Source organism: Arthrobacter sp. GQ119 (assembly GCF_059759125.1).
The window spans coordinates 57,672-113,617 of record NZ_JCAXEA010000008.1 but is presented as its reverse complement, the minus strand read 5'-3'; the positions used below and the strand labels follow the sequence as shown (position 1 = coordinate 113,617).

The 55,946-nt window shown below is 61.5% G+C and carries 59 protein-coding genes (2 of these 59 cut by a window edge); 27 read left to right on the top strand and 32 right to left on the bottom strand.

The features are described from left to right. From AC6CH3_RS09535 to AC6CH3_RS09515, 5 genes are all read right to left on the bottom strand, one after another. On the bottom strand, positions 1-935 hold the beginning of the coding sequence (locus tag AC6CH3_RS09535; protein WP_498132205.1) for an Eco57I restriction-modification methylase domain-containing protein. It extends 2,266 nt beyond the left edge of the window; 935 of the gene's 3,201 nt are visible here — the first part of the coding sequence; the start codon lies at positions 933-935; its stop codon lies beyond the left edge, outside the window. Then, entirely contained in the window at positions 935-4,384 is a 3,450-nt protein-coding gene (brxC, locus tag AC6CH3_RS09530; RefSeq protein WP_498132204.1) for a BREX system P-loop protein BrxC, read from the bottom strand. Before brxC ends, AC6CH3_RS09535 begins: the two co-directional genes overlap by 1 nt. After that, positions 4,381-4,938: a BREX protein BrxB domain-containing protein gene (locus tag AC6CH3_RS09525; protein ID WP_498132203.1), complete on the bottom strand. Its 558-nt coding sequence runs from the start codon at positions 4,936-4,938 to the stop codon at positions 4,381-4,383. Before AC6CH3_RS09525 ends, brxC begins: the two co-directional genes overlap by 4 nt. Beyond that, positions 4,935-5,693 (bottom strand): hypothetical protein, encoded by a 759-nt coding sequence (locus AC6CH3_RS09520; RefSeq protein WP_498132202.1) that lies wholly within the window; start codon positions 5,691-5,693, stop codon positions 4,935-4,937. Before AC6CH3_RS09520 ends, AC6CH3_RS09525 begins: the two co-directional genes overlap by 4 nt. Positions 5,694-6,185: 492 nt before the next feature. Further along, positions 6,186-6,842, bottom strand: coding sequence for an 8-oxoguanine DNA glycosylase OGG fold protein (locus AC6CH3_RS09515; RefSeq protein ID WP_498132280.1), 657 nt, complete (start codon positions 6,840-6,842; stop codon positions 6,186-6,188). 438 nt (positions 6,843-7,280) lie between these two features. Between AC6CH3_RS09515 and AC6CH3_RS09510 the strand changes: the two genes are divergently transcribed. Beyond that, the gene (locus tag AC6CH3_RS09510; RefSeq protein ID WP_498132201.1) at positions 7,281-7,385 is read left to right on the top strand and encodes an HNH endonuclease; all 105 of its coding nucleotides are present in this window, start codon (positions 7,281-7,283) and stop codon (positions 7,383-7,385) included. Between the two features lie 94 nt (positions 7,386-7,479). On the opposite strand, the gene AC6CH3_RS09505 is transcribed toward AC6CH3_RS09510, so the two are convergent. After that, positions 7,480-8,490 (bottom strand): competence protein CoiA family protein, encoded by a 1,011-nt coding sequence (locus AC6CH3_RS09505; RefSeq protein ID WP_498132200.1) that lies wholly within the window; start codon positions 8,488-8,490, stop codon positions 7,480-7,482. 263 nt (positions 8,491-8,753) lie between these two features. Here AC6CH3_RS09505 and AC6CH3_RS09500 point away from each other — a divergent pair, with 263 nt between their 5' ends. Both AC6CH3_RS09500 and AC6CH3_RS09495 read left to right on the top strand, forming a co-directional pair. Then, on the top strand, positions 8,754-9,053 hold the full coding sequence (locus tag AC6CH3_RS09500) for a DUF4193 domain-containing protein (RefSeq protein WP_142060368.1): 300 nt from the start codon (positions 8,754-8,756) through the stop codon (positions 9,051-9,053). Further along, a complete protein-coding gene (locus tag AC6CH3_RS09495) occupies positions 9,025-9,447 on the top strand; it encodes a hypothetical protein (RefSeq protein ID WP_498132199.1) in 423 nt (140 codons plus the stop codon). Before AC6CH3_RS09500 ends, AC6CH3_RS09495 begins: the two co-directional genes overlap by 29 nt. Before the next feature lie 98 nt (positions 9,448-9,545). Here the strand turns inward: AC6CH3_RS09495 and AC6CH3_RS09490 are convergent, their stop codons facing one another. Genes AC6CH3_RS09490 through AC6CH3_RS09480 form a run of 3 tightly spaced genes read right to left on the bottom strand, consistent with a single transcriptional unit; the run spans position 9,546 to position 11,651 of the window. Then, entirely contained in the window at positions 9,546-9,872 is a 327-nt protein-coding gene (locus tag AC6CH3_RS09490) for a hypothetical protein (protein WP_498132198.1), read from the bottom strand. 39 nt (positions 9,873-9,911) lie between these two features. After that, positions 9,912-11,210 (bottom strand): Y-family DNA polymerase, encoded by a 1,299-nt coding sequence (locus AC6CH3_RS09485; RefSeq protein ID WP_498132197.1) that lies wholly within the window; start codon positions 11,208-11,210, stop codon positions 9,912-9,914. A 9-nt stretch (positions 11,211-11,219) separates the two neighbouring features. Continuing rightward, positions 11,220-11,651 carry a LexA family protein gene (locus tag AC6CH3_RS09480; RefSeq protein WP_498132196.1) on the bottom strand — a complete coding sequence of 144 codons (432 nt, stop codon included), beginning with the start codon at positions 11,649-11,651 and terminating at the stop codon, positions 11,220-11,222. A 651-nt stretch (positions 11,652-12,302) separates the two neighbouring features. Between AC6CH3_RS09480 and AC6CH3_RS09475 the strand changes: the two genes are divergently transcribed. From AC6CH3_RS09475 to AC6CH3_RS09460, 4 genes are all read left to right on the top strand, one after another. Continuing rightward, entirely contained in the window at positions 12,303-12,731 is a 429-nt protein-coding gene (locus AC6CH3_RS09475) for a hypothetical protein (protein ID WP_498132195.1), read from the top strand. Positions 12,732-12,802: 71 nt separating this feature from the next. Beyond that, complete coding sequence (locus tag AC6CH3_RS09470) at positions 12,803-13,078, top strand: hypothetical protein (protein ID WP_498132194.1); 276 nt, start codon at positions 12,803-12,805, stop codon at positions 13,076-13,078. A 644-nt stretch (positions 13,079-13,722) separates the two neighbouring features. After that, positions 13,723-14,736: a DUF4192 domain-containing protein gene (locus AC6CH3_RS09465; protein WP_498132193.1), complete on the top strand. Its 1,014-nt coding sequence runs from the start codon at positions 13,723-13,725 to the stop codon at positions 14,734-14,736. Positions 14,737-14,888: 152 nt separating this feature from the next. Next, complete coding sequence (locus AC6CH3_RS09460; RefSeq protein ID WP_498132192.1) at positions 14,889-15,083, top strand: hypothetical protein; 195 nt, start codon at positions 14,889-14,891, stop codon at positions 15,081-15,083. Between the two features lie 68 nt (positions 15,084-15,151). Here AC6CH3_RS09460 and AC6CH3_RS09455 read toward each other — a convergent pair whose 3' ends face one another. Beyond that, on the bottom strand, positions 15,152-15,418 hold the full coding sequence (locus AC6CH3_RS09455) for a hypothetical protein (protein ID WP_498132191.1): 267 nt from the start codon (positions 15,416-15,418) through the stop codon (positions 15,152-15,154). Between the two features lie 435 nt (positions 15,419-15,853). On the opposite strand from AC6CH3_RS09455, the gene AC6CH3_RS09450 reads away from it, so the two are divergent. After that, positions 15,854-17,209, top strand: a complete 1,356-nt coding sequence (locus AC6CH3_RS09450; RefSeq protein ID WP_498132190.1) for a ParB/RepB/Spo0J family partition protein — start codon at positions 15,854-15,856, stop codon at positions 17,207-17,209. A 345-nt stretch (positions 17,210-17,554) separates the two neighbouring features. Here AC6CH3_RS09450 and AC6CH3_RS09445 read toward each other — a convergent pair whose 3' ends face one another. Then, the gene (locus AC6CH3_RS09445; RefSeq protein WP_498132189.1) at positions 17,555-17,782 is read right to left on the bottom strand and encodes a DUF2188 domain-containing protein; all 228 of its coding nucleotides are present in this window, start codon (positions 17,780-17,782) and stop codon (positions 17,555-17,557) included. Positions 17,783-18,377: 595 nt separating this feature from the next. Further along, positions 18,378-18,959 (bottom strand): recombinase family protein, encoded by a 582-nt coding sequence (locus AC6CH3_RS09440; RefSeq protein ID WP_498132188.1) that lies wholly within the window; start codon positions 18,957-18,959, stop codon positions 18,378-18,380. 508 nt (positions 18,960-19,467) lie between these two features. Here AC6CH3_RS09440 and AC6CH3_RS09435 point away from each other — a divergent pair. The 8 genes from AC6CH3_RS09435 to AC6CH3_RS09400 all read left to right on the top strand — a co-directional run bounded on the left by AC6CH3_RS09435 (position 19,468) and on the right by AC6CH3_RS09400 (position 23,755). Continuing rightward, positions 19,468-19,992: a hypothetical protein gene (locus AC6CH3_RS09435; RefSeq protein ID WP_498132187.1), complete on the top strand. Its 525-nt coding sequence runs from the start codon at positions 19,468-19,470 to the stop codon at positions 19,990-19,992. A 371-nt stretch (positions 19,993-20,363) separates the two neighbouring features. After that, positions 20,364-20,645, top strand: coding sequence for a glutaredoxin family protein (locus AC6CH3_RS09430; RefSeq protein WP_498132186.1), 282 nt, complete (start codon positions 20,364-20,366; stop codon positions 20,643-20,645). A 37-nt stretch (positions 20,646-20,682) separates the two neighbouring features. Then, positions 20,683-21,204, top strand: a complete 522-nt coding sequence (locus AC6CH3_RS09425) for a single-stranded DNA-binding protein (protein WP_498132185.1) — start codon at positions 20,683-20,685, stop codon at positions 21,202-21,204. An 87-nt stretch (positions 21,205-21,291) separates the two neighbouring features. After that, positions 21,292-21,741, top strand: coding sequence for a hypothetical protein (locus tag AC6CH3_RS09420; protein WP_498132184.1), 450 nt, complete (start codon positions 21,292-21,294; stop codon positions 21,739-21,741). Between the two features lie 15 nt (positions 21,742-21,756). Next, entirely contained in the window at positions 21,757-22,023 is a 267-nt protein-coding gene (locus AC6CH3_RS09415; RefSeq protein ID WP_498132183.1) for a ParB family protein, read from the top strand. Between the two features lie 2 nt (positions 22,024-22,025). Beyond that, positions 22,026-22,313: a helix-turn-helix domain-containing protein gene (locus tag AC6CH3_RS09410; protein WP_498132182.1), complete on the top strand. Its 288-nt coding sequence runs from the start codon at positions 22,026-22,028 to the stop codon at positions 22,311-22,313. A gap of 264 nt (positions 22,314-22,577) precedes the next feature. Continuing rightward, positions 22,578-22,904 carry a helix-turn-helix domain-containing protein gene (locus AC6CH3_RS09405; protein ID WP_498132181.1) on the top strand — a complete coding sequence of 109 codons (327 nt, stop codon included), beginning with the start codon at positions 22,578-22,580 and terminating at the stop codon, positions 22,902-22,904. A 38-nt stretch (positions 22,905-22,942) separates the two neighbouring features. After that, the gene (locus AC6CH3_RS09400) at positions 22,943-23,755 is read left to right on the top strand and encodes an IS3 family transposase (RefSeq protein ID WP_498132180.1); all 813 of its coding nucleotides are present in this window, start codon (positions 22,943-22,945) and stop codon (positions 23,753-23,755) included. Positions 23,756-24,280: 525 nt separating this feature from the next. Here AC6CH3_RS09400 and AC6CH3_RS09395 read toward each other — a convergent pair. Together AC6CH3_RS09395 and AC6CH3_RS09390 are read right to left on the bottom strand one after the other, a co-directional pair. Beyond that, entirely contained in the window at positions 24,281-24,604 is a 324-nt protein-coding gene (locus AC6CH3_RS09395; RefSeq protein ID WP_498132179.1) for a hypothetical protein, read from the bottom strand. A 59-nt stretch (positions 24,605-24,663) separates the two neighbouring features. Beyond that, complete coding sequence (locus tag AC6CH3_RS09390) at positions 24,664-25,095, bottom strand: hypothetical protein (protein ID WP_498132178.1); 432 nt, start codon at positions 25,093-25,095, stop codon at positions 24,664-24,666. Between the two features lie 349 nt (positions 25,096-25,444). Here AC6CH3_RS09390 and AC6CH3_RS09385 point away from each other — a divergent pair, with 349 nt between their 5' ends. The 4 genes from AC6CH3_RS09385 to AC6CH3_RS09370 all read left to right on the top strand — a co-directional run bounded on the left by AC6CH3_RS09385 (position 25,445) and on the right by AC6CH3_RS09370 (position 29,904). Next, on the top strand, positions 25,445-25,834 hold the full coding sequence (locus AC6CH3_RS09385) for a MobC family plasmid mobilization relaxosome protein (protein WP_498132177.1): 390 nt from the start codon (positions 25,445-25,447) through the stop codon (positions 25,832-25,834). A gap of 2 nt (positions 25,835-25,836) precedes the next feature. Then, entirely contained in the window at positions 25,837-27,468 is a 1,632-nt protein-coding gene (locus AC6CH3_RS09380) for a relaxase/mobilization nuclease domain-containing protein (protein ID WP_498132176.1), read from the top strand. A 43-nt stretch (positions 27,469-27,511) separates the two neighbouring features. After that, a complete protein-coding gene (locus AC6CH3_RS09375) occupies positions 27,512-28,708 on the top strand; it encodes a hypothetical protein (protein ID WP_498132175.1) in 1,197 nt (398 codons plus the stop codon). 143 nt (positions 28,709-28,851) lie between these two features. Next, complete coding sequence (locus AC6CH3_RS09370; protein ID WP_498132279.1) at positions 28,852-29,904, top strand: PDDEXK nuclease domain-containing protein; 1,053 nt, start codon at positions 28,852-28,854, stop codon at positions 29,902-29,904. Between the two features lie 536 nt (positions 29,905-30,440). Here AC6CH3_RS09370 and AC6CH3_RS09365 read toward each other — a convergent pair. From AC6CH3_RS09365 to AC6CH3_RS09290, 16 genes are all read right to left on the bottom strand, one after another. Continuing rightward, positions 30,441-31,487: an aldo/keto reductase family protein gene (locus tag AC6CH3_RS09365; protein ID WP_498132174.1), complete on the bottom strand. Its 1,047-nt coding sequence runs from the start codon at positions 31,485-31,487 to the stop codon at positions 30,441-30,443. A gap of 299 nt (positions 31,488-31,786) precedes the next feature. Further along, positions 31,787-32,698, bottom strand: a complete 912-nt coding sequence (locus AC6CH3_RS09360; RefSeq protein WP_498132173.1) for a ribokinase — start codon at positions 32,696-32,698, stop codon at positions 31,787-31,789. Positions 32,699-33,179: 481 nt separating this feature from the next. Beyond that, positions 33,180-34,451, bottom strand: coding sequence for an ABC transporter substrate-binding protein (locus tag AC6CH3_RS09355; protein ID WP_498132172.1), 1,272 nt, complete (start codon positions 34,449-34,451; stop codon positions 33,180-33,182). A 238-nt stretch (positions 34,452-34,689) separates the two neighbouring features. After that, positions 34,690-35,442 carry a ThuA domain-containing protein gene (locus AC6CH3_RS09350; protein ID WP_498132171.1) on the bottom strand — a complete coding sequence of 251 codons (753 nt, stop codon included), beginning with the start codon at positions 35,440-35,442 and terminating at the stop codon, positions 34,690-34,692. Between the two features lies 1 nt (position 35,443). Then, positions 35,444-36,538: a Gfo/Idh/MocA family protein gene (locus tag AC6CH3_RS09345; protein WP_498132170.1), complete on the bottom strand. Its 1,095-nt coding sequence runs from the start codon at positions 36,536-36,538 to the stop codon at positions 35,444-35,446. Between the two features lie 62 nt (positions 36,539-36,600). After that, positions 36,601-36,888, bottom strand: coding sequence for an ROK family protein (locus AC6CH3_RS09340; RefSeq protein ID WP_498132278.1), 288 nt, complete (start codon positions 36,886-36,888; stop codon positions 36,601-36,603). A 17-nt stretch (positions 36,889-36,905) separates the two neighbouring features. Further along, on the bottom strand, positions 36,906-38,072 hold the full coding sequence (locus tag AC6CH3_RS09335) for an ADP-ribosylglycohydrolase family protein (protein WP_498132169.1): 1,167 nt from the start codon (positions 38,070-38,072) through the stop codon (positions 36,906-36,908). 93 nt (positions 38,073-38,165) lie between these two features. Then, a complete protein-coding gene (locus AC6CH3_RS09330) occupies positions 38,166-39,437 on the bottom strand; it encodes an ABC transporter substrate-binding protein (protein ID WP_498132168.1) in 1,272 nt (423 codons plus the stop codon). Positions 39,438-39,488: 51 nt separating this feature from the next. Then, positions 39,489-40,367: a carbohydrate ABC transporter permease gene (locus AC6CH3_RS09325; RefSeq protein WP_498132167.1), complete on the bottom strand. Its 879-nt coding sequence runs from the start codon at positions 40,365-40,367 to the stop codon at positions 39,489-39,491. Continuing rightward, positions 40,364-41,326 (bottom strand): carbohydrate ABC transporter permease, encoded by a 963-nt coding sequence (locus tag AC6CH3_RS09320; RefSeq protein WP_498132166.1) that lies wholly within the window; start codon positions 41,324-41,326, stop codon positions 40,364-40,366. The genes AC6CH3_RS09325 and AC6CH3_RS09320 overlap by 4 nt, the downstream gene beginning before the upstream one ends. Beyond that, positions 41,326-42,363 (bottom strand): LacI family DNA-binding transcriptional regulator, encoded by a 1,038-nt coding sequence (locus AC6CH3_RS09315; RefSeq protein ID WP_498132165.1) that lies wholly within the window; start codon positions 42,361-42,363, stop codon positions 41,326-41,328. The genes AC6CH3_RS09320 and AC6CH3_RS09315 overlap by 1 nt, the downstream gene beginning before the upstream one ends. Positions 42,364-42,676: 313 nt before the next feature. Further along, on the bottom strand, positions 42,677-43,219 hold the full coding sequence (locus AC6CH3_RS09310) for a gluconokinase (RefSeq protein ID WP_498132164.1): 543 nt from the start codon (positions 43,217-43,219) through the stop codon (positions 42,677-42,679). After that, a complete protein-coding gene (locus AC6CH3_RS09305; protein WP_498132163.1) occupies positions 43,216-43,998 on the bottom strand; it encodes an IclR family transcriptional regulator in 783 nt (260 codons plus the stop codon). The genes AC6CH3_RS09310 and AC6CH3_RS09305 overlap by 4 nt, the downstream gene beginning before the upstream one ends. Before the next feature lie 160 nt (positions 43,999-44,158). Then, complete coding sequence (locus AC6CH3_RS09300) at positions 44,159-45,040, bottom strand: carbohydrate ABC transporter permease (RefSeq protein WP_498132162.1); 882 nt, start codon at positions 45,038-45,040, stop codon at positions 44,159-44,161. Beyond that, positions 45,037-45,942 carry a carbohydrate ABC transporter permease gene (locus tag AC6CH3_RS09295; RefSeq protein ID WP_498132161.1) on the bottom strand — a complete coding sequence of 302 codons (906 nt, stop codon included), beginning with the start codon at positions 45,940-45,942 and terminating at the stop codon, positions 45,037-45,039. Before AC6CH3_RS09295 ends, AC6CH3_RS09300 begins: the two co-directional genes overlap by 4 nt. Positions 45,943-45,945: 3 nt before the next feature. Then, the gene (locus AC6CH3_RS09290; protein WP_498132160.1) at positions 45,946-47,232 is read right to left on the bottom strand and encodes an ABC transporter substrate-binding protein; all 1,287 of its coding nucleotides are present in this window, start codon (positions 47,230-47,232) and stop codon (positions 45,946-45,948) included. Positions 47,233-47,488: 256 nt separating this feature from the next. Here AC6CH3_RS09290 and AC6CH3_RS09285 point away from each other — a divergent pair, with 256 nt between their 5' ends. The 4 genes from AC6CH3_RS09285 (at position 47,489) to AC6CH3_RS09270 (ending at position 51,459) form a co-directional block, all read left to right on the top strand. Next, positions 47,489-48,862 carry an MFS transporter gene (locus AC6CH3_RS09285; RefSeq protein WP_498132159.1) on the top strand — a complete coding sequence of 458 codons (1,374 nt, stop codon included), beginning with the start codon at positions 47,489-47,491 and terminating at the stop codon, positions 48,860-48,862. Positions 48,863-48,904: 42 nt separating this feature from the next. Further along, entirely contained in the window at positions 48,905-49,666 is a 762-nt protein-coding gene (locus AC6CH3_RS09280; protein ID WP_498132158.1) for an SDR family NAD(P)-dependent oxidoreductase, read from the top strand. Continuing rightward, complete coding sequence (locus AC6CH3_RS09275) at positions 49,663-50,088, top strand: RbsD/FucU domain-containing protein (protein WP_498132157.1); 426 nt, start codon at positions 49,663-49,665, stop codon at positions 50,086-50,088. The genes AC6CH3_RS09280 and AC6CH3_RS09275 overlap by 4 nt, the downstream gene beginning before the upstream one ends. A gap of 756 nt (positions 50,089-50,844) precedes the next feature. Further along, positions 50,845-51,459 carry an LOG family protein gene (locus tag AC6CH3_RS09270; RefSeq protein WP_498132156.1) on the top strand — a complete coding sequence of 205 codons (615 nt, stop codon included), beginning with the start codon at positions 50,845-50,847 and terminating at the stop codon, positions 51,457-51,459. A gap of 201 nt (positions 51,460-51,660) precedes the next feature. Here AC6CH3_RS09270 and AC6CH3_RS09265 read toward each other — a convergent pair whose 3' ends face one another. Then, the gene (locus AC6CH3_RS09265) at positions 51,661-52,263 is read right to left on the bottom strand and encodes a recombinase family protein (RefSeq protein WP_498132155.1); all 603 of its coding nucleotides are present in this window, start codon (positions 52,261-52,263) and stop codon (positions 51,661-51,663) included. 172 nt (positions 52,264-52,435) lie between these two features. Further along, positions 52,436-53,512 (bottom strand): LacI family DNA-binding transcriptional regulator, encoded by a 1,077-nt coding sequence (locus AC6CH3_RS09260; protein WP_498132154.1) that lies wholly within the window; start codon positions 53,510-53,512, stop codon positions 52,436-52,438. A 235-nt stretch (positions 53,513-53,747) separates the two neighbouring features. Here AC6CH3_RS09260 and AC6CH3_RS09255 point away from each other — a divergent pair, with 235 nt between their 5' ends. The 3 genes in view from AC6CH3_RS09255 to AC6CH3_RS09245 are tightly spaced (at most 54 nt apart) and all read left to right on the top strand, a layout consistent with a single transcriptional unit that may run on beyond the window. Beyond that, a complete protein-coding gene (locus AC6CH3_RS09255) occupies positions 53,748-54,695 on the top strand; it encodes a ribokinase (protein WP_498132153.1) in 948 nt (315 codons plus the stop codon). A gap of 7 nt (positions 54,696-54,702) precedes the next feature. Beyond that, positions 54,703-55,173, top strand: coding sequence for an RpiB/LacA/LacB family sugar-phosphate isomerase (locus AC6CH3_RS09250; RefSeq protein ID WP_498132152.1), 471 nt, complete (start codon positions 54,703-54,705; stop codon positions 55,171-55,173). 54 nt (positions 55,174-55,227) lie between these two features. Next, positions 55,228-55,946, top strand: the 5' portion of a protein-coding gene (locus tag AC6CH3_RS09245) for an MFS transporter (protein ID WP_498132151.1). The gene runs 667 nt beyond the window's last position; the window shows 719 of its 1,386 coding nt (coding positions 1-719); it begins with the start codon at positions 55,228-55,230; its stop codon lies off the right edge, out of view.

Genomic DNA, 55,946 nt, shown 5'->3' with positions numbered 1-55,946 from the left:
ACAGCGTCCTGCGCGTCCATAGGCGAGAGTCCTTCTTCCTCGGCTCTCATCCGCCAAAGCATGCCGAACATCGCGACCAGGAAGTGTCCGGAGCCGCAACAGGGGTCCATGACTGTGATTTCTGCAGCGGTGGCCGGCCACTCGTCAAAGACCCCTGCGGCGGGTGTGCCGTCCTCGAGGCGACGAAGGTACTCCCACGTATTGACAAGCGGCGAGTCGGGGTGCCGGGCCGCCCACCATGCTCCGAGGGAGTTCTCCAGCAGGAAGCGGACCATGTAGTTCTCGGTGAACAACTGCGTCACTGGCGACAGATCCGCACCGCCGATTTTGACGCCTGACCCGCTGACGCGCTTCTTTTCCGCCGTCTGCCAGAACTGATAGACCCACCCAAGGGCGTCCTCGGTAATGAATACTTCCCCGGGAAGGCTGAGGAGTATCCGTTCCAGTTCAAGCCGATGCTCGGTTGCAAATCGAACTTGGACCGCTGGATCGTCCAGTCGGAAGACACCAGGGAGGATCTCGGATGCGAAGCGAGCGGCGACGGACCAGCCGTCAGGCTCGCAGAGGTCATCTGCGAGGTCAGCGCAGTCTTCGAGTGTTAGGGAGGTGTCACGAAATTCGGGGTGACGCAGTAGGCCGTTGACTTCGAGGAAGCGTGCGAACAGGAGGCGATGCCACTGCTCGTATGCGACCTCGCGGCACAGGTTAGTCAGACTCGCGCTGGTTCGAGCAGTGTCGTCTCCTAGTTGTCGTGCTTTCTCGCGCAGGGCAAGGCGCAAAGCGTTGTCGTCGTCGCTTAGGTATGCCGGGCGACTCGGCTCAGCCACCGCGAGAGCGTGCAACGCATCTGCGGCTGCCTTCTCGGCTGACATCCTGGCTTGCTGTACCGCTGCATCGAGGTGGCGACGCTGGTCAGCGTTGAGAACGTGTCCCATCAGCCCTTCACCACCACTGTGTTGTGCTCATTGAGGGCCTTAGTGAGGCGTACGCGAAGATCAGCTAGGTATGTGTCGATCTCGTTTGCGCTGCTGAGGCTGGCTGCTGGGACAGTGACGGTGACAGCCTTGGGGGCGCTCAACCGGACTGCGGCTTCAAGTGCCTTCGAAGCTCGTGCGGGCACCGCGTCAAGAACAGCGTCCCAGGAGGCGAGCGGTCTGTGCTGAACTGCCTTCAGCACAGCCTGAGCGTCACCGAGTTCTGGCTTCGGCTCAAGAGCAAGGCTGTGCTTGGCTAGGAGTTGCTCTTGCTTCTCCGGATCGAGTGCTGACCAAGCCTGATGGTGCAGTAGCCCGTCCACCACCAGCTGACGGGCCTGTTCCAAGGACTCTGCAGCGCGGTGGACCGCGTCACGCACGGCACTGGCGAGGTCGGTCACAATGGGAGTGATTTGGTCGGTGTCCGCGAGTAGCTCCCGGGTGCTCTCGAAGGCCTCAAGCCGCGCGCGCGCTTCAGCTGCACTGGCGAGGTCTCCAGCGGCGTCCGAGAGAGCTCGGGCGGTTGTCAGAGCTTCAAGCCTCGGTGCCCGGCGCCGTTCCAGCTTCTGCAAACGCTCGGCGAAGTCCGTCAGTTCATCTTTAACTGAGAGGAGCGCGTGTACTCGGTCATTGCCAGATGCGGTTCGCACTGCCTCTACGCCAGCGGGAAGAGCGATGTCAGGCAATGGGGCTGTCCCAGTGAGGTGGGAGGCACGCTGTGCGAGGTCTCGTACTGCTTGCTCGGCCGCGGCGACCAGAGTCTCGTTATCGGCCTGCACCCCGAGCTTGCTCAGGAGGCTCCGAGCTGCGATCTTTTCTGCCGCTTTGAGGACTGTCGACTCTCGCCTCAGGTGCACCGTGCCGAGTCGGGTCTGGGACAGGACTTGGCTCCTGGTCGCGTCAGAGCCATTGATGGTGGCTCTGATCAGTCCGTTATCCAGCAGGACGCCGATCGCTGCCATGAGGGCGTCGCGCGGCCAGCCGAACGGTGCGGACAAGAGGTCCTTCTCAACACCACTGGCGGGAGTGCCGGCGCCTCCGATCCTGCCGAAGACTTCCTTCACGACTGGATGCTGCTCGGGGTCGGCGTCGTAGCCGACGGCTTTAAGCGCATCTGCGCCCGAACCTTTCTTGATTCGGTCGAGCACCTGCGGCCAGCGGGAGTCGTCCGCGACGTCGAACTTGTCGAAGAGTCGCGTCGCTGCCGATAGGGTGCCGTTCTCAATGCGATCCCGCAGGGTAATGCCAACGGGGGCAGACCCACCGCCCAACAAGACGCCTGCCTTGCTGAGGATGTCTCGAATATGCTCTCGGGCCTGTGCCTGGGCACGAGCGTGGCGTGACTCCATGGCACGCCGAGCCTGCTTGCCCTCGTCGTCCTGTGGGAAGCCCTGTTGGTCGAGCGTTCGCTGTGCAGCCATTTGGTTGCGCAGGGCCGATGCGAAGGCCGCGGCCTGGATCCTGGGCAGGTGAGCGAGCACGACCGGAGAATTGGAGCCGAGGCCACGCGCAAGGTCCTCAAACTGCTTGGTTGTAGTTCCGTCATCCCACTCCGAGCGCAGCCAGACAGGAATGTTGCCGCTGGCAGCGGGCTGGGAGGAGTCGGTGTGGAGGCTGATCTTTCGTGCCACCTTTGCCCTACCCTGAAGGATCGATGCGGGCATGGCCTTCTCGACTTCCAGGCGCAACATCGAATCACGCTCGGTGCTGATCTCGCTATCGGTCAGCTGAGCTGAGTGACGGCGGAACGCCTCGTCCCAAGTTCTACCGGCCGCTGTTTGGAGTCGGTACTCGTTGCCGTCCTGCTGGAGGATTCCCTCCTCTGCCAGTGCCTCTAGTGTCGCAGGAATGTCTTGACGCAGGCGTGCGCCATCGTTTGCGAGGTCCTCAACAAGGAGGTCCACGAGGTGGTCTGCCGATGCACGAACGCCAATATCAGCATGTCCCGACGTCGGAAGCAGACTGACGAGATGAATCAGACCGAGGAGTCGTCCTCGAAGCGGATCCCTCTGTCCCTGCTCATGTATCAGCCGCTGGGTTTCCTTTAGGAGCAGGCCAGCACCGTTGAGGTCTTCATGCTTCGCTGAATAGAGGTAATCTGCGCCAACCACCGTACCAACGGGCTGTAGTGCAACCAGACGATTTGCGTCGTGCACGATGCGAAGCTGGGACCTAAGTTGCCCAGCTCGACCCGCATCAGCCTGGCGCAGGACGCTCTCCCAGAAACGCCGGCGGCTAGGGAGAAGCGGATAATCCTCTGACAGATCCTTGTTGTCTTGTGCCGTGTGCCGAATTTTACTGCCGACGAGCTGTCGAGAAATTGGGCCTGCTGCGTCGGACAGCACTTTGTCGAGGCCGGGTCGCTCGGCAGGCTCTTTGTTGAGCAACACTCGCCGAACAACGGCGTCAACGTCTTGGTTCTTGAGGACAACCTTGACGGTAAAACGGTCCTGGATCTTCTGCAGAGTGGCGTCAGCGGTAAGTTCCTGCTGACCGGTCGCGACCAATTGCACCCGTCCATCGAGTTCGCGAGAAACAGACTCGACGAGGTTCTGCACCTCCATAGCTCGGCCGCCGTCGCCGCTGATGTACTGCTGGACCTCGTCGAGCACGATCAGAGTTGGCGGAATAAGACCGCCACCAACGTGCTGGAGGACCTTGCGAAGAAGAGAGATCGTCTCGTCAGTGGATAGTGAACGTGCATCGGGTGGGAATTGACTGCGTAGGGCCTTGCGCACGTCCGCGCCAGTCGCAGCGAAACCGGGATCGACGGCAAGGATGCCGTCAGCGAGGCGGCTGCTGAGATTGTACTCACTGAGTTCCTCTATGAAGTTTCCTCCGCCCGCTTCAACATGGGCGCGGACAGCGTCCAGTTTTCCCTTGTTGGCGAGCCACAGCGCGACTTGGGCGGGTGCGATGCGCGTGGGAAGCCCAGCAGCTCCGAGCACGATCGATAGAAAGACCGCGTTCAAAATGTCGCCGCTGCGGTCGAGTGCGCCCGCCGCTGACCAAGGCTGGGCCCCGTCACGCTTGCCTATGGTGGAAAGCTCGATGAGCTGATCGCGGATGCTCTGGGGCAGGTTAGCCAATCCTCTGGCCGATGCACCACGTGGAAAGGCGGTGTCTGCCCATAGGTGCTGAAGCACTCGAACCAAGTGCGACTTGCCACTGCCGTAGAAGCCGGATACCCACACTGCTGGCTGGGTTGTGCTTCCCCGGTGGCGGATATAGGAGTCGAGGATGCGCTGGAGGCCGTGCTCGTACTCTCCCTCGCAGACAAAGCTGGTGAGTTCGTACTCAAGAACCTTCCACTGGTTAGAGTCATCTGGACGGTCAACGTTTGTGACACCGTCGTTCGGGATCTCGAAGTCGAGCGGGCGGCGGGTGAAGAGCTCGTTATTGATGGTCACGCGAGATCCTTTTGAGGGTCGATGATGCGGGCGCGATAGTTAAAGCCGTCGCGAGCGTCCAGCAAGCGAAAGGAATGTGTCTCGGGGTCATGGAGACCCGGAAAGAAAACAAGGAGTCGCCCGTTCACAGCATCGTCAATTGCCTTGATGACACTGGAGGCGCGAAGGAACGGGAATATCGATCCGATCCCGACAAGAACGGCGACGTCGTTGGCTGAAGCTGCCATGAGTTGCTCGCGGATCTCGGAGACGAGATCGGATTCAAACTGGTCCATGATGGCAGCGGTGAGATCGCTGGGGTCCTCGAAGAACGCCTCGGCGTAACGGTGCCCTGCGAGCCAACGGCCGAGGTTGTCTGTGATATCTATCTCGTGCCAGCCGTGGGCGGCTTCGCCAGTCGCCAGTTCGAATCGGGGCAGGGCCGCGCGCATCGAGCGTTCCAGGTCCGGCGGGTAGACGAGCATCCAGACACGTTCACCTCCGGACAAACCAGCCCGCCAAGGGAGGGCTAACTCTGCCGAATACGCATCAAGGAGGTCGGAAACCCGGCTCATTCGGCAGTTCCTTCGAAGAGCGGGAAGCTGAGGTCGATCACGTTGCCAGCGACGAGGAGATCGATCAAACCTTGCTTGTGGGCCGTTCTCAGAGCATTGAGCGCGGTCCCGGGGCGGAGATCGAGCAACGCCGCCCAGGGCGTGTCGAGGACGCTCACACCACGGTTGCCTGAGAGATGACCAAGGAAGGCCGCGAACGCGACTGCTGCCGGAAACGGCTCGACCATTTGCCGAACCTTCTTCGTCCTCCCGACGAGATGACCCGTCTGCGTCCAGCAAGCGCCCGTGTTGCGCCCGGTCTTGTCAAGGGTAGCCAACGAAAGATTCACCCCATAGATAGCGGTGACTGCCTTCGTTAGGTCGCCGGAGCTGACGATAGAGCCGACGGGCGCTTGTTTGATCGCCTGAAATGAGGCACGCAAGATGCCATCGCGCGTAAACGCGAGGATTCCTGCCAGTAGTGGTCGGGCCTCTGGGTCGACGTCCCACAGGCGACGCATCGCCGCGAACTCAGATTGTTGGGGATCCAGGAAATAGAGCTCACGTAAATGTCGGAACGAGCGCTGACGGCCAGTATGGGTCGGGCGCCCAAGCGCGTTCTCATCCACGACTACTTCGCGGTAGCGCTCTTGGGGTTCGTCCGGCCGAACGACCCTGAGGAGTTCGGTCAGGTGCGGGACGCCTATCGTGTGGCTCGCCGTCGTACGCAAAGACCCTAGGGCGAAATTGCCCTCGTGAGCATCGGAAAGGGTCATGCGACGGTGAACTCCCGTGTCTTATGGGTGCTGCGAGGAGCCCTCACCCCACCAACGCGATCGTGTGCGGATTACATCCCTTAGGTTAGTGGAGTTAGTTGACACAATGGGACCGACCAAACGAACCGTGTCAGGGCCCGCAGCTCCTGCCCTACCACTGAGGCGTTTTATCGCGACCAGGCTAAAGCCTCCCTACCCGCCGGACCGTTGTCTATGCATCTATGCAGCAGTGATCAGCCGCGTTCGCACCTAGATTGGCCGGAGGGCCAATAAGCCGCTTCTGAGCTGCACGTTTTCAAGGCGGGGTACGACAAAGAACGGGTTGCACGCCAATGGGGACAGCCTGAGCTGTGCGGAGGGCTCCACCTGCCCCCAGTGGGCACAACCCGTTCTCTCAAGCCCCTGGGCTTCGCTGGGCTTCGCTGCGCTCCACCCAGGAAGAGGCTGTGCAGTTACATACACCTCTACTGCTAGGATGCGGGACCGGCCGGGCTAGCGGGGCTGTCTAACCCATGCCTTCCTGCTCTTCCGCCATCCCTTGCCGGCGCCGAAGGCCCAACGCTCGACTTCATCGGCGCCGACACTTCGTTCGGGTGTGGACAACTCTTCTGCCCAAGTCCGCATGACATTGCAAGCAGCAAGATATGTACTCACGGAGTAGTTCGTAGTTTGAGGGCGGAATAAGGGGTTATCCGTCTCCCTTTTTAGCGTTGCCAGGACACGTGCATCCACGATGAGACATGGATGATCGATTGCTCCAGCCCCAGCAAAGTAAAGGTACTTGGTAAAAAAGTTTGGACCCCAATACTTCAGTGCGGGGCGTCCTGGCTGGAGCGTCAGGAAAGCAGCTTCGGGGTCACTGACAGCTAAACGTGCTGCATCACGTAGCAGCCTTGCTGCGTGCGGCGGGTCAGCGGCGACAGAAGCAATCCGCCCGGGCGTGTTCCGGTGGCTATCCCCGGTACCCCATGCGAGAGACGTCCAAAACAAGTGGAGGGCGGCTGTCCCAGAGTCGTCTTCCCTAGCGCGATCAGCGAGACGGAAGATACCGCCACGGCTAATCAGTCCGAACTCTTTGCCTCCGTCTTCGGCCTCAATAGGTGTACCGGGGAGGTGAGCGATCAAGTCGTTCCATTTTCCGATCTTCATCTTGTTGAAGCCGTGCCCGTCAATCACTGCGACTCTGGGATTAGCTTCAACCCACGTCGCCAGTGCTGCGGGATGCGTCGTCATGGGCATAGCTTATGTAATTCACCACCGTGACGCCCCCGAATCAGAAAAGGCCTGTTGAAGGAGGATCGCACGGGAGGGCTAGTCCTTATGACGCGGCCATCGTCGACGTTGAGGTCGATAAGCTTCTCAGCGACACCGCGGTAGAGAACAACCGGGGCGTCTACGAGTACGTGCCTGAGCGGCGGCGGCCAGTCGAACGCGCAGCTGCTGTCGATCAGGCTGTTTGACAGCAAGACGAAAGACCTCGCTTATCAGCGGCAAACCCAAAAGGCCAAGGCCAAGGGAGTATCGAACTGTCCGCTCTGCGTTGTCAGTCAAAACTCGAAAAAGGCATATATCTATAAGCAGATTGAGATGGATGCTGACCACGTAACTGCGTGGACGAAGGGTGGCGCAACCACCCTGGCCAACTGCGAAATGCTGTGTTCCACGCACAAGAGAGCCAAGGGCAACAAGTAGTTCCAGCATCCACAGGAGATAGGCGCTATCAAGGGTGAATGAGTACTGGAGCAGAGGACTCATCCTGACCCACTGCCAGTTGCGGCCCGTTCCGCTAGCGTTTGCCGCGCATGATGCGTTCGACGGCCTCTGCCTGACGTTGCGCCTCACGTTCCGGGTCGATACGCACCGCACTTCCGCTGGGACCCAGCACCCGGCTTGAGCTGGTGCGGCTCTGGTACTGCCTGAATGCATCCGTCCGTCGCTCCACCGGCGTTGCCGGCGGTCTGGATGTCCGCTGGGCCAATCCTTCCCGATGGGCCTTGAGCTGTGCCAGGCGGGCCGACTCCGGCTTGTCCCCAATGAATTCAGCAATCCCGGGTGGAGGCACCAGGGATCCTGCGTCCGACAACCTCCACTCCGACAGTGGGGCGGAGGCATGGTGGGTGGGAGAGAGAAAGTACCGTTCCGCCGTGGGGTGGCGGTAACTGCCCGAGTACATTGCCACGAGGACACCGAGGGTCTCGTACTCCATGTCCAAAACGACGCTGGTCAGCGGCAGATCGAGGACCAGGTCAGGAACGTCCTGAGACCACAGCCATACGTCACGGATGCCTGCCGTCTGATAGCCGCCATGGCGGCGGTCCCACTCTTTGCTGTCCATTGGCTTGCGCTGGACCTCGAATGCCAGATGCCGGCCGGAGGTTGCCGTTGCTCTGACGTCGCTGCGAAGCCGGGCACCGGGGATCCAGACCTCATCTTCGACGGACCAGGGAAGTATGTGGTGCTGGTCTCTGGCCCAGTCCATGATGAAGCGCTTGCCGTGCAGGTGCTCAGCGGTCTCGCCGTGGCGGCGCAGGCCGTCGGGGGCCTCGCCGGCCTGATGGCGGAAATGCTTGCATCGTGTTTTTGCGTCGACGAGCTGGACCGGGACTTCACGGCCCGCTTCCTTGCAGTCGATGCAGACGATCTCCCTGGAACCCTGGTAGCCGTAGCGGTCGTAGTAGGAGCTGTTTCCCCGGTGCATGGCCGCCGCCATGACAATCTGCCCGTCCGCATTGTTGTAGGCGACGAGGGGATCTGACGGTTCCCACTTGCGGGGAATGAGCCGACGTATCTCGATCATGGGCACAGTATGGGCCAAAGGCCCGACATTTCGTCGCAGGGTCAAAAACAGGCCCGTTGGGCAGCGAATGGAGTGAGGTGCACGATCTGTTGGGTTTCACCCCGCGCGGGGTTAGCTGGTTCCCCTATGGCAGCGGGGACCCGGAGGCCTGGTGCTTGGCTGCCCAGCTGATGCTGCCCGGCGGTCCATTTAGGGAATTCCTGCTGCATCTTGTACGTTGCAGGACCGGTAACACCGGATCAACAGAAAAGAGATGCGCTTCCGTGGCAACCGATTACGATGAATTGCGCACCGACGTCAAGGAGTCCCAGGAGAACTCGCTGGAGGCTCTGAAGTCTGCCAAAGCACCGGACGCGAAGTCCGTGGTGCAGGAGCTCGATGAAGCTGACACCCTGGATGGCCTGACCCCCGGCGGTGAGTTCATTGCCGAAGAGCTCGTTGTGCAGGTCATTCCCCAGGCCGAGGATGAGTTCACCTGTTACTCGTGCTTCCTGGTCCGTCACCGTTCGCAGAAGGCGCGCGAGAAGGACGGCCATGCCTACTGCGTCGAATGTGAGGGCTGAGCGGTTCTGGCCGGCTGTCCCGGAGCACGTCTGGGACAGTATCCGCGAGGAATTCACCTTGCCAACGGCAGCGGACTTGGAAGCACATTTCCAGGCACTGGGCGAGCCCGAGGCCATGCGCGGGGCGGTACGGGTGTTCGTCGGCGAAGGAACCTTCTGTCCCGGCTTTCAGCTCAAGGACGGGCTTTTCCGCGAACCGGTGTTGGATCTCTTTCAGCACGCCATGGCGCTGAAGGTACCGCACAACGTCTTCGCCGCGTGGATGGTCAGCCCACTGCCTGGCGCGGCAGTGTCCCAGCATCGGCCCGTGGACCAGCTAAGCAACCTGTCGTTGCTCCAAGACGCGCTGTCTGCCTTCGTTGACAGGTACCGGCCGGTGGAGAACCGCCGCTAACGGGACCGGCCGCAGCCCCCGAACTACACTGGCGGATGCAGGGCCGGGGGCACGTACTCTGTCATAGCGCCACGCTACCGCCGCCGGCCCTGCCGGGCTTAGGCGGCGGCTGCCCCGGCGTCCGTGATAGCTGCGAGCAGCCACTGCTCGGACAGTGGGTCGCGGCGCAGCTCGAACGTCCGCAGCGCAGAGGTTGAGGTCAGGCGTACCTGGACGCGCCAGTGTTCGATGTCCACGACGTTGCCGATGCCGACGGGCGCGCTTCGGCGGGTTTCCCACCAGGAGTCCCTGATGAACCAGTGCACCGGCTCGGCTGCCACTGCCCAAATTTTCCCGTCGTAGCGGACGGCCAGGGGAGTGCCGGCGGTGGTGAACCGGACGTCCACCGGGGTGTTGAGGGTGGGAGCTTCGTGAGTGATGGTCATGTGCTTGTTTTCTTCCTGGGTGGTGCAGAGAGCAGCGGTTTAGGCGGCTTTGACGAGGGGGAGTTCGTCCCAGTGGGTGGTGTATCTGGGGGAGAGCATGTCGCGTTTCATGGTCCAGTCCGGCCCGCCGCGGATGCCGCCGTGGCCCAGGCCGATGGAGCCGCGCCCGTACCGGCGGGTGACGTCTTCGAGCAGGGTTCCGATATGGCGTTCCTCGTGGGGGTTTTCGAACAGCGACAGGGGTGCCTGGTTGCCGGTGGGGCGCAGGTCGGTGACCATGATCCCGGCCCTGGCGTAGCGGACGCCCTCGACAATCCGGGGCAAGAGGGCGTGGCCGGCTTTGGTGAGGATCACCGGGTCAGCGGTGGGCATCGGCAACGGCACACAGACTGAGGGGTAGGAGGTGTCGTTGGGGTTGAAGTGGGAGGTTCCGGCGAACGCGGTCAGGACCTTGGCCTGTAGCCCGTGTTTGGCCAGCCGGGCGGAGGCCTGCTGCCCGTAGACGCTCATGACCTGGCGGATCCCGGCGGCGGTGGTGATGGGTTTGGCGAAGGATCGGGAGAAGATCAGCTGGTCCCGCCCGATCCGTTCTTCTTCCATGGGGATGCAGGGGGTGCCCTGCAGTTCCAGGACGGTGCGCATCATCACGACCGAGAACTTGTCCCGGATCGCGACCGGGTCGGTCCGGACGAGATCGGCGATGGTGAAGATGCCCATCACGTTCAGCCGTCTGGTCAGCCGTCCGGCGATGCCCCACACCTCCTCGACGGACAGCCGGCCCAGCAGAGCCTCCCGCTCTGTCGGGGGGACGGAATCCCAGTGGCACACGCCGGCGAAGGCCTTGTTGTTTTTCGCCCATTTGTTGGCCAGCTTCGCCAGCGTCTTCGTCGGTGCGATTCCGACGCAGACCGGCACGCCGACGTTCCGGCGGACCGCGGCCTTCATTGCCCGGCCCAGCGCGAGCAGCTCGTCCGGGGTGCCTTTGACGCCGAGGAAGGCTTCGTCGATGCTGTAAACCTCCAGCCAGGCCGAGTACCGGCCCAGCAACTCCATCACCCGGGCACTGATATCCCCGTACAGCTCGTAGTTGCTGGACAGCGCGACGAGGCCCCATTCCTTCGCCCGCGGGGCGATCTTGAACCAGGGCTCGCCCATGCCGATGCCGAGGGCTTTGGCCTCGGGGGAGCGGGTGACCGCACAGCCATCATTGTTGGACAGCACGATCACGGGCTTGCCCTCCAGAGACGGGTCGAACGCCCGCTCGGCCGAGGCGTAGAAGCAGTTCACGTCCACATGCGCGATCTGCGGCATCCGCCGCATCACAGCCGGCTTAGACATGGCCCCGCCCTAGACGTAATGAAGGCATCGGGTGGCCACACCCCAAATAACCAGGTCCGACAGGGCCGGGACGCGGATGTCCGGGAACGCTGGATTCTCCGCTTGCAGAACCACCCCGCCCGGGGTGATCCGCAGCCGCTTGATCGTCAGCTCCCCGTCCAGAACGGCAACGACCACGGACCCGTCCACCGGTTCCAGAGCGCGGTTGACGATCAGCTCATCGCCGTCGCTGATCCCAGCACCTTCCATCGACTCCCCGCACACCCGCACCACATAGGTGCTGGTGATGTCCTTGATCAGATGCTCGTTCAGGTCGATCCGGCCATCAAAGTAGTCCTGCGCCGGCGACGGGAACCCAGCCGCAACCGGCACCGGAGAGACCAGTACCGACAACAACGACGCACCCGCTTCTATCACGCGGGGACCGACAACAACGCCCACAACACACCTTATTCGAATATATGTTCGATTCATTCAGTGTAGCCCCTGGCCCGGACATTCAATAAAGGTAGGTGAATGTGGGCGTGACGGGATGGGGCCGCTGCCCACCGCCGGGGACAATTCCATCCGGGTTATCCACCGCTACGACTACTGAAGGGAGCTTCCCCATGGCTCCCAAAATGCCAGCCGTGGATAACCCGAATTGCCCCCAACCGTGGACAGGACCAGCGCCGCGGATCAGCTGCATGCTGCGGGGCTCGCACTGGTTTCCGCTGCGCTGCAACCAGTTGGCGGGCGTCCGCTGGCGCGGCCGGCTGTGGGTCCAGGGCGTGCCGTCGCAGAGCTCCGGACCCCCTGAACCTGGTGTGTCTACGACGTTTTTTGGCTGCTGTCCTTCGGATTGTACGTGCCCGCTCCGGCCCCTCTAGCCCCTCCTTCGTCGGGGCCTGCGGCCCGGAAATTCTTCTCCGGCGCTCGTTCCTCGCTGATTTCCTCCGAAGATTTTCCGTGCTTTGCCCTGCGGGTAGACGGGACTCCACGGGCACAGCTCCGCAAGCTTCGCCAGCAGCCAAAAAACAACGGGGGGAGAGGGGAGCTGGCCGGTCACCTTTGGTCGCCCCACCCAACTTCTCGGCAAGAAGGAGCAACACCATGAACGCAGTAACCAAGAAGACTGTGACCTTGAAGGACACCGGGGAGACCATCGACGGCGTGACCGTGCTGGGCGATTACCACCTGAACGGCGGTTACGAGTGGATGGAACTCATCGAAGAGCACGGCTGGGCCGTGCTCTCCAGCTGGGGCCACGAGGGCTGGGACCTGGGCCAGTGGCCCTACGTCATGGTCGCGGCCACGCGGACCGCTGACAGCATCGGGAACCTGTTCGGCGTCGCCACCTACTGCGAGGGCGACGTGACCTGCACCTTCTACCGGACCAAGGCCCGGCAGTGGGACGCGATCAGCGAGCACGCCTTCACCTACTGGAAGAACGGGCAGGCACACGGGCCGGACGACCTGCCCGAAGCCGCCGCCGAGCTTCCCAGTCGGTACCGGATGCCCTACGCCGTCCACGCCGCCTAACCGCCACAATGCCTTGCCGGGCGGGAAACCCGCCCGGCAAGGCCCGCAGCCCTTCACAAAGGACAAGAACCATGACCGACAGCAACCGCATCACGGAAAACACTGCGCAGACCGTCGTGTTCCTCGAAACCCTCGCCGCACTCCTTGAAAAATCCCCTGTCTGCTACAGCGAAGCCGCCGCGCAGGACCTCGCCGCCCACGTCCGAGGCATGGCTGAGGCCGTGACAAACGACGCCCGCGTTGACCCGGCAGTGCTGGACGTGACCCGCCAGTACGCCGCGCTGGACTGGCACAACGAACTCGTGGCCGTCCTGTTCTCACCGGAGCACCGGCCCGCCATGAACTAACCAACCGAGGGCACCCACTTACTCAGTCGAGTAGGTGGGTGCTTCTCTTTTGTGCGTCCAGGGACTTTGCGTAAGTGGTGGCGGTCCGCCGCAGGTGACCCGGCTTTTGCCGGTGGTCCCGGCGGCGGACCGCCGATTGGCGCCCAGGACGCGAACAGAGCACCGTGGTGCCGGCGGTAAGCCTGGCAGACGGGTCGGCCCGGGCGTATCCGGGGGACCTGGAGGGAAGTGCATGCTCGCTGGGCTCGCACTGGTTTCCGCTGCGCTGCAACCAGTTGATGGGCGTCCGCTGGCGCGGCCGGCTGTTGGGTTCAGGGCGTGCCGTCGCAGAGCTCCGGACCCCCTGAACCTGGTGTGTCTACGACGTTTTTTGGCTGCTGTCCTTCGGATTGTACGTGCCCGCTCCGGCCCCTCTAGCCCCTCCTTCGTCGGGGCCTGCGGCCCGGAAATTCTTCTCCGGCGCTCGTTCCTCGCTGATTTCCTCCGAAGATTTTCCGTGCTTTGCCCTGCGGGTAGACGGGACTCCACGGGCACAGCTCCGCAAGCTTCGCCAGCAGCCAAAAAACAACGGGGGGAGAGGGGAGCTGGCCGGTCACCTTTGGTCGCCCCACCCACCCAACTTCTCGGCAAGAAGGAGCAACACCATGAACGACTTCATCAAATTCACCGGCCCGGCCGACATCCTGGCCTTCATCCCGCACACGCTGGGTGAGGCCCCGAAGGAATCCTTCGTCGCGGTCACCATGCAGGGAAACAAGCTCGGTGCCACGCTCCGCGTAGATGCCCCGTTCGGGCTGGAGCCGGTGGCCTTCGCCCAGACGCTGGTCAGCTACCTGACCGCCGACGAGGCAGCGACCGGATCCATTCTGGTGATCTACACGGACGAAAACCCCGGACGGGGCCAGCGTCCCTACTCCGGGCATGTGCAGGCACTGCGCGCCGAACTGGACACGGCAGGGATGCCGCTGAAGGACGCATGGCTGGTGACCTCCGAACTGTGGAGGAACTACCTGTGCGAGGACGCCAGCTGCTGCCCCGACGAGCCGCTGGATGCCATCACCACCAGCAACGGCAACGCCGCCCTGATCTACCGGGGGAGCCACGTCACGGGATTCACCGCACCGGCGCCGTTTGCCGGGGAAGCAGGAGCCCGTGAAGCGATCGCCGCGCACAAGCCCGACGGTTGGCCCGAGGACTTGGAAGCCTGCCGCGCGAAGTGGGCCAAGGTGCTCGATGATCCCAAGAGCCTGACCACCCAGACCGCGCACGAGCTCGCGGGAGCGCTCCAGCACCCCACCATCCGGGACTACATGATGGGTGACATCATTACCCATGCCCCCGACCAGTTCACTTCCGTGATGCTGGGAGTCGTCGTCACCCGCCCCGACTGGGCCCGCGTGGACACCGCCCAGGAAGTCGCCTTCGAGCTGATGAAGGCCACCCCCGAAGGGCAGCGCGCCCCAATGCTGTGCCTGATCGGCTGGCTGGAATGGCTCAAAGGAAAGTCCAGCTTCGCCGCCCGGTACTTTAAACTCGCACTGGACGACGTCGCCGAATACCGGCTGGCCGAACTGCTGGCTGAACTGGTCAACCGCGGCCTACTGGCAGACTGCACACGAGACCCGAAAAAGGCCTACAACCGCCAGCTGAACCGCTAACGGACTGGCCGGGCCCCACCCAAGGGGTCCGGCCTTCCCCGTCGGATCTTCCCCAGGTGCGCGGCGGCCTCCCCCGCTAGCGCTCCGCCGGCCGCGATAACGCTGCCGCGGGCGCGGCCACTTCCAGCCAACCCGCAGAAACTGCCACTACTGTGAAAGGACACAAGCAGTCCTACAGCAGGCAAGGAAACCCCGTGGCCGACGAGATCCGCATGACCGAGGACGACACCGTCGCCCCCGACGCGAGCCCCATCGAAGACTTCCTGGAGCTGCGCCTGCTCACAGCCGGCCCACCTACCGGCCCCGTGGACTTTCCCCTGGAAGACCACCGGCTCGACGAGCCGTAACCAGTGCAGCGCTGACGCTGCACCCCAGATTTCCTTTTGCCGAGGAAAAACCACGAAGGGCCGGCACGTCAACGTGCCGGCCCTTCGTCATGTCCGCCGCCTTTCAGAGAACTGAGCCGCCACAACGACACGGCCGCGAGACTGTTGAGGAAGGCGATAAAGAGGTCGCCGGCAGCAGGCCGGCCGACAACCAGATCCACAGCCACCAGCACCACCGATCCGATCGCGGCAACAGTGAACACCACAGCCAGGAGCCGGCCGGCCCGTGGTGACTTCCATGCGCTGCCGCGCCGAGCCTCACTGCCGCGGCCAAGGTGTGGAGCTGGATCGCTCATGCCCCCACCCTACTCAGGGACAAGTGCATGCTCGCTGGGCTCGCACTGGTTTCCGCTGCGCTGCAACCAGTTGGCGGGCGTCCGCTGGCGCGGCCGGCTGTTGGGTTCAGGGCGCGCCGTCGCAGAGCTCCGGACCCCCTGAACCTGGTGTGTCTACGACGTTTTTTGGCTGCTGTCCTTCGGATTGTACGTGCCCGCTCCGGCCCCTCTAGCCCCTCCTTCGTCGGGGCCTGCGGCCCGGAAATTCTTCTCCGGCGCTCGTTCCTCGCTGATTTCCTCCGAAGATTTTCCGTGCTTTGCCCTGCGGGTAGACGGGACTCCACGGGCACAGCTCCGCAAGCTTCGCCAGCAGCCAAAAAACAACGGGGGGAGAGGGGAGCTGGCCGGTCACCTTTGGTCGCCCCACCCAACTTCTCGGCAAGAAGGAGCAACACCATGAACGCAACACCCACGCTTGAAATGCTCGACCCGGCAAACCTGACCGTTGACATCAATGTCCGCAAGGACGCCGCCCTGACCGCTGACTTCATCGCCAGCATCAAAGAACATGGCGTGATGGAACCGGTGATCGCCCACCGCAAGGACGACGGCACCGTGCACGTCCTTATGGGCCAGCGCCGCACCCGGGCCGCCGTCGAAGCCGAACGGCCCCTCATCCCGGTCCTGCTCATCGACTCGCCCGAGGAAGCGGAGCGCATCGTGACGCAGGTCGTGGAGAACATCCAGCGCGCAGAACTGACCGAAGCGGACGAAGCTGATGCCTACCACCAGCTGTCCCTGATCGGCGTCTCGGCGGCCGCGATCGCCAAGAAGACCGGCAGGACCAAGGACAAAGTCGAAAACGCGCTAAAAGCCAAGGCATCCACCGCCGGGAACAATGCCCTCGAGAGCGGCTACACCCTCGACATGGCGCTGGTGATGACCGAGTTCGAAGGAGACCAGGACGCCATCGAGGAACTCGAATCAGTAATCCGGGACGAACCGCAGTACTTTGACCACATCGCCCAGAAGCTCCGCGACGACCGCGAATCCAAGGCCCAGCTCTCCGCCCTCATCGAAGAACTCATCGCCCAGGGCAAGGCCATCGTTGAAGACGCCGGACACTACGCCGACGAGGAAAACCTGTACGTCTCAGCGGCCAAACGCCCGGACGGGGAACCGGCCACCGACGAGGATGCCAACGCCTACATCATCAGCACCAACTACCGGGGCCAGCACACCGCCCAGCCCGTCATCAGTGACTGGAAGGAACTGGGCTTCACCCCAAAGTACGAACGCTACAACGGGAGCGGGACGCAGGCACAGAAGGGCCCGATGACCGAGGAACAGAAGGCCGAACGGAAAACGCTGATCGCCAACAACAAGGCCATGGAATCAGCGACCAAGGTCCGCCGCGAGTTCGTCAAAACCCTGCTGGCCAGGAAGCAGGCACCCAAGGGCTGGCAGTACTTCACCGTCCACGCCATCACCCACCACTCCGAAACCGCCAGCGGCTACGACGGGAAGGTCGCCGCTGAAATGGTTGGTGCCAAGGTCGAAGAATCCAGCCGCTGGGGATGGAACCCGCTGCGGGACCACGTCGCAAAAACCGAAGCGCGGCCCGAGTTCTCCCTGATCGCGCTGGTTTGCGCAGGGTATGAAAAGACCATCGCCAAAGACTCGTGGCGGTCCCCGAGCCAGACGCACCGGGACTACCTGAACCAGCTCGTTACGTGGGGATACACCCCCAGCGAGGTCGAACAGATCATCCTCGACGGCCCCAAGCCAGCCGAGAACGACGCGCCCGCATAAAACACTCTTGCCGGGCGGAAACCCCGCCCGGCAAGACCCCCGGCCACTCACCACGCAAGGGCCGGGAACCTTCCAGAAGTCGGGCGGTCCGCCGCCCAGGGCGAACCACAGCAGCCACTCACCAGCGGCGGACCGCCGATCAACGCACCCATCACACGCCCCACCAGGTGCCGCGCTACCAGGGACAACGACGTCCACCTGGCAGCTGCAGGCACCAAAGACAACATTCAGCTAGGCTGAATCCGTAGATTTCCTTTGCCGAGGAGAACGCAGAAGGGCCGGCTCATTTGAGCCGGCCCTTCTTGTGTCCCCAGGCGCCGGAGCGCCAAGGGTGTGGCTTAGCAATCAGCCCGGGACATTCCGGGGATCGTTGCCGTAGCTGTTCTTGGAGCCGATCTGACCGTCCTGGTTCTTGATGACGTGCTCGACCTTGTCCGCCTGGGCAGCTTCCCGGCCAGCAGCTGCCGCTTCGTCCTTGGTGCTGTAGCCGGCACCGAACGCGCGGTCAGTGCCCTCACGCTTGTTCTTCCACGAACCGTCTTCGTAGTACGTCTCAATGTCACCCTGAGCCATTGCATACTCCCTTTTGCCGTTCCGGATTACTGACACCTGTCGCGCAAGCGCAGACAGCGAAAAGCCCCGCGGCACGAGTAGTGGCGGGGCCTCCCTGGCAACCACTCCGCCTGATGGGGGACAGGCGGAGAAGCTGCAACCAAACCTATTAGCAAGCATGCTTACTTTTCAAGTTGCCGCGCCGAAGACCGCCTGCCACAATCGCGGCCGAGTTTCCCATGGTCCAATCCCCAACGCCGCGACGCGCCTGTTTCCGGGGCTGGTGTTCTTTCAGCAGGGACGACACCAATTCACTGGGGGAGTGGACTTTTGCAGGGCATCTCACCAACGGTCCCGAGAGCGGCTTTTCAGGCACATGGGGGCTGCGGCCCTGGCGAACCAGCGGGGATGACCACAGTCGCCGGCGGCGTGACTCACCATCCGTTGTCATTTTCAGAAGTCGACTGCACTGGCGCCCGCGGAATTCCGGGGTAGTGCAGACGAGTATGGACATTGAAATGTCAGAAGTGCCCTGCACGGAAAAGCATTCTGCTCAATAGTCCTCTGCACCAACAGCCATCTTTTTTCAGAAGTCGCCTGCACCATCCAACAGGGACTACTTCTTTGGTGCCTCGATCGCGCCTGCTGCCGGGACCCATCGGTAGAGGGTGGGCACGGAGACTCCTAGGGTGTCGGCGACCTCCCGTGGCGGTGTTCCCTGGTTGAGGAGCTTTCGGGCTGAGCGGATCTTGGCATCCGTCATGATGCGTTTGCGGCCGCCGACCCGTCCTTGTTCGCGTGCGGCCTGCAGTCCGGCCTGCGTACGTTCGACCATGAGCTCCCGTTCCATCTGGGCCAGGGAAGCCATGACGTTGAAAAAGAAGCGCCCGGAGACCGTCGTGGTATCGATCGCATCGGTGAGGCTGACGAACCCTACGCCGCGGTCGTTCAATCCGCCGGCGAAATCCAGGAGGTCTTTCACGCTCCGACCCAGGCGGTCCAGCTTCCACACCACCAAGGTGTCACCTTCCCGCAGGTTGTCCAGCGCCTGGTCGAGGCCCGGGCGCTGGGACTTGGTACCGCTGATCGTGTCTTTGTAGATCTTGTCGCATCCGGCCTTCTGTAGGGCGTCGCGCTGCAGGTCCAGGTTCTGGTCCCGCGTGGAAACCCGGGCGTAGCCGATGCGGTGCCTGACCATGGGATGTTCTCTTCTCAAAACTCGGTTCGGGGTCTTAGTTCGACTGTACCGATTCGAGAACTATTTGTGAGAACCGGGGGCGGGAGTCGCCGCTTTTTCTTCGTCGAGCCGATTTTCCGGGGCAGGACGTCGAGGCACTCCGATGAGCAATCGGCCCCGGGATTCTCGATTCGACGCGTTCTCGGAATCCTTCGTTTTTGATAACAGCCTGCAGCCGCAGCCCCGCCGTTGAGAAACCCCGGGCGGTCGACCGCGTCCCCGGGCAGGCGCGCCAGACGACAACGGCACGGGCGGCGCAGGCGACGTCTGTGAATGTCGGCGGTGAGCGGCGGTGTTTTCTCGACGATGAATGTCGCATCGGACCGTAAGTAGATCGAGAGGCCCCGACCTGACCTCCAGAGTTTCGACCGAGATGCAAAAACGCGTCTCCAGATACTGGTCTTCCCCTGGGAGGCAATAGCGGCTAGTCTGGGGAACACGAGATTAGACCCCCGAAAGGATAAACAAAATGTCTCCCAGTGAATTTCATTCTGTACCGGTTCCCGCCGAGGACCTCGAGGCGGTGTACCAGCTGCTTGCGGAGCGATCGCGAGCTCGCAGCGCCGTTTCATCTGCTTCCGCGTCGGCCGCAGACACGCCCCCTCACGAGGGCGTGTCTGAACGGTCCGATGCTAAAGACGAACGGTCCGAGGCTAAAGACGCTGTGTGGACGGAAGAGCGACTGGCACGCGTCGCTCAGGGTGACACGATCATCACCCAAGTTCTCACCGACATCATGGACGTCATCGCACGCGACCCTCGTGGCACGCGCGAGTACAACCGGAAGGACCTCGTTGACGAGACTGGGCACTCTGCGGGTCGCATCACGAACACGTTCACCAAGCTCACCAGCCACTTCCGGAAGCATTACGAGACCGACTGGTGGCCGATTGTGGTCGAGTCGGGTGCCAGCTTGAAGCCGGCGCGCTCAGGCGCGCATTACTGGATGACTCCGGCGATCACCGATCGGTGGAAGCGAATCCGCAACCTCTGAAATCCCCGAAACGAGGCACCCGAGCAGTTCGATCACTCGGGTGCCTCTGCATGTGAGCCGATTGCCCGGGCGGCGCCTGGACGAACGGACGTCGCCAGGAGCCAGCGACGTCCGCCGAGCGGCCTCTTGTACGGCCAGATCTTCCGCTGTGAAGTCGACTTCTGACATTCCGTGCAGACGACTTCGGAAAATGACATCCGTTCCCGAGGCCAAGGAGCGGGGGAATTACAATTTGAGCGAATGAATTCGCAGGAAAATTCCCTAGAATACGCGGGAAAACCCCTATTCATTCAGTTGAATGATTGCTAGAATTGAAGTAGCAAGTCAGCCAGACGAACGAAACTCATTTGATACGAAACCAGGTGCTGAAAATGACTGCTTCACCCACCGCTTACACGGTCTACACCAAGCCGGACTGCCCCAACTGCGAGAAGACGAAAGACTACTTCGATTCCAAGGGCATCACCTACGCGGCCGTGGACATCATCGAAGTGCCGGCAGCGCTGGAGTACATCACCGCCGAACTCGGCTACTCCCAGGCACCCGTCGTCGTGAACAACTCCGACGACCAGGACCACTGGTCCGGCCTGCGCCGCGACAAACTCGTCACTGCCGCCATGAACCACCGCAGCTGCTTTACCCGCAGTAACTAATCCGCCAGAACGAAACTAAGAGAACAGGACGAAACCAATGTCAGGCGAAACCACCATCACAGTCATCGGGAACCTCACCAACGACCCAGAGCTCCGCTTCACACCTAGTGGATCTGCGGTGGCGAACTTCACCGTCGCTTCAACACCCAGGACGTTCGACCGGCAGTCCAACGAGTGGAAGGACGGCGAGACACTTTTCCTCCGCGCCAGTGTATGGCGGGAAGCGGCAGAGAACGTGGCCGAGTCCCTGACCAAGGGCATGCGCGTCATCGTCAGCGGCCGGCTGAAGTCCCGGTCCTACGAAACCAAAGAAGGCGAGAAGCGCACCGTGATCGAACTCGAAGTCGACGAGATCGGCCCGTCCCTGCGGTACGCGAACGCCAAGGTCAACCGCTCCCAGCGCAGCAACCAGGGCGGACAAGCCGGCGGTGGCTTCGGCAGCCAGGGAAACACCAACCAGGGCTCGCAGTCGGCCCCGCAGGATGACCCTTGGAGCATCCCGGCGACCAGCAACGCCGGCGGCTGGGGCAACGGGCCCGACTCCGAACCACCGTTCTAGGCAGTACAACTGTCGGGGTCAGCAGATACGCTGGCCCCGACAGGCAGCGCCCGCTAACCCAGACCACGAGCAAAGGGATATACCACCATGACGCATGCAGATGACCTCCGCGCCTGGGCGCGAGGTTCATACACCACAGAGGCAGCGACGGAGCTGTTGCTGAAGGCTTTCGGGGGGCGCTTTGCCGATCCTGGGAACCCGTGGGTTCACGCCAAGACCACCACGCCCGAGGGCTATACGGAAGGGCCATGGATCGACTTCGAGTCGATTCCGGAGGAAGCGGGCGCGCTGTCCGGTGGAGAACGGCGGTTCCTGCTGCTCGCCGCATCACTGGCCGAGAACGTGCCCGTCGTTTTGGGGGATGTTGTGCCCGGGCTGGACCGGGACAACCTGGACTTAGTGTTGGCCGCCATCGCGCACGCTGGCGGCAGCCACCAGCACTCCGATATCCGCTTCAACGAGGACGGTTCCATGTCCCGGGGAAAGGGCTACCTGGACAGCCTGCACCCGTGGCCGCGGGCTTTGCGTGCCGTCTAAACAGGAGCTTTGTTGATGGCGAAACCGAACCGGTTCCCGGCGTTCACGCCGTACTACACAGAGGAACAAGCCGGGCAGGTACGGGCCGCGTTCAAGGCCGCAGGCTTGCAGGAGGGCGATGCCAGTATCTCGGACCTCATCGTTCGGGCAACCATGCGTGAGGTAAAACGGCTGCAGCGCAAGTACAACGGCGGCAAGCCGTGGCCTCCGGTGAAGGCCGGGGAGCTGCGCCGCGGGCAGAGAACGAAGGATGAGATGCAGCACCGGAACGAGGACGCGTAGCGATGGGTAAGAGGACCGAAGACATGAACCAGGCGAAGGTCCCGGCGCCGCTGCCGTTGCCAAGGATGCTGTCTCTTGAGCAGGTCCAGGAGATCCTGAACCTGGGCATACCGTCGATTTACGCGCTGGTGAAAAGCGGCGAGCTGCGGGCGGCGCAGTTCGGCGGCCGCAACGTCTGGCGGGTACGCGAGGATGACCTCGCAGCCTTCATTGAAGCCGCCTACGAGAAGACCGCAGAGCGGATCGCTTCCGGGCAGATCCCGGACGGCGAGGCCCCCGGCGGCAGCTAATCAATCCAGTTCCCAAAACAGCATGAAGGCCGGCACCCATCTGAACTGCTCCCCGAAAGTTGGACTGAGAAAATCAGTTCTTACTTTCGGGGAGCAGTCTTTATGCAGGAGAGTAGTTCGTTATCTGAGGAACAACGCGAGGCCGCGGTAGCGTTGTTCGAGATTGGGTGGGGCGCGAAGTCAGCGGCGACGAGGCTAGGGGTCCGCTCGAAAGCTGTCATCCGCATTCATAACCTGTGGAGAGTTCGCGGAGGTACGGCGCTAGTGACCAAACCAACCAAACGGAAGTTCACGTTTGAGTTCAAACTCAATGCGGTCCGCCGGTTCCAAGCCGGAGAGAGCCAGGTTGCCTTGGCGAAGGAGCTCCAGCTTTCCTCACCGGATCTGATCAAGAAGTGGGCGCGGATATACCGCAACGAGGGCGAGGACGGCTTGCGCCCGAAATCAGCCGGCCGACCGACCTCACCTCCTAAGGCGCCTACGCAGCCAGAGTCGGAGCTGCAACGATTGCGCCGCGAGAACGAGCGCCTGCGCGCGGAGGTGGCCTTCCTGGGAAAAGTAAACGCCTTGAGGGACGAGGAACAGCGCTAAAAGTCAGCGCTGTCATCGCTCTCAAGGCCGAACACCGGTTGGACGTTCTGTTGGACGTTGCCGGGCTGCCCCGGTCGACATTCTTCTATCACCAAGCTCGACTCCTCGCCCCTGACCCGCAAGCAGACCTCAAAGCCGCAGTGACGAGCATCTTCCAGAAGAGCCACGCCCGGTACGGGCACCGCCGCATCCATATGGAACTGGTCAAAGAAGGCTGGACGGTCGCGAAAAAGACCGTGCTGAAGCTGATGCGTTTACTCCGGCTGGTCTGCAAGGTCCGGCGGAAGAAGCGCTACAACTCTTACCAAGGCGAGCAGGGTGTTGTTGCCCCGAACCTGTTGAAACGCCAGTTTGAAGCAGATGCGCCGAACGAAAAATGGGTGACCGATGTGACCGAGTTCAGCGTCGGCGACAGGAAACTGTACCTCTCACCGGTGCTGGATCTCTTCGACCGGCAGATCATCTCCTACGCCATTGGACTCTCGCCCAACCTGGAACTGACCAACTCATCACTGCGCGGCGCGCTAACCAGTCTGGAGAACGGACAGCAACCGCTCGTGCACTCGGACCAGGGATTCCAATACCAGCACACCTCCTGGCGCGCACTCCTGCAGAATGCGGGCGCGGTCCAATCGATGTCCCGCAAAGCCAACTGCTACGACAACGCCGTCATGGAGAACTTCTTCGGACACCTCAAAGAAGAGCTCTTCCACCGCGTCCGATTCATCAACACCGAAGCACTGACAGCCGAGCTGCACGAATACATCCGCTGGTACAACACCGAACGGATATCGACAAAGCTCAAGGGCCTGAGCCCGGTGCAATACCGTGCTCAGGCCCTTGCGGCGTAGGCTCTATTTGGCCAGTCCAACTTTCGGGGACCAGTTCAATCGGGTGCCGGCCTTCATCGTCTTGGTGGATGTTAGTAATTCCCGGGCCGTGCGGTTGCTGCCATTGCCTGGATCACGCGGGCCTGTCGGTACTTGGTGGTGATAAGCGCCGCCCTGCAGCTTGTGGTTGTCACCGCCCATGACCGGGCTGGAAGCCCCCCGAGCGCCTTAGAAGCCGGCCACTGGTTACGGTTCCTTGGCTGCCCAAACTCGCCCCGCCTGGTCGGTGTGTGTCGTCCCTGCTGAAAATACCCGACCCCCGCAACGGGGTTGGCCGGCGACGGCGGTCCTGGTCCATGGGAAAGGGTTCCGTTGGTGAGTTCAGCGTTCCCAGACTGTGCACATTCGCCGGTCCCGGTGGTGACGTGCCCGCTGGTGGTGTCCTGGCGTTTGTGTGCAGCCGGTCAGGTGGGTCCCGTCGTCCACATGGGTGCGGGAAAAGCCCGAAGGTTTTAGCTTTTGCCGTGCCCATGTGGGCGAGGGGTTTTAGTGATCCTGCGCGGTTTCCTCGTCGGCTGAGTCGGTGCCTGCTGCGGTTTCGCTGGGGGAGCCGGCGGTCTTAGCCTGGGCTTTGCGGCGGCGGCCGGCGGCGGCTGGTTCGAGTCCGAGCTTCTTGAGTTCGTCGGGGCTCCAGCCGTCCCGGGTGGCTTTGACGTAGGCGCGTTTGTCGTCGCGTTCAGCGGCGGCGAGCTGGTCTTTGAGGTCGGTGACGCGCTGGCGTGCTTGGACGAGTTCTTCAACGGATTTGATGCGGGAGTTGAGCAGCGCTCGGGCTTGGTTTTTGGTTTCTTCGATGTTGATGGATGCCATGGTGTTTGGGTGCCTTTCGTGGTGTTGCGGTTTAGCGTTCGAGGTCGGGGTGTTCGCGGTTATCCAGGGTTAGCTCCACCTGCATTCAGGATTCCCTGCGCCATGATCCACTGGCCGACGATGCATGCAAGTGCCCAGACGGTGCAGAGTATGTACGCCGCTGTACGGGAGCCTTTGGGCATGCGGTGTGCATCTGGCTTCCTTCCCGAGCGTAGGAGCATAACAAGCGCGACGGGGGCGGGGAGCATGGCGATCTGCATCGGGATTCCCGTTCCGTGCCTGTTGTACTTTCCGTCGTAGGGCATCCTGGTGTCCCACGGGACACTCACGAATGTGTAGAGCGCGATGCCCAGGCAAAGCGCCAGTGCGACCCATGCGAGCACGTCGATGCGCTTGGTAACCCTTTTGCCCTGCCTGAGGTCTTCTTCGGTGAGTCCCTCAGGTACAGCTTCGTTCCCGGCGGGACGGTTGGCATCTTCCTGATGCGTCATCAGGTCACCTCTTGCTTGACGAGGTTCGCGGAGTACGGAAAGTCCAGTGTCATCGTCCGGAGATTTCGACGCTGGTTTTCGGCTCGTCCGGGTAGCTGTGTTCTGCGAGCATGTTTCCCCCCAAGGTCGGCTGTACAGGCGGTGCCAGCCTACCCGCGCCAAGGAGCGGTTCCGAGAACATCCGGCGGCGAGCCGCGAAGGTCAGCCCCGGCGGAGCAAGCTATACATTTACACGGGTGTAAATGGGTGTGTCCTGCACCGTCCTGCCGTCCTTGTTTGGCACACTGGCTTGTGGGTCCCCTGTTTCGGGGTCGCTGCGCTGGGCTGTTCGAGGCGATTGGGGGAGGGCGTGACCGAAGAGGGTGTGCCGCGTTCCCGCATCTCCAAGCGGCGCCGGGCGAACAGGCCGGCCGGGTCCAAGAAACGCCGTGACCTGTGGGTCACTGCCGAGGAAGAAGCGGCCCTCGTTGCCCGGGCCGCCAGGGAGAAGGTCACGGTCCCGAACCTGCTCATCACAGCTGCCCTGTCGGAAGGGTCTGAAACGCCGACGGAGCGGAAGGCGACGATGGCTGAACTGATGGCCATTCATACGTTGTTGGCGCGGGTGTCGAACAACGTGAACCAGATCGCCCGGCACGCCAATGCCGGGGACGAATTCCCCCAGGACGCGAAGGCAGCCCTGGAGTACGTGCGCGAGGTCGCGATGCGGATCGACCGGACGATCGAGGGGCTGATGTAGGGATGATTCCGAACATCACCCGCGGGTCCAGGATGTCCGGGCTGCTGCACTACCTCGCCTCCACCGACACGGACAAAACGAAGAACGCACACACGGACCCCCACCTTGTGGCTGGCGACGCGGCGGTCATGGCCTGGTACGACGACGGTGTCCTGGACCGCGACGACGCCATAGCCATTGCCAGGCATCTGGACCAGCCCCGCAAGGCTTACGGGGTCGAGGTGCTGCAGAAGGATTTCCGCCGGGACCCCGTCAAGAAGGAGCGGGTCGCGAACGGCCACAAGCAGGCCGATGTGTGGCACTGCTCGCTGAGCCTCCGCGCCGAAGAAGGCGCCCTCACGGACCAGCAGTGGGGCGATATCGCGAACGACTTCGTCGACGCCATGGGCTTCACCGAGGCCAGCGGTAAAGCCCAGTGCCGGTGGGTTGCGATCAACCACGGAACCAGCGAAAACGGCAACCACCACATCCACATCGCGGTGTCCCTGGTCCGCGAAGACGGCACCAAAGCCTCCACCCACGGCGACTACAAACGCGCACAAAAGACCTGCCGGGAACTCGAGACCAAGTACGGCCTCGAAGAGCTCTCCAGCGTGCACGCCACCCGCGGCTACGACCGGGCCGAGAAAGCCACCGCGGTCCGCGACGAACGCGAAATGCACCGCGCCTCCCTGGCACGGAAGGTCCGCGCCAGCGCCAGCGCCTCCGGCAGCGAAGCAGAGTTCGTCCGCCGCGCCCGCGACACCGGACTGCTCGTCCGTCCCCGCTACGCGAAGAACACCACGGACGTCATCGTCGGATACTCCGTGGCAGAACGCCCACCCCGCGGGCAACGGCCCATCTGGTTCGGCGGAGGCACTCTCGCCACCGACCTCCGGCTCGGCCAGCTCCGCCAGGAATGGACCGACTCACCTCAGGCCGCCATCGACGCCGCCGCAGAGTGGAACGCCGCCGCCAGGAACAGGCGCAAGGTCATCACTAACGGTCCGGAGAACGCCACTCCCGGTCCGCAGGTTTGGGCTGAGTACACACGCAACGCCACCGAACTGGTGGAGCGCCTGCGCGCCCTGCCGAAGGATGATCACGCCACTTGGGCGAAGGCAGCCCGCGACGCCGCCGGTGCGTTCGCGGCATGGTCCCACCGCATCGAGGCTGTACCCGGGCCGCTGGCGGCCACCGCCGCTGAACTGTCCCGGACAGCCCAGCTTCGCGCCCCCAGGGACCATGGCAAACCGGTCCCGCTGCCGTCCATCGCCGGCACCGCGATGCTGTTCATGGCTGCGGCCAGTAGGGACAAAAGCGCGGCGCAGACCGCGCTCATGGTGCAGCTGATCAACACCGCCTTCGCCGTGTACGAGATGCACGCCCAGGCCGGCCGGACACGGGAGGCCCAGCGCATCCGCGCCGTCGTCACACAGCAGCTGGCACCGTTCACCGCGACCATGCCCAAACCCGTCCTGGTCGGCGTCGGTGAGGCCCCGGCCGCCGCTGCCGGCACCGGTCCGTCGGCGGCCGACATCGGACGCCGGGGCATGGGCCCGGTCCGCCCGGGATCCGTAGTTCCATCAACACCAGAGAAGACCAGGACCCACCAGCACAACGGCTCTGACATCGGACCGGTGCTGGGCCGCTAGAACCCGCAAGAGATCAGAACAACTACGAGGGGGAGTACCGATCATGAGCGAACCAGACGGCATTGACGAGGTAGTGGACGGCAGTCTCAGGCAGTCCCTGATGTCCGCCTCACGGCTGGCCGAAACCCTGACCCGGATGCGGCAGGAATCCCTGCGCCAACGCGAGCAGCAAGACGCCCAGGCGGCACACGAAGCCCAGGTCCTTGAAGCGGCCCAGCGCGCCGCCGTGCAGGGCGCGCTCGCCCCGGTCCAGAAGGACCAATGGTGGGAGCAGGCGCAGCCCAAAGACATCGCCCAGGTGCACGCACTGGCCGAGGTCTGGAAGGACCACGACCCAACCGCACTGGCCGCGGCGGAACGGATCCGGTACGAGGTCCAGCACCGCTACGGCATCGATACCCGCGACGTCGGAGCAGACGCCGCTTACCTGGAATCGGGCATCGAGACGATCAGCGCAGAGCAGGCACGCCGCGCCGCTGTAGCCGACCACCAGAAAGGCATGGCACTCATTGCCGCGGCCCAGGCCGAAGAACTCAAGACCAAGGCCGAGCAGCTGGCACCCGAAATGGAGAAGCACCACGTACCCGTCGAATACCTGAACAACCCGGCCCTGGTGGGGGCGCTGCAGAACGCACACGACGCCAAGACACCCGCCGCCATCGAAGCCGCCGACACCAAGGTCAAGGAGCGCCTATACCTGATCGGCAAAGACGACATCACCGGACCAACCATCGACCAGCTCCGTGAAGAAACAACGGCGAACTTCAACGGGGCCGGCGAAGAGCATTTCAAGGACGCCGACTTCGTGGACGCAGCGAAAGAATGGCACGAAGCAAAACTCCTCGCCGAAGGCGGCTTCAAAGGCGCCCAGGAGCAGCCCATGGAACAGCGCTACGAACGCACCGAAGCAGAACTCTTCGCACGCATCGAAGGCATGGGCCGAAAACTCGAGAATCGCGTCACCGGCGACGACAGCAAACAACTGACGGTCCGGGGCGAGAAAGCCATGGCCAGCTCAGCCGCACAATATGGCTCCGCCGAGCATAATGAGGCCTTCGCACGATCCCTGGCCGGCACGGCCACCGATGAACAGGTAAAGGGCAGGCTCGCAGCAGCCCGCAGTGAAGGCACCCACCCCAGCACAGCCCTCGTTCCTACTAAAGCACCAGCCAAGGCTCGTAAGACAAGTCCCAGCGCAGCGCTCGGGGCACAGAAAACCAAGACCGGCCCCAGCCGCTGAGGTCCCACGTCAGTTCGCACCTTTCGGTCTCGTCAGCCCATCCACTGACAGTCAACGAGGGTGGAGGGAGGCACAAACGGGATCGGAGTGTCATTTGTGCCACAGCCTGTGGCGCAAATGAAGATCGATAGGCTGGAGCCATGATGAGGACTTCAGAGATCGACCTGCCAGCAGATTATGCCGAGTTGTTGGAGTCGCTGAAGGCCCGCGTTAAGGGCGCCAGGATCCAGGCCCAAAGGACCGTCAACCGCCTGGTCATCGAGCTCTACTGGTCCCTTGGGAAAGACATTCTTGCGCGTCAGGACAAGCAGGGGTGGGGGAGTGGCGTCATCAATAGGCTGGCTTCCGACCTCCGCTCAGCCTTCCCGGATATGAAGGGCCTGTCTGCCCGGAACCTGCAGTACATGACCGCCATGGTGCGCGCGTGGGATGCGGAGGCAAATGTGCCACACGTTGTGGCACTTTTGCCTTGGGGCCACATCCGGACGATTCTCGACAAGGCAACGACCGCCGAAGAGCGGGCATGGTACGCCGCCGCAGCAGTCGAATACGGGTGGTCCCGCAACGTGCTCCTGAACATGATGATGAATCACTCGATGGAGCGCACCGGCGCAGCTCCGTCGAACTTCACCCGTCAGTTGGCTGCCGGCGATTCCGAGCTGGCTCAACAGATGGCGAAAGACCCCTACAACTTCGAGTTTCTGGGCCTCTCCGCTGAAGTCGCCGAACGCGACCTCGAGAACGCCCTCACCAGCAGGATCACAGATACCCTCCAAGAACTGGGACCCGGCTTCTCTTTCGTCGGCCGGCAGGTTCACTTCGACGTCGATGGCGACGACTACTACGTCGATTTGCTGTTCTTCCACATCGAACAGCTCCGATACGTGGTCATTGAGCTCAAGACAGGCAAGTTCCAGCCCGAATACGCCGGCAAGCTCAACTTCTACGTCGCTCTTGTCGATGACGTGCTGCGCCGCGAGCAACACAACGAAACCGTCGGCATCCTGATCTGTGGAACCAAGAATGACCGCAGCGTCCGGTACAGCCTCGGCCGCTCCACTTCACCCATGGCGGTCGCCGCCTATACATACGACAAGCTCCCCGCAGCCGAACAACAGGCCCTCCCCAACGAAGGGCACCTCGTAGCCGCCCTGGAATGGGCAGAACCTGCCGGTGACACCGAAGACGGCCAATAACCGTCCTCACTGGCCACGGGCCAGCATTTGAAGGCAGATCAGCAATAAAAGCGCACCTGCCTGGTCTGCAAAGGTGCCGGAGGCAGCTGATTCGGACGACGCCCGGTTCTAACCTGTCGAGCCGGTGGTGCGTATGCTTGCTGAGGGATGTTTCCACTCCCAGGAAGCCTGTCAGCACTTGCTGACAGGCTTCCTAAGTTTCAGGGACTCCGCCGATTCTGCGTCCTGCCTTCTTCTGGCAGAAGCCACAGGCAGCGAAGGTGCCTGCGGATCGGTGGACGAGAAGTATTTCCGCCCGGTTTTCGGCTGATCTCCGGACGCCGATCATGCACCGCTATGTCGGCTGCTCCGAGCGGGGGAATATATCGGTACTGTCAGGTTGCGATCTAAGAGTTCCTCGAGCGGTTGCCAGAAAAGTCAGAATCGGACCCTATTCTGACAACTTTTCGGCTACCTGCCTGACGTCAGGTTGGGGTGTACACCAACTGGACGTGTGAACTTCGGAGCTTATGGCGCTAGGACTGGCCTTGCTGCGGTCAAAAACGGTCGTTTTTAGGTGGAGGCCAGGCAATCTCTAGCCCTTGACCGCCGGAAGCCCTGTTTTTGATGGTGTCGACCTTGTTTGGGTCATTCTCAACCACTGGAACCAAAAGTGTGTCGATGCGGTCCAACATTGACTGGCTGAGCACAATGCCCACGGCCTTGGCGTTCTCTTCCAATTGCTCCGGCCGAGACGCTCCGACTATGGCCGCTGAGACGTTTTCGTTCTGAAGGACCCATGCAAGGGCCAGCCCAGCCATAGACAGGCCTACTTCTTCGGCTAGCGGGCGCAATTGCTGGATCCGACTCAGCACATTATGGGTCAGGTATCGATTTTCTTTGATGCCATGATCTGAGGCAAACCTGGACTGTGCTGGCGCCGTCCGGCCGGGACTGTACTTTCCCGTGAGTACGCCCTGTGCTAGCGGGGACCAGCAGATTTGGCCAATGCCGAGTTCTGCACAAGTTGGGATTATTTCTTGTTCTATGACGCGCCAGAGCATGGAATATTGGGGCTGATTGGAGATCAGCTGAATACCTAGCTCTTTGGCAAGGGCCGCTCCTTCCCGGATTTCGTCCGCAGTCCATTCGGAGACCCCGATGTAGTGGGCTTTTCCGGCGCGGACGATGTCAGCGAACGCTTGCATGGTCTCTTCTAAAGGTGTCTCGTAGTCATAGCGATGCGCCTGGTACAGATCTACGTAGTCGGTGTCGAGTCGGCGAAGAGAACCATTGATCGCCTCCATGATGTGCTTTCGGGATAAGCCTCGATCGTTTTTCCCTGGCCCGGTGGAGAAGTAGAGCTTGGTGAAAATCTCGATTCCCTCCCTGCGGGTTCCGCGGAGTGCATCGCCTAGAACAGCCTCTGCTCTGGTGCCTGCGTAAACATCAGCGGTGTCAAAAGTCGTGATGCCTAAATCAAGCGCCTTCCGCACGCATGCCGAGGACTGCTCCGGGTCAATCTGTTGTCCCTTTGTTACCCAGTTTCCGTAGGCCAGAGCGCTGACACTCATGCCTGATGAACCCAGCTTGCGGTATTCCATAGTCTTCCCCTACGAGGATGGTCAGCTGATGAGTATGTGAGCGGACCCTAGATGTGCCTTTCGCGAGTTACGCCGCAGGGCACGTCAGGATCCACCTCGACCGAGAAGTGCGCGGCGTCTATTCGTGTCACTGATATCCCGTGTCCCTCGGCTATTGCCACGGGTAAGAGTGCAGTTACTGCCTGCTCAATCTGTTGCTGTTTCGAATCCGCGTCCTGTGGACTCACGTGAATGACTCTTGGTTTGGGTGTAAGTGTCATCGGTTCCGTTCCTCCTGAAAAGGGGTAATGAAGCATCGTTCAGCTAGTCCCGTAAAACCCTTCGCTCACTGCCTGACTGTCGTTCCGCGTCGGGATCGAAATTTGGGCGCCGACCCGTTGCACGGTTACCGCCGCTGCAGCGCATGCGAGTTGCATGGCGTGTTCCGGGTCCTGTCCTCTTGCTATTTCTGCGGCAAACACGCCGCAAAAGGTGTCTCCTGCCGCCGTTGTATCGATCGCATTCACCCGCGGGGCCCGCAGCCGTATCTGCTTTGATGTCCTGCTTGCGTAGAGGCAGCCTTCACCCCCCAGCGTGATAACAACGGCGGGAACGAGGGTGAGGAGTGCTTCAACGCATTCATCGGTGTTTCCTGGATCAGCAGCAGCTATTTCTGCCGCTTCGTGTTCGTTCACAATGAGTACGTCCACCAGGGCCCAAAGTTCCTCCGGCACGGGAACTACTGGTGCGGCATTGAGCATGAAGAGCGCGCCAGGCCGCTTTTTCCGGGCAGCTTCCAAAACAGTTGTTGCGGGGATCTCCAGCTGGCTGAGCACCACGTCCGCCGTTGCGATTGCTTGCTCGGCCGCCCTTGAAACCCCCCCTAGCTGGTTGGCGCCGGGTACGACGATGATTGAATTCTCACCGAGAGCATCCACGGTGATGAGTGCCATCCCTGTCGGGGCGTTCTCTGTCGTTTCTATGACGGCTCGAACGCCGTCGATTGCCATCTGGCACTTGAGAAAGGTCCCGTCTGCGTCCTTTCCGACTGTTCCGACGAAGGTCGTGTGAGCCTGCGCCGCACGGGCGGCCGCCACGGCTTGATTGGCGCCTTTGCCGCCACCTGATCGTGCGGCAGTCATAGCCAGAACCGTCTCACCGGGTTGGGGTCTGCGGGCCACTTGGGTGGAGATATCGACATTGATACTGCCGACTACAACGATTTTCTGCACCAGTACACTTTCCATTTCTAGGGTCACAGGCCGTGCAACCTGTCTAGGCGCATGAGGTGACCCTTCTGCCACTGTCTTTTCACTCGATAGCGACGCCCGCGCCCCCGTTTGGTCCCGCTCGTGCCCGGGAAGCTGTATGCAGGCACAAGGCTTCCCGGCGCAGGAACACGACATCAGGCCCCGAACCCAACTGCACCGCGTCGAGGTGCTGGAGGCACCTACTTTTGTTGGGGCCTCCAGCACTGACGTGATAGTCGCCGGGTCACTGACGTGGGCGACGGCTTCCCCCGGACAAGAGCAGACTGGGCCTTGTCGGGTCATCCTGCGGAGCACGCTTTAGCTGTGTACTGGCTTTTCCAAGTCGAGCACCAGCGGTTCGCTCACGAATCCAGTTCATGTGGTTCCTTTCGTCATGGCCGGCTGAGGAGGGTCGGGTGGGGCACACCGTGCGGTACCCGCTATTGGTCCATAGCGGTTTGGCTCAGCCAGAGATGGTTTTCCATCCGTCGGTCCAGAAGCGGGCGAGCTCGTCCTTTGACATTTCTCCGGCGAAGTACTTCTGCAGGCCCGGGGTTTGGTACTGAAGCTTCCACTGCGGGTAGTCCAGAGTCTTGATGAACGGGGCCGAGGCCAGACCGTTGCCGGCTTTGAGCAGCGGCTTCCAGATAGGCTTGTCCGCGGTCTGCTTCTCCAGCACGTCCAGTGCCTTGGACGAAACCGGGCGGACCCATTCTGCTTCGGCAAGGCCTGCCTGGTTCTCGGCGTTCATGTAGAAATCGAGGAATTGTGCTGCTTCTTCTTTGTGCTGGCTTTGTTCGGCAATGGAGAGGGTCTGGGGGTTTGCTGCTTGTTCGATGCCGTTATCACCGGCCAGTGGTGGCATGACGGTGAAGTTGAAACCCTCCGGCGCTGCTTCGGTAAGTTGCTGTGCAAGGTAGTTGGCGCCCATGTAAATGCCGTACTTGCCCGCAAGGAAACCCGGGATCACATCAGAGGTGCTCTGGGTGGCGGCGGTTGGGTCCATTGATTTGTCGTCATGGAGCATGGCATGGACTTGTTCCGGGACGGCCAGTTCGCCCTTGCCAACGTTGATCGTTGCTGATCCGTCGTCCTTCACGTCGAAGAAGGTGCCGCCGTAGCCCGGTGCGGTGTTTATCATTGCTGATGCGGGCTGCTTAAGGCCCCAGCCGACACCGTATTTGCCGTCCTTAGTGAGCTGCTTGGCAATATCACGGAGTTGTTCCCAGGACAGGCTGTCACCGGAGGGCATGGGGACACCGGCAGCGTTGAGGGCGTCGGTGTTCACGAAGGCGACGTAGGACTGCACAAGGGTTGGGACGGCGACTACCTTATCGGCGGTAGTGACGGTCTCCCACATGTCATCGGAAATGGAGCTCTTGAGCTCGTCCGACAACAGCGGGGACAGGTCAGCGAGGTATCCCTGGTGGGCGAATCCCGTGATGTCTGAGGCCTCGTCGTGGATGAGGTCCGGGGCAGTGTTGCTTTGGAACTGCGTGAGGAGCTGGTCGTGCACATCGTCCCAGGTGCCTGGCCGGATGTTGACGTGGATGTTGGGGTGAGCGGCGTTCCATTCTTCGACGATTTTGGCCGTCTTCTGAACGGTCGCTTCCTGGAATGCCAGGCTCTGGAACGACAGCTCAACCTTTTCGTTGGATGCAGAACCTCCCGAACATCCGGTGAGGAGCGCGGCGATAGCGACGGCAGCTGCGCCGCCAGCGAATGTTTTTTTCATAGTTGCCTCCGTTGGCGAATTGAAAACGAGCTGTGGGTGGGGAAACTGTTGCCTATCCCTTGACGGCCCCGCTGGGCAGGCCCGAGGAGAGCTTGCGCTGGATGAAGGCGAAGAAGAGAAGGCTGGGGATGGTGGCAAGAAGTGCCAGTTGCAAGTGGTCCGAGCTGAATGATGCCCTCTGCTCCCAGGAACCGTGCCAGGGCCAGCGGGAGGGTATGTCGAGCAGGGGTGCGGATGGTTACCGAGGAGTGTTCAGGAACCAGCTCCGCTGGACGTGGTTGACGCCCGGCCCCTCGCGGAACCGGCCCGGCTGCGCCACCCACCCCACACCGTTGGCGATGACCTGCCGGATCTGCGGCTGGTGGTACACGGGGTACTCCTGGTCGCCGGGGCTGAAGTAGAAGATCCGGCCCTTCCCGCGCGTAAACGTCAGGCCTGAGCGGAACACCTCGCCGCCTTCGAAGGAGCTGATGAAGATGAGGTCGTCGGGCTCGGGGATGTCGAAAAGCTCGCCGTACATCTCCTGCTGTGGGATGACGATGGGGCTCTCCACGCCGGCGGCGATCGGATGGGAGGGCTTCACCGTCCATACGAGCTCCCGCTCGCCCTCGTTGCGCCATTTCAGTGAGCAGGTGGTGCCCAGCAGCCTGGTGAAGATCTTCGCAAAGTGCCCGGAGTGCAGCACCACCAGGCCCATGCCGCCCAGGACGTGGCGCTGGACCCGTTCCACGATCTCGTCGCTGACCTCCTCATGCGCCCGGTGGCCCCACCAGAGGAGCGCATCCGTGGCGGCAAGGGTTTCCTCCGAAAGTCCGTGCTCCGGCTCGGCGAGGGTGGCTGTGGTGATGCGGGAATCCGGGTAGAAGCCCCTGAGTCCGTCCGCGATGGCGCCGTGCATGCCGCTCGGGTACATCTCGGCCATGGTTGCGGGCTGGTTGCGGGCCTCGTGGAGGCCTTCGTTCCAGACCAGGATGTTGAGTTTTTCGGTCATTTCAGAGCCTCACTTCGCGTTGTTCGAGGGCGGATTTGTAGCAGGCGTCGAGCACCAGGGCACGGGTCAGGGCGAGGGAGCCGTCGTGGCTGCCCCAGACGGTTTCGCCGCCGAGGACGGCGTCCACGAAGTCCTCCACCACGGCTTGGTGAGCCCGGCCGGGTTCAGCCACCACCACATAGTCGGCGTTCTCGCCGTCCTTCTCCTTGAAGATCCGGACATCTGCGACGGGGACCTTGGAGGCTCCGACGGCGCGGAGTTCCGCGCCGCCGTCGGTGCCGTAAACCGTGAAGTCCATCAAGTCCTCCTCGTCCCGGTAGGCTGCCCAGCCGGCTTCGAGGATCAGCGTGCCGCCGCCTTCCAAGCGGATGAACGCCGAGGCGAAGTCCTCCACCTCAAACTTGTGCGCGGACTTCACGGCGGTGTATCTGGCGTTGCCGCCTAGGCCGCGGGGACCCAGCTCCGAGTGGGTCGACGCCGAGACAGAGATAACCTTGGGTTCACCCAGCAGGTGGAGGGCGTAGTCCAGGACGTGGACGCCGATGTCTGCCAGCGGGCCTCCGCCAGCCAGAGCTGGGTTGGTGAACCAGCTGCCCAGCAAGGGGATGCCCTGCCGGCGCAGCCACGAGGCCTTGGCATAGTACGGCCGGCCGAGCTCGCCGTCGTCGATGATGCCTTTCAGTTTTTGGATGTCCCCTCGCCGGCGGTGGTTGAAGGCCACGTCCAGGACGCGGCCGGCCTTCCGCGCGGCCTCCACCATCTGCAGGCCTTCCTCGCCGTTGCGCGCCAAAGGCTTTTCGCTCAGTACGTGCAGCCCCCGTTCCAGGGCTGCGACGGCGATCGGTGCGTGCAGGAAGGTCGGCACCGCAACGCTGACGGCGTCGAGCCCTTCAAGTCCGATCAGGTCCTCCCAGCGAGCGTACGTGTAGGGGACGCTGTACTCGTCCTTGATGCTGGCGAGCAGATCCTCCTCCATTGCGGCGACAGCAACGAGCTCCACGCCGTCGATGTTCTTGTAGGCCTTGATGTGCTGCCGGCCGGCCCAGCCGATACCGACGACGCCGACCTTGAGGGGCTCGTTCTTTTGCGTGCTCAATTTTCAAGATTCCGTTTCGCTTTGGGTTTGAGACTGCAGCTGCCCGGCACGTGTCGCGAGGATTAGCCGGTGGCTTGCAGCGTGGCTTCGATAACTGTCGGGGACAGTACGTGCTGGGTGACCATCTGGCTGGCGCCTAGCACGGCCCGTCCGTCATGGACGGGCCGATGCGCAAGTAATGTGGTGGCGAGTGGCAGGGACCGGCGGTCGACCAGTTCGCGGACGCCCGCCATCAGGTCACCGGCCTTGCCGAGACTTCCGCCCACCACAATGACCGAACGATTGAGGAGGTTCACCACCGTGGCGAGCACCCCGCCCACGTCGCGGCCCGCCTGGCGCAGCGCCTGGATGGCCTGCGGAGCACGCTTTAGCTGTGTACTGGCTGCTCCAGGTCGAGCGCCTGAATGACTGCTGCATCCTGGTGCGCCCGCTCGAGGTCCTTCTTGAAGATTTCTTGGGCAATGTTGGCAAGCTGATCCGCATATGCATCGAAGTCAACGCGGCTGGCATCTGCGATGAAATCGAGCCAGTCGGTTGCTACTGCTCCCCAGCCTCCGATACCCCCTGCGAGGGAGCCGACCATGCTGGCGATCGAGTCGGAATCACGGCCGTAGTTTGCGGCCCCAAGGATGGTCTTCCGGAAGTCGCCGTTGTAGGCCACAAGGAGTCCCAGGGCGACCGGAAGCTCCTCAATTGCCTTTGTGCGAGATGGCAGGCGTGCGTCCATGTTGGGTTCGCGGTACTTGTCGCCAACGGTGTCAAAGGGCCGGATCGCGTCACGCAGGATCACCCCGATCTCTCTGTCAGATGCGCCTTCCGGAATGGACGTCGCTGCTTGGACAACCGCTTCGATGGCTGCCTTGGATCCGTCATGGGCATATCGAAGGGATGCGTCAACGACTGACCCCACCGTCGCTCCGGGTGTTACCGAGGCTGCTACCGCGGCTGCGAAGATTCCGGCCGCTTCACGCCCGTAGCTGGACTGGTGTGCTCCGGCTATGTCGATGGCTTCCATGTATGCCCGCCGGGGATTTCCCGCGTTCACGATGCCCACGGGAGCCATGTACATGGCTGCGCCACAGTTGACGACGTTGCCCACGCCTGCTTCTCGCGGGTCCACGTGGCCGTACTGCAGTCGGGTCACAAGCCATTTCTCTGCGAGGAAGACGCGATGCAGAAGGATGGACTCGCGTTCCAGCTCCGGGATCCAGCGCAATTCCGTCTGCAGCAGCGGGACGAGTGTTTCCGCGATGGCGAAAGCGTCCAGGTGGTCCCGGTGCTTGTCGTAGACCTGGATCAGGGCCTGGGTCATGAGGGTGTCATCGGTGATGTGCCCATCGCCCTTGTGGTACGGACTGACGGGTCGGGCAGTTTTCCAGTTTTCGGCGTAGTAAGGGGGGACGATGCCGGTGATGGGGCCGTTGTAACGTTCGTTGATGGCTTCGGGGCTGAAACCTTCGGCTGCGCCGGCGATGGCGTCTCCGATGGCTGAGCCTGCCAGTACAGCAGCGGTTCGCTCACGGATCCAGTTCATGTAAGTTCCTTCTGTCTAGGGCCGACTCTTGCCGGCCGGGAGCGGGCGGCACGCACGCTGCATGCCGGTTGTTGTTGTTGTTGACCGGCTGTTTTAGCCAGTGATGGTTTTCCATCCGTCGGTCCAGAATCGTGCGAGCTCGTCCTTCGACATTTCTCCGGCGAAGTACTTCTGGAGCCCTGGTGTTGCGTACTGAAGCTTCCACTGCGGGTAGTCCAGAGTCTTGGTGAAGGGGGCGGCGGCGAGGCCCTCGCCCGCTTTAAGCAGCGGCTTCCAGATGGGCTTGTCCGCGGTCTGCTGTTCCAGGACGGTCAAGGCTTTGGACGAAACGGGGCGAAGCCAGTCGGCCTGGGCAAGAGCTGCCTGATTCTCGGCGTTCATGTAGAAATCGAGGAACTGTGCCGCTTCTTCTTTGTGCTCGCTCTGTTCAGCGATGGAGAGCGTCTGAGGGTTTGCTGCTTGTTCGATGCCCTTATCACCGGCCAGTGGTGGCATGACGGTGAAGTTGAAACCCTCCGGCGCTGCTTCGGTAAGTTGCTGTGCAAGGTAGCTCGCGCCCATGTAAATGCCATATTTGCCCGCAAGGAAGCCCGGGATAGCATCCGAGGTGCTCTGTGTTATTGCCGTGGGGTCCATGGACTTGTCGTCGAAAAGCATCGCGTGGATGTTCTCGGGCACACCCAGCTCGCCGTCACCGACGTTAATGGTCGCTGAACCGTCATCCTTTACATCGAAGAAGGTTCCCCCATAGCCCAGGGCGGTGTTCATCATGGCTGACGCGGGCTGCTTAAGGCCCCAGCCGACACCGTATTTGCCGTCCTTAGTGAGCTGCTTGGCAATATCACGGAGTTGTTCCCAGGACAGGCTGTCACCGGAGGGCATGGGGACACCGGCAGCGTTGAGGGCGTCGGTGTTCACGAAGGCGACGTAGGACTGCACAAGGGTTGGGACGGCGACTACCTTATCGGCGGTAGTGACGGTCTCCCACATGTTGTCCGAGATGGAGTTTTTGAGTTCGTCCGACAACAGCGGGGACAGATCGGCGAGGTATCCCTGGTGGGCGAACCCGGTGATGTCTGAGGCCTCGTCATAGATGAGATCGGGAGCGGTGTTGCTCTGGAACTGGGTTACGAGTTGGTCATGGACGTCGTCGTAGTTGCTCTGGATGATGTTCACCTTGATGTTGGGGTGAGCTGCGTTCCATTCCTCAACAATCTGGGCAGTCTTTTGAACAGTTGCCTCTTGGAAGGCCAGGCTCTGGAACGTTAGCTCCACTGTGTCGGACGACGCAGAGCCTCCCGTACATCCTGTGAGGAGCGCGGCGAGAGTGACGGCAGCTGCGCCGCCAGCGAATGTTTTTTTCATGGTTGCCTTCGTTGGCGAGTGTGAATCGGGACTTTGGTTGGGGAGATTTGCCTATCCCTTGACGGCGCCGCTCAGCAGGCCCGAGGAGAGCTTGCGCTGAATGAAGGCGAAGAAGAGAAGGCTGGGGATGGTGGCGAGTAGCGAGCCGGCCGCAAGCGGTCCGAGCTGAACGATGCCTTCTGCTCCCACGAACCGCGCAAGTGCCAGCGGGAGGGTGTGCAGGGCGGGTGTGCGGAGGGTTACGAGAGCGAAGAAGAAGTCGCTGTAGGCGGTGATGAAGGAGAACAGGCTGGTGGCGATCAGTCCTGGTGCGAGCAGGGGAAGCACGATTTGCCGCAGAACGCGGAACCGTGAGGCTCCATCCATGGCGCCGGCTTCTTCGAGTTCGACCGGGATGCTGGCCATGTGGCCCTGCAGCATCCACAGGGCGAAGGGCAAGCACCAAACGCTGTAGACCAGCACCAGGCCGACGAGGCTGTTGACCAGTCCGAGGTTCGTCATGAGCAGGAAGAGTGGGATCACGATCAGGATGAACGGAAACATCTGGCTTAGAAGGATCCAGATGGAGGACACCGTTCGAATGCGCGACTTTGTACGGGAAAGGGCATACGCCGCGGGCATGGAGATGAGGACGACTATCGCGGTGGAACAGGCAGAGACGATGATGCTGTTGAACATGGCGCCCAGCAGGTTCGTCTTTGCGAATGCGATGGCGAAGTTTTCAAGGTTCAGTGACTGTGGGAAAAATCCGCTGGTGAGTGATTGTAGTTCCTGCGGGGTTTTGAATGCTGCTGTCACTAGGAATAGCAGCGGGAACCCGAGGAAGACGATGTATGCCACCATCGCGAGGTACTGCAGGGATCTGGTAGCAGCTTTGCGATTTTTTCGGGACAAGTATGTCCGGGCCTGTGGCCGTTCCAAGACGGTCATAGCGCACGCTCCTTGGCCTGGCGGCGGATGTAGAAGAGCAGGATGAGGGTGATGATGATGACCATGACGTTGCCCATTGCTGAGGCGTAGCCGAAGTGGCCGTATTTGAATGCTTCGTTGTAGGCGAAGAGCATTGGGAGCATAGTTTGTCCGCCTGGGCCTCCGGCGGTGAGGACGTAGACGAGAGCGAACTGGTTGAAGTTCCACACGAAGTCAAGGGTCGTTATCGCAAAGATGATCGGCTTCATCGAGGGAAGCGTGACGCTGAACAAGCGCCTCCATGTCCCCGCCCCATCCAACGACGCGGCTTCGTGAAGATCCCCAGGGACGTTTTGCAGCCCGGCGAGGAGCGTGATTGTGGTTTGCGGCATTCCCGCCCAGACGCCGACCACGATGACGGCCGGAAGTGCGAGGTTTGGGTCGCCGAGCCAGTTGATGCCGCCGGGTAGTCCAACAGCTTGGAAGATTCGGTCTATGGGTCCTGCGGTGGGGTTGTACATCAGGCGCCACATGATGGCGATGATGACTGGAGGGATGGCCCAGGGGATAAGAGCCAAGGTTCGGGCCAGGCCTTGGAAACGCAGGTTCAGGTTGAGAATCAACGCGAGTCCGAACGATGCCAGGAACTGCAGGATGGTGACTGCAAAGGCCCAGGTCAGGCCGACCCGGAATGAGGACCAGAACAGCTCGTTGTTGGCGAGCTTGATGTAGTTGTCTATCCCGTTGAACGAGATGGCCTTATTGAATCCGGCCTCAGCGTCTGTGAATCCGAGGAAGATGCCTTGGACCAGAGGAAGCACGCTTAGGACGAGGACCGGGATGAGTGCGGGAAGGAGGAGTATCCACATTTCCCGGTTTCCGCCCAGGGCACCGTTGCGGCCTTTACGGGTCCGCGCTTTCGCGTGGTTTTTGCTTGGGATTTTTGGGATTTCGCTGCGTGCTTTCAATTCCAGCGGCATTAGTATGTTCCTTCTGGCTGGGGTGGGACGGTGGATGCACGGACCCTAAGAACGGGATCAACTGTCAGCAGTTCTGGGTCCCTGAAGGGATCCTCGAATCTTTTCAACAACAGTTGCGCTGCCTGGCGGCCGCGTTTGGCGGCTCTGAGTGACACGCTTGTCAGCGGAGGATTGAATACGGCGGCAATCTCGGTGTCGTCTATGCCGGTTACAGCGACGTCGGTGGGGACTTGAAGGCCGGCTCCCACACAGGCACTGATGGCGCCTATGCCGATGAGGTCGTTCGCCGCGACAATTGCGTCGATCGGTTCACCTGCTCCTCTGATGTTTTTCAGGAGTTTGTTGGCGGCAGCAAGGCCTGCCGCGGCCGTAAAGTCGTCCGCAGAAATCATTTGCCCGGTTGAGTACGACAATCCGTGGCTGGAAGCCGCTGTCTCGAACCCGAGCTGCCGTGCAGCGCCCGGGTTGGTATCGAGCGGACCGTTAATGAAGGCGATGTGCCGGCGCCCAGCTTCGACAAGGTGATCAACGGCCATTTCCACCGCTTTGGTGGAGTTGACACGGACCCGGTCAATGGCGACCTCTTTATCCAGTGATCCGATAACAACCACCGGCACAACGCACTCTTCAAGAGCCCGCCGGAGTTCGGGGGTTACCCTGATGGGCGAGATAATGAGACCATCGGCCACGCCCACGCTCAGGCTTCGCACAAGATCAAGCGTCTGCTTCATTTCCCGGCCCGTAGCAGAGACGCTCAGCCGGATCCCACGATGGCCCAGCTCCCGCTCGATGGCCCTTAGCATGGCCACGTAATTGGGGTTACCGATGTCATCCACTGCGAATACAACCTGACGCGTTCCGCCTAACCGCAGCGTTCGCGCTGTCGCATCCGGGACATAACCAAGTTGCTTAGCCGCAGAACGTACTTTTCTCACCGTCTCAGCACTTGCTGACTGACCGGTAAGAGCCCTCGAGGCTGAGGCAATGGAAACACCGGCCAACTTCGCGACCTGATGAAGGTTTGGCTTTTCCTGCATGCTTCTCTCCGTTGAGATTGAAGAATTAGATCGAGTCGTAAACGTTTCCACCCGTGGGCAGAAGGCCGCCTACTTCTTGACTCGTACTCGTCGTTTGTCTGACAGTGCGTGGAAACGTTTACAAAGAGATCGTGGAAACGTTTACAACAATTCCTAGGGGTTGTGAAAATGATACGTGATGTCGCTTTCGCTGTCGAGAGCTAGTCAGAAAATCTTCTTGGCGCCGTCGAGCGTCGGCTCATGCGTGGCTTGAGAACGGTTAGACACCGGGTGTGCGCAGTTGGGTGTCGGTTGCGGTTGCTGTTCTCACCGTTTAGATAGCGAAGGTTCCGTTCTTTCCGTCAGCCAGCCAGTGGGCCGCGGCCGCGGCGATGGTGGCGGGTGGTTCTGAGATGTCAAGGTCCGTGCCGTTCTCATCAGCATCGAGCTGTTCAATGGTGTCGAGCTGGGATTGAAGCAGCGTTATGGGCATGAAGTGTTCTGCGCGGCGGGACATTCTGGCGTGTAACACCTCTCGGCTTCCGGTGAGATGTATGAAGAGGGTATCTGGTGCTTCCTGCCTGATGATGTCGCGGTATGACCTTTTTAGTGCGCTGCATGCGATGACGACGGGTCCTCGTGCAGAGTTCAGACGGGAACCGATTTGGCGGAGCCATGGTCCGCGGTCTGCGTCGGTGAGGGCTTGGCCCGCTGCCATTTTTTCGATGTTGGCTGCCGGGTGAAGGTCATCGCCGTCCAGGAAGTCCGCGCGGAGGATTTCCGCGAGCATGTGGCCGACGACGCTTTTTCCGCTCCCGGAGACTCCCATGGTAACGACGCGGAGTTTTTCCGCCACCGGTGACGTTCGTTCGGTCATCCCACTGCCTTTGCCCATGATGGTGCGGTCTCGCCCTTCGGCTTCCAGCCAAGTTCGAGGGAGATGGACATCGTGGTTGCCAGGAGGTCCGGAACGCTTCGTCGGAGTTCTTCCAGGCCGGTCTTCTCTCGGAAGGTTGTAATTGATATCGCACCTGCCACGCGGTCTGCGTGATCCCATACGGGTGCGGCGATGCAGTTCGAGATGATGTCGAACTCGCCGTTGTCCTCAGCCCACCCTCGTGCGCGGACAGTTTCGAGGCGCTTCACGAATTCATTTCTGGAGGTGATGGAATTTGGCGTCCGTTGTTCGAAGGTGGCATTGTCCAGGATGGATTCGCGGCGTTGGTCATCGATGAAGGCGAGTATGGCTTTGCTGACGCCGGCGGTGTGGATGACGACGAATCCGCCGATTCTGGTGTTAAGGCTGATGGCTTGTTCGGGTTCGACTTTATCGACGTAGACAATGTGGTTGGCTTCCGGGACCGCGAACTGAACGGTGTGGCCGAGGTGTTCGCTGAGGCGCACGATGTGGGGGTGGACGACGGAGCGGAGATCGAACTGTTCCAGTGCGGACTGTGCCAGGCCGGCGAGCCTGAAGCCGACGCCGAAGTTGCCGCGCTCATCGGTCCGCACGAAGCCGGCTTCGATCATGGTCTGCAGGATTCTGGACGCTGTGGTGCGGTGGACGCCGAGGTCTGCGGCGATGTCTTTCAGGGTCCGCGGGTGTTCACTGCAGTACTCCAGAATCTGGATAGCGCGGGCTACCGTCTGCGACATGGTTCTGCTCGATCCTGTGGTTTTGATGGTCGTTTCGTGACTACCGCTCAGCAGCTGATCCGGCCTTCTCAGTTTAGACACCCGGTGGGTGAGCGGTCGTGGTGTCGGATGGCTTTGTTAGGGTGCCGGCGGCATTTGGCCGCCGGCACCCTGACTTTTCTTATTTCATGCCGCTCATGGCGACTCCGCGGACCAGATAACGCTGCAGGGTGATGAAGAGCACGATGGTGGGAATCATGCTGATCATGGTTGCTGCGTTGATGAGGTTCCATTGGTTGAACTCGGAGCCGGCGAAGTTAACCAGTCCGACGGTGACGGTGTACATGTTCTCGTCCTGGGCGATCAGCATGGGCCACAGGAAGGTGTTCCAGGTAAACATGAACTTGATGATGACGAAAACGACGATGGCAGGTGCCACCATGGGGGTGATCACGCGGGTGAGGATCTTGAACTCACGCGCGCCGTCCATGCGGGCGGCCTCGACGTAGCTGTAGGGGATTCCCTCCATGAATTGCCGCAGCAGGTAGACCCCTAGGACCGTGAATAGGTCAGGGAACGCCATGCCGATGTAGGTGTTGTTCAGGCCGGCTCCGGAGACCATGAGGAACATGGGGATCACCAGTGCCTCTTGGGGGACCATGAACAGCGCCAGTACCAGCAGGAAGATTGGCTCCTTGAAACGGAACTGGTAGTAGGCGAAGGCATAGGCGGCAAGGAGGGCTATGGCGAGACTGGTGAGAATGCCGATTCCCGTGACCAGAAACGAGTTGGCCATGTAGCGGCCGAAGTCGTATTGAGCGAAGAGTTGCACGTAGTTGTTGAAGTTGAAGAAGTTCTCAGGAAGCCACTTCACGGGAAGCTGCAGGATCTCGTCCGGCCGCTTCAGTGAGGACAGCGCAACCCAGGCCAGCGGCACCAGCAGGGCGCAGCCGCCCAGGATGAGTGCTGTCTTGATCAGCAGTGCGCCCCAGTGGAAGCGGGGACCGCGGAGGACTGCCTGCTGGGCTCTGGTCTTCTCCGGGCGGGTTGTCGTGGTGGTCATTCCGATATGTCCCTTGTGAAGAGTTTCCGGATTAGGCCGGTAACGACGAGCAGGAAAACGAACAGGAAGATGACGTAGACGGCTGCTTCTCCCCATCTGTCGGCGCGGAACGCGAGTTCGTAGATTTCCATCACGATGGAGCGTGTGGAACCAACAGGGCCTCCCTTTGTGGCCACGAACGGCAGCTCGAAAAGCTTGATCGCGTTCATGACTTCGACGCTGATGACGAGGACGAGCTGGCGGTTCAACAGCGGCAAGGTGATGGACCAGAACATCCTCAGCGGGCCTGCTCCGTCGATCCGGGCAGCTTCGTAGTAGGAGCGGTCGATAGCCTGCAGCCCTGCGAGCAGGATGATCACGTTGAATCCCAGCCGTGCCCACACGTACATGATTGCGAGGGAGGGTATTGCCTGGGATTCGTCGGTCAGCCACGGCTGGGGTCCGATGCCGAAGATTCCGAGGACGTCGTTGGCCAGGCCGTATGCGGGGTTGAAGATCCACAGCCAGACGAAGGCGACAGCGGTCAGCGACGCGACGACGGGGGCGAAGTATAGGGCCCGGATGAATCCGGTCACTTTCGTGATGAGCAGGGTGTTGAAGCCCAGCGCGACCACAAGGGAGAGGGCCACGCCGATCGGAACCGCCAGCGCGGTGAAGTACATGGTGTTTCCAGCGGCATTGAGGAACCGTTCGCTGCCGAGGACTTTGATGTAGTTTTCGAGTCCGTTGAACTCTTTGCGGCCCACCGCGGACCAGTCAAAGAAGCTGATGAGAATGTTGTAGCCGAGGGGGATGATGAACAGCACCAGGACGAAGAACAGTGCCGGGGCGAGGAAGGTGTAGGCGCGCCGTGTGTGCAGCGAGCTGTTCAGGCCCTTTGGCCTGAGGGCGGGAGCGCTCATCGGTTACCGTCCGCGTTCCAGGAGTTCGTCGACCTGCGAAACGACCCCGTCCAGTGTCTTTTGGACGTCGGCGCCCTGAAGGCATGCCTCGATGGCGCTGCCGACGGTTATCGCAATCTGGTTTGTGTACGGTGCGTTGTATACCGGGCCGGGGCCTTCTGCCATTTGCTTTTTTACTGCCTGGTAGTCGGTGCGTGCGGTGACGTAGGGGTCGGAGAAGTTTTCGGTCCATACGGGCAGGTAGCCTTCGAGCTTCGCCAGTTCAAGGTCGGTCGAGGGGTTCGAAACGGTTCTCATCCATTCCCAGGCGAGGTCCTTGTTGTTTGAGCGGTCATTGACCATCCATGCCCAGTTGAACAGCAGGGATACCTTGGGGTATCCCTTGGGGCCCTCGGGGTAGGGCACCACTGCGAACTTCACGCCGGGGGCGTTTTGTTTCAGCCAGCCCTCGTACCAGCCTTCCCGAAGTGTCATGGAAGACGCGCCTTGGGCGAAGGTGTCATCAGGGCTTCCGAGTTCCAGGCTGGAGACGCGCTCCTTCTTCACCAGGTCCTGCATGAACCGGATGCCGGCCACGGTCCCTTCTCCGTTGAGGTGGCCGTCTGCCGTGGTGTGGTCTTCGGCGTAAAGCCGGCCGCCGAAGGCATGGATGTAGGGCAGGGCCTTGTCGGCGATACCTGTCGGGTTTCCGGAGTAACGCAGTGAGAGTCCGTTCCGGACGATCTTCTCGCCGTCCTTCTTGACGAGCTTGGCGGCGTACTGGCGAAGCTCCTCGAAGGATTTAGGCGGCGAATCGGGGTTGAGGCCGGCCGCGGCATAGTGGTCGACGTTGTAGTACAGCTGCATGCCCAGATCGGTGCTCACGGGATACCCCGCCCATTTGCCCTCGACTTTGAAGTTATCCCGGGTGACGGTGTTGAGCTTCTCCTCCCACGATTTCTGAAGGTCGTCAGGGGCCACGGCAGCCACTCCGAGCCCGCCTCCGTAGTAGGAGACCTGGCCCATGAAGATGTCCGGCGCATCCGAGGAGCTGCTGAATCCTGCCGTGTACCGGGCCTCGTACTGTCCGTACGGAATGTCGACATACTCGACTCTGACCTTGGGGTACTTCTCCTTGAACGCCTGAACCCTGGCGTCATAGAACTTCGTCGTCTTACGCCAATTGTCCTGGGGGTTCCAAACCTTCAAGGTGGCCTCGCGGTCACCTGAAGGAGCCTGTGACGAGCACCCCGCCAACCCTGCCGCTGCCAGTGAGCCGGTGGCAAGCACCAAAAAACTACGTCTGCGCATCACGCGATCTTCCTTGATCTCTTTGTTGTCCCGAAGTCCGGTGCAACATATGCACCGTCTGTGCAAAAAACATAAAGCCATGCGGCAGTACTGTCAACGAAAATCTAAAATGTCTTGCTGAGGGGGCGCTCGGAAGGCCGCACGAGTGCCATACGTTGCACATGCGGTGCATATGTTGCACCATGGATGCAATGGATTCGATGTGTCGCCACGGACGGATGCGGCGACAACAATGAATTAAGCCAAAGGAGCCTTGATGAAAACGCTAATTTCAGCCCGGCAGCGCCCTGCCCAACCCACTTTCGGGGAGCTCGGCGACCGGACCCTGGCCAAGGTGCGCCGCCGGATCATCCCGGTCATCTGCCTTCTGTACTTCATCGCATTTCTGGACCGAAACAATGTCGGTTTCGCGAAACTGACCATGAGCGAAGACATCGGCCTGACCGCCACCGCCTACGGCCTCGGAGCCGGCATCTTCTTCATCGGGTATGCCCTGTTCGAAGTCCCCAGCAATGGCGGCATGTACAAATTCGGGGCGAGGAAGTGGCTCGCCCGGATCCTGGTCAGCTGGGGCATCTGCGCCACCGCCATGGCGCTGGTCAACGGTGAGACGACGTTCTACGTGATCCGTTTCCTGCTCGGAGCCGCCGAAGCCGGCTTCTTTCCCGCCGTCGTCTTCTACCTCACCTTGTGGTTCCCCGCGGCACAGCGGGTCACCGTCCTCGGACTGTTCATCCTGGCCCAGCCGGTCTCCAACGCCATCGGCGCCCCCCTGTCGGGATTGCTGCTGAACCTGGACGGGCTAATGGGCCTCCACGGATGGCAGTGGCTCTACATCATCGAAGGCATCCCGGCCATCATTCTGGGGTTCATGGCCCCACGACTGCTGACCGACCGCCCGGAAGAGGCCCACTGGCTCAAAGCGGACGAACGCAACTGGCTAAGCACGACCATGGCCAACGAACTGGCGGAGAAACAGCGCAGCGGATCGCACAGCTTCCTGGACGGGCTGAAAGACCGCCGCGCCCTCGTGTACGCGTTCCTTAACTTCGGCATGGTCTGCGGCATCTACGGCTTTGGTTTGTGGCTCCCCACCGTGGTCGCCGGACTAGGCAGACTCGACCCCGCACAAGTGGGCTTCATCGTCGTCATACCCTACGCGGCAGCAACGTTCTTCGTCTTCTACTGGAGCCGCCGTTCCGACCGGACCGGCAAACGCGCAGCCCACGCCAGCATCAGCATGCTCATCGCAGCATTCGGGCTGACCGGGGCCGCGTTCCTCCTCCCGATCAACCCTGTCGCAGCACTGGTATTCCTCACGATCGCCGCCACGGGCGTCTTCTCAGCAACCGCGCCCCTCCTGTCCATGCCATCGGCCGCCTTGGGCGGCGCCGCCGCCGCAGCCGGCCTGGCGCTGGTCAACTCCATCGGAAACGTCGGAGGCTTCGTAGCCCCCTACGCCGTCGGGCTGCTCAACGACGCCACACACAGCAACCTTGCCGGCCTGCTCTTCCTCGCTGCCTGCCTGGTCATCACCGCGATCGCCACGTTCCTCTACGCACGGAACCGGCCCGAAGGTACAGCCACTCCCAGCGCTGTCGCAGCAGCAGAACTAGCCAAAACCCATTAGTCGCAGCCGGAGAACCGGCTCGCATGAAAGGAACAAATCATCGTGTTTGAACAGTCACTGCGTGGAAAGACCGCTCTGGTTACAGGCGGCGGCACCGGCATCGGCCAAGGCATCGCCCTGGCCCTTGCCAAAGCCGGAGCCAGAACCGCCATCACATACAACAGCCACAAACCCGACCAGGATTTCGCCGATGAAGTCGAACACCACTCCGGACACCCCCTGACCTCCCTGCAGCTGGACGCGACCATCGAAACGGAAGTCCAAAGGACAGTCGAGGCCCTCGGCCGCGATTTTGGACGGCTGGACATTCTTGTCAACAACGTCGGTGGGCTCATCCAGCGATCTGCCATCGGCGAGATGGACTTCAAACTCTGGAAGCAGGTCCTGGCCGTCAACCTGGACAGCACCTTCCTGATGACCCACTTCGCCGTGCCACTGATCAACGGTGGTGGCCGGGTTATCAACGTCGCGTCGCTGGCCGGACGCAACGGCGGACACGCCGGGGCAACAGCGTACGCGACGTCCAAGGCCGCCATCTTTGGCTTCACCCGAGGGCTTTCAAAGGAACTGGCCGCGTCCGGAATCACCGTCAATGCCCTGGCCCCTGGCTTCATCGAAGCGACACCCTTCCACGACACCTTCACCACCGCGGAGTCCAAAGCCGCTACGATCGAGACAATCCCGCTCGGACGGGCCGGAGTTCCCGAAGACGTCGCAGGCGCAGCGTTGTGGCTTGCGTCCGAGCACGCACGCTTCATCACGGGCACCGTTGTCGACATCAACGGCGGCCAGTACTTCGCATGATCACCGGACGACTGACGCATCCACGCATCATCTCCGCGCTGGCTGCCGCCGGCCACGGCGCCACCGTCCTGATCACAGACGGCCACTATTCAGCAGCGACCGCTGTCGGCCCAAATGCAGAAACCGTGTACCTGAACCTGGAGGCGGACTTTCCGACTGTGCCCCAGGTCCTACGCGCCGTCCTGGGTACGGTCCGTGTCGAAAAGCTAACGCGGATCACGCCCTCCGCGGACGCAACGCCCTGCCTCGTCCATACAGAAATCGATGACCTAATGCCCGAAGGCACCGAAACGGAGTTCGTTGACCGATTCGAATTCTATGACCTCGCCAGGTCACAGAACCTTGCCTTGTGCGTCGTGACGGGCGATTCACGGCGGTTCGCGAACGCGCTTCTGACCGTCGGTGTACTCAATAAGGGCTAAACATGAGTGCATGTTCGACGCCCATAGCCAGGAATAGTTTCTCCGGTCGGGCATGCACCAACACTTTCTAGGCTCCCCGTCGCTCTGCAGTTATGAGCGACAGGGTGATCGTGCCGGCCACAGGTGGTGGCTGCTGTGGCCGACACTGGTATTTCGCGTGTTCTCCCAATGAAGGCAGCTCCCGTGACGGGATTGTCTATCCAGTCGGTGTCTCCTGACGCCCCGCCAATTGCAGGAATCCGGACCACTTGCGCTCGGCAGGCCAACTGACGCGCAAGCCAAGACTCGAGGAGCCAAATTGAAAGGTCATAATGTCGTCCTTCACTGAATGGGAAATCCGAGCCACCAGCCGGCACGACCTTGAAGAACAGCTCGAAAAAGCAGTCCGACAACTCCAGCAACTCGCCCCGCGCACAAAGACGCACGGAATCCTTATCACAAGGCATCGTCACGATCACTACACAGTGGCCTTGTCCGAAACCATCCCGTTCGGAACGACCCAGGAACTTGATCAATGGTCTGGATCTCCCGAATCAGGTTGACAACCACATGCAGCATTACTTAGAAAGCGCGAAACACTGGCGCTGTCTCATTTCCTAGGAAGTGAACGCCCTGGGCTGGTCACTTACGCTCCCATTAGTTCTTTTGCTGGGGGTCATCATCGTACCTACACTACTGGCAGGCACATGCTCTCCCTACGGCACCGGCCAGGAGACTCGACGCGGACAAGGATCCCCTTAGAAAGGTGACTGGCAAATGAGCTCCAGCCCCGAAACTGCCCGAAGCATAGCCATCTTTTGCGGTTCCTCCGCCGGAGCCGACCCGGAGTACCTCAATGTTGCACGGGAAGTAGCCCGCAAACTTGTTGAGAATGACGTGACGATCGTCTATGGCGGGGGAGCGGTCGGGCTGATGGGCGCCATTGCCGATGCGGCCCTTGAAGCAGGCGGGCGGGTGGTCGGTGTTATGCCTCGTGCTCTCATTGAGGGCGAGATCGGCCACAATGATCTGTCCAAGATGCATGTGGTGGAGACCATTCATGAGCGCAAAGCCGTCATGGCTGAACTTTCGGATGCCTTTCTTGCCCTTCCGGGTGGGGCCGGCACCCTGGAGGAGATCGCCGAGCAATGGACGTGGGCGCAGTTGGGTTTTCATCAGAAGCCATGCGCATTCCTGAATACGCGCGATTTCTACACTCCGCTCCGCGACTTCGCCAACCGCATGGTCGACGAAGGCTTTATGAAACCCGAATACGCCCAGATGTTGATCTTCGAAAAGGAAATCGAGCCTATCCTCAACGCGTTTACCGGCTATGTCGCACCACCCAAAAAGTGGATCACCTCGAAGCCGAAAGAACTAGCCGAAGCATGAGCAACTACTGGGCTCCGGCCTCTGTGTCGCCAAAGCTCAAGTGCTCAACGGCGCACCCGTTGCCTGTCCCTACCGCTAGCACGAGGTGAGTCGTTGTCGCCCGCAATAGTGCTTGGGCAGCCGTGGCGGCCACTTGGAAAGGGAACTTCTGAGACTTCTCCCCCGCCCGTTTTCAAAGGCCGATAACGGATATTCCGTAAGCTAAGGCAAGAGACTTGGCGCGGGAGCGGAGGAGCTTCCCACTGGCCTGGCTTGGCGCAGGTACTGGTAGACCGTCTCCCTGCTGATCCCATACTCACGGGCAAGAACGACTTTCGAAACGCCGCTGCCGGCGCGCTGGACCAGCTCGGCCTCACGTTCCGGTGTGAGTGTCTTTTTCCGGCCTTTGTACGCACCGCGCTGCTTGGCCAGAGCGATACCTTCCCTTTGGCGTTCCCTAATGAGGGACCGTTCGAATTCGGCAAACGCACCCATGACGGAGAGCATGAGGTTGGCCATGGGGGAGTCCTCACCCGTGAAGACCAGGCTTTCTTTGACGAATTCCACGCGAACTCCCTTACGGGTGAGGCCCTGGACGAGGGCACGCAGGTCATCGAGGTTGCGGGCCAGCCGGTCCATGCTGTGCACCACTACGGTGTCCCCATCTCGAGCGAACCGCAACAGCTCGACCAGTTCTGGCCTGGCGGTGTCCCTGCCAGAAGCCTTGTCTGTGAAAACCCGGTCCAAAACCTGGCCCTCGAGTTGACGTTTCTCGTTCTGGTCCAGCGTGCTTACGCGCACGTACCCGATCCGCTGTCCGGCCACCCGTTGCCTCCAATCCCTGAACCCGTCAGGTTGACTTCTAGGCTCATCTCAAAAAGAAGTCAAGACGGGCCCGGAACCTTGTCAGGTTGGGGTGTAGTTCGCTCGGAGCCGGAAAAGTTCTCCAGGTTGGCGGCAGGCGGCCAATTCTTGGGTTACTTTTGAAAATGTCGAATTACGGGAAAGGCGCTGACGGAGTGCTTCGGGTTGCCGGTTTAGTGTTAGCGCGAGGGTAGGGTGCTTGTCCGGGTTCGAACGGCTCGGTGAGGGGTCCTGCCCTGTCAACGAACGAAGTGGCTACTCGCTGGGAAGCGACGGTACGACCGGCCAGCAGGTCCAGGAGTCCTTGGACCCCTAGCCTTCCGATGGCGGCAGCATCGTTGCGGACCCCGCTGACGGCGGGAACGGCGAACTCGAACCAATCAAGATCATCGAAAGAGACAACGTCAATTTGTGATGCCTGTTCTGGCCCGAGCCTTCGCCTCAGCGCACGCATCGCGCCAAGTGTTGTGGGTCCGTTCGTTCCGAATACGGCTGTCGGGTGGACACCCCGATCCAGAATTCGATACATGGCCGCCTCGGAACCATCGGCAAGGAAGTCACCGGCGTCAAGCAATCGGTCGTCCAGGCTGATGCCGTGCGCCTCGCGGCCAGCCAGGTAGGCGGCCCTTCGCTCGGAACCAGTCGAGAACCCCTGCGGCCCACCGACGAATGCCACGTCGCGATGTCCTCTGGCTTGGAGCCAGTTCAAGACGCTGGCAACGCCTCCGGCATTGTCTGTGGCAAAGAGCGGCGCGTCCACACCCTCCATCTCTCTGTTGAGCAGAACAACCGGAAGACCGGAGGCTAAGAGAACATCCAGTTGCCCGGACCGACCTCCCTGCGGCGCCAAGAGAAGCCCGTCAATGCGTTGAGCGGCAAAAATACGCAGGTATTCGTCGGCTTGTGCAGCATCTTCATTGGCATTGGCAAGAAGCACGGTGTAGCCATGCTTCCGCGCCTCCTGCTCAGCGGCATGGGCAAGCTCAGAAAAAAACGGATTGCGAATGTCGGACACCAGAAGACCGATGACGTCCGTCTTCGAACGACGCAACGACCTGGCAGGCCCATTAGCTATGTACTTGAGTTCGGCAGCTGCTGCAAGGACCCGCATGCGGGAGTCGGGCGATGTTTGGCTACTGCCGCTCAAAACGCGCGAAGCCGTGCCCAAGGCAACACCTGCGCGCTCTGCTACGTCCTTAATGGTAGCCATCTAACTCACCCCTCCCGTGGAAACGTTTCAACACTAAACGGAACGCGGCTACCAAGGCAAGGGAGCCACGAGGTAGTCAGCCGGGTCAAAAAGCACCTAGCCGGGACGGGACTGTTGACATCAAGAATATGAGTCGGCATACTCGTGGAAACCTTTCCATGGAAAGCTTTCCACCGAACACGACCATTCTTCTGGGCTGTTGGTCGTGTACCGCCTAGCCACAAGGAGCAACGCTATGAACACGGTCTTCGTGGTCGGAAGTCTGAACATTGATCAGACCATTCGGGTCCCGTCCTTGCCGCGGGCCGGTGAAACTATCCAGGGATCGGACGCAACGTTCAGCCCGGGCGGTAAGGGATCGAACCAGGCGGTGGCGGCCTCCCGGGCCGGTGCCTGCGTACGGCTGGTGGGGCGTGTTGGTCAGGATGGGCACGGCGCGGTCATCCTGGAGGTGCTGGCCGAGTCCAATGTTGACACCAGCCACGTGACCCCGACGTATTCCGCTTCCACGGGAACTGCAGTTATCGCCGTAGATGACCTGGGTGAAAACCAGATCATCCTCAGCCCCGGCGCGAATGCGGCACTGTCAACCGCCGATGTCGACGCGGGGTTGGCGACTATGACTGCCAATGATGTGCTGGTTCTCCAATTGGAAATTCCCCGGGATGTCGTTCGGCACGCCGCGCTTTTCGCCACGCTCCGCGGCGCCTTCGTCATCCTCAACGCTGCTCCCTCTCCACACGCGATTGAAGGGTTGTTCGATGACATTGACCTGCTCGTAGTCAATGAGCAGGAAATTAAGGACCTCGCGCGTCTGGCCGGTGCATCGGGCGACCTGGCCGACCTGACGGAGATCCTCCCGCCGGTTCTGGGTCCGGCGGTGCTGTGCACAGCGGGGGCCCAAGGTGCCGTCACTTTCCTTGACGGCAGGCATGTCCACATACCGGCACCTGAAGTATCCGTGTCTGACACGACCGCCGCGGGCGACACGTTCGTCGGATATCTCGCCGCATCCCTGGCTGTTGGCTCCGAACTCCCCGCCGCTATGGCCGTTGCCGGCCGCGCGGCATCGATAGCCGTGACCCGCCCCGGCGCCGTGGAATCCATTCCCTGGCACCGTGAATTACCAACCCCGCATGACCACGACCACAAATCCCCACCCACTTTTCTTTCCCACCATTAGGAGTCACATGAAAATCGCTCTCGGAAATGACCACGCGGGCTTCCTGCTCAAGGGCTTTGTCCGCTCAGTCCTGGAAGGCCTCGGCCACGAGGTCATCGACCGCGGCGCCCCTGACGAGTCGCCCGTTGACTTTCCCGACATCACCCGGGCCACCTGCGAACTTGTCCTCACCGGCGAAGCCGACAAAGCCGTCCTGGTTTGCGGAACAGGCGTCGGGGCTGTGATGGCAGCCAACAAGATCCCGGGCATACGTTGTGCGCTGGGCCACGACGTCTACTCAGCGCATCAGTCCGTGGAACACGACGACGCGAACGTCATCGCCATGGGGGCCTGGCTCATCGGCCGCGCCACAGCCAAAGAGGTCCTCGAAGCCTTCCTCGTCGCGAAGTTCGACGACGACGAAGACACCAAACGGCGAGTAGCTAAGCTCCGGGAACTCGAACTCCTGGGAGCCAGAAAACTGGCGCAAGAAATCTAGCCCTGCACAACCAAAACCAAAAGACACAATGGAAATATCAAAGGAGATATCACGATGACGGCACAACTTTCCGACCGGTCCCAGCAAGCCGTGCATGGATCCCCAGGCAAATTCAAGACAGCCATCGCGTCCGCCGCCGGCACCTGCGTCGAGAACTACGACTTCGTCGCATACGGCACCGCTGCCGCACTGTACTTCGGCAAGGTCTTCTTCCCCAACACCGACCCCGTCGTCGGGACACTGCTCTCCTTCGCCACCCTAGCAGTAGGCTTCTTCATGCGACCCCTGGGCGGCGCCATCGGCGGCTACCTAGGTGACAAACACGGACGCAAGCCCGTACTCGTAGGAGCGCTCCTGGCCATGGGCATCGCCACCGTGCTCATTGGCTGCCTTCCCACCTATGACCAGGTCGGCATTCTCGCCCCCATCCTGCTCATCATCATTCGCATGATCCAGGGCCTGGCCTTCGGCGCGGAGTGGGGCGGAGCAGTCATGATGACATTCGAGCACGCGCCCTGGAAGAAGAGGGGGCGCTTCGCCGCAATCCCCCAGGCCGGAAACCCGCTCGGCATCACCTTGGCCAACGCCGCCTTCCTGCTCTCCGCCTCCCTGCAGACCGACTGGGCGTGGCGCCTGCCCTTCCTGGCAAGCGCCGTCCTCATCGTTGTCGGGCTCGTCGTACGGATGAAACTCGAAGAATCCCCGGAATTCGACCTGGCCAAGTCCCAGGGAACGATCGTGAAGAATCCCTTGGCAACAGTCTTCAAGAACGA

Coding starts and splice junctions, on each gene's coding strand:
- AC6CH3_RS09380 (WP_498132176.1), top strand. CDS start 25,837: ATGATTCCGAACATCACCCGCGGGTCCAGGATGTCCGGGCTGCTGCAC.
- AC6CH3_RS09510 (WP_498132201.1), top strand. CDS start 7,281: ATGGATGCTGACCACGTAACTGCGTGGACGAAGGGTGGCGCAACCACC.
- AC6CH3_RS09440 (WP_498132188.1), bottom strand. CDS start 18,959: ATGGTCAGGCACCGCATCGGCTACGCCCGGGTTTCCACGCGGGACCAG.
- AC6CH3_RS09520 (WP_498132202.1), bottom strand. CDS start 5,693: ATGACCCTTTCCGATGCTCACGAGGGCAATTTCGCCCTAGGGTCTTTG.
- AC6CH3_RS09470 (WP_498132194.1), top strand. CDS start 12,803: ATGACCGACAGCAACCGCATCACGGAAAACACTGCGCAGACCGTCGTG.
- AC6CH3_RS09250 (WP_498132152.1), top strand. CDS start 54,703: ATGAAAATCGCTCTCGGAAATGACCACGCGGGCTTCCTGCTCAAGGGC.
- AC6CH3_RS09355 (WP_498132172.1), bottom strand. CDS start 34,451: ATGAAAAAAACATTCGCTGGCGGCGCAGCTGCCGTCGCTATCGCCGCG.
- AC6CH3_RS09330 (WP_498132168.1), bottom strand. CDS start 39,437: ATGAAAAAAACATTCGCTGGCGGCGCAGCTGCCGTCACTCTCGCCGCG.
- AC6CH3_RS09315 (WP_498132165.1), bottom strand. CDS start 42,363: ATGCAGGAAAAGCCAAACCTTCATCAGGTCGCGAAGTTGGCCGGTGTT.
- AC6CH3_RS09300 (WP_498132162.1), bottom strand. CDS start 45,040: ATGACCACCACGACAACCCGCCCGGAGAAGACCAGAGCCCAGCAGGCA.
- AC6CH3_RS09365 (WP_498132174.1), bottom strand. CDS start 31,487: ATGGAATACCGCAAGCTGGGTTCATCAGGCATGAGTGTCAGCGCTCTG.
- AC6CH3_RS09475 (WP_498132195.1), top strand. CDS start 12,303: ATGAACGCAGTAACCAAGAAGACTGTGACCTTGAAGGACACCGGGGAG.
- AC6CH3_RS09285 (WP_498132159.1), top strand. CDS start 47,489: ATGAAAACGCTAATTTCAGCCCGGCAGCGCCCTGCCCAACCCACTTTC.
- AC6CH3_RS09430 (WP_498132186.1), top strand. CDS start 20,364: ATGACTGCTTCACCCACCGCTTACACGGTCTACACCAAGCCGGACTGC.
- AC6CH3_RS09370 (WP_498132279.1), top strand. CDS start 28,852: ATGAGGACTTCAGAGATCGACCTGCCAGCAGATTATGCCGAGTTGTTG.
- AC6CH3_RS09425 (WP_498132185.1), top strand. CDS start 20,683: ATGTCAGGCGAAACCACCATCACAGTCATCGGGAACCTCACCAACGAC.
- AC6CH3_RS09335 (WP_498132169.1), bottom strand. CDS start 38,072: ATGAACTGGATCCGTGAGCGAACCGCTGCTGTACTGGCAGGCTCAGCC.
- AC6CH3_RS09445 (WP_498132189.1), bottom strand. CDS start 17,782: ATGGCTCAGGGTGACATTGAGACGTACTACGAAGACGGTTCGTGGAAG.
- AC6CH3_RS09515 (WP_498132280.1), bottom strand. CDS start 6,842: ATGAAGATCGGAAAATGGAACGACTTGATCGCTCACCTCCCCGGTACA.
- AC6CH3_RS09375 (WP_498132175.1), top strand. CDS start 27,512: ATGAGCGAACCAGACGGCATTGACGAGGTAGTGGACGGCAGTCTCAGG.
- AC6CH3_RS09490 (WP_498132198.1), bottom strand. CDS start 9,872: ATGACCATCACTCACGAAGCTCCCACCCTCAACACCCCGGTGGACGTC.
- AC6CH3_RS09495 (WP_498132199.1), top strand. CDS start 9,025: ATGCCTACTGCGTCGAATGTGAGGGCTGAGCGGTTCTGGCCGGCTGTC.
- AC6CH3_RS09310 (WP_498132164.1), bottom strand. CDS start 43,219: ATGACCGAACGAACGTCACCGGTGGCGGAAAAACTCCGCGTCGTTACC.
- AC6CH3_RS09305 (WP_498132163.1), bottom strand. CDS start 43,998: ATGTCGCAGACGGTAGCCCGCGCTATCCAGATTCTGGAGTACTGCAGT.
- AC6CH3_RS09465 (WP_498132193.1), top strand. CDS start 13,723: ATGAACGACTTCATCAAATTCACCGGCCCGGCCGACATCCTGGCCTTC.
- AC6CH3_RS09420 (WP_498132184.1), top strand. CDS start 21,292: ATGACGCATGCAGATGACCTCCGCGCCTGGGCGCGAGGTTCATACACC.
- AC6CH3_RS09270 (WP_498132156.1), top strand. CDS start 50,845: ATGAGCTCCAGCCCCGAAACTGCCCGAAGCATAGCCATCTTTTGCGGT.
- AC6CH3_RS09525 (WP_498132203.1), bottom strand. CDS start 4,938: ATGAGCCGGGTTTCCGACCTCCTTGATGCGTATTCGGCAGAGTTAGCC.
- AC6CH3_RS09485 (WP_498132197.1), bottom strand. CDS start 11,210: ATGTCTAAGCCGGCTGTGATGCGGCGGATGCCGCAGATCGCGCATGTG.
- AC6CH3_RS09410 (WP_498132182.1), top strand. CDS start 22,026: ATGGGTAAGAGGACCGAAGACATGAACCAGGCGAAGGTCCCGGCGCCG.
- AC6CH3_RS09320 (WP_498132166.1), bottom strand. CDS start 41,326: ATGCCGCTGGAATTGAAAGCACGCAGCGAAATCCCAAAAATCCCAAGC.
- AC6CH3_RS09295 (WP_498132161.1), bottom strand. CDS start 45,942: ATGAGCGCTCCCGCCCTCAGGCCAAAGGGCCTGAACAGCTCGCTGCAC.
- AC6CH3_RS09255 (WP_498132153.1), top strand. CDS start 53,748: ATGAACACGGTCTTCGTGGTCGGAAGTCTGAACATTGATCAGACCATT.
- AC6CH3_RS09275 (WP_498132157.1), top strand. CDS start 49,663: ATGATCACCGGACGACTGACGCATCCACGCATCATCTCCGCGCTGGCT.
- AC6CH3_RS09390 (WP_498132178.1), bottom strand. CDS start 25,095: ATGACGCATCAGGAAGATGCCAACCGTCCCGCCGGGAACGAAGCTGTA.
- AC6CH3_RS09395 (WP_498132179.1), bottom strand. CDS start 24,604: ATGGCATCCATCAACATCGAAGAAACCAAAAACCAAGCCCGAGCGCTG.
- AC6CH3_RS09290 (WP_498132160.1), bottom strand. CDS start 47,232: ATGCGCAGACGTAGTTTTTTGGTGCTTGCCACCGGCTCACTGGCAGCG.
- AC6CH3_RS09325 (WP_498132167.1), bottom strand. CDS start 40,367: ATGACCGTCTTGGAACGGCCACAGGCCCGGACATACTTGTCCCGAAAA.
- AC6CH3_RS09350 (WP_498132171.1), bottom strand. CDS start 35,442: ATGACCGAAAAACTCAACATCCTGGTCTGGAACGAAGGCCTCCACGAG.
- AC6CH3_RS09455 (WP_498132191.1), bottom strand. CDS start 15,418: ATGAGCGATCCAGCTCCACACCTTGGCCGCGGCAGTGAGGCTCGGCGC.
- AC6CH3_RS09415 (WP_498132183.1), top strand. CDS start 21,757: ATGGCGAAACCGAACCGGTTCCCGGCGTTCACGCCGTACTACACAGAG.
- AC6CH3_RS09505 (WP_498132200.1), bottom strand. CDS start 8,490: ATGATCGAGATACGTCGGCTCATTCCCCGCAAGTGGGAACCGTCAGAT.
- AC6CH3_RS09435 (WP_498132187.1), top strand. CDS start 19,468: ATGTCTCCCAGTGAATTTCATTCTGTACCGGTTCCCGCCGAGGACCTC.
- AC6CH3_RS09450 (WP_498132190.1), top strand. CDS start 15,854: ATGAACGCAACACCCACGCTTGAAATGCTCGACCCGGCAAACCTGACC.
- AC6CH3_RS09260 (WP_498132154.1), bottom strand. CDS start 53,512: ATGGCTACCATTAAGGACGTAGCAGAGCGCGCAGGTGTTGCCTTGGGC.